The sequence below is a fragment of the Tsuneonella rigui genome (genome assembly GCF_003958625.1).
Lineage (GTDB): Bacteria > Pseudomonadota > Alphaproteobacteria > Sphingomonadales > Sphingomonadaceae > Tsuneonella > Tsuneonella rigui.
In genome coordinates this window covers 336,040-377,668 of sequence record NZ_RSEL01000028.1, presented here as the reverse complement: position 1 = coordinate 377,668, position 41,629 = coordinate 336,040, and the positions used below count along the sequence as shown (strand labels likewise).

Here is a 41,629-nt window from a genome sequence, read left to right as displayed (position 1 = left end):
GACCTGTCGCTGCGCGATCCGTCCGAGATCGAGCGCTGGGCAAGCGAACTCGGCGGCGTGTCGCTCGCCCCCGGGCATGTCCGCCTGCCGCGCGGCAGCGCGGTCGAACGGCTGCCCGGGTTCGAGGAAGGTGCGTGGTGGGTGCAGGATCTCGCCGCCTCGATTCCCGCGCGCCTGCTGGGCGCGGGCGAGGGCCGCCGCGTGCTCGACCTGTGCGCCGCGCCCGGCGGCAAGACGCTGCAGCTCGCCGCCGCCGGCTGGCAGGTGACCAGCCTCGACAAGAGCGTCAAGCGATTGGACCGGCTGGTGGAGAACCTCGACCGCACCGGTCTCACCGCCGAAGTCGTCGCGGCCGACGCGCTAAAGTGGGAGCCGTCGCGCCAGTACGACGCTATCCTGCTCGATGCGCCGTGCACCGCGACGGGCACCTGCCGCCGCCACCCCGACGTCCTCCACCGCATCGGCCCCCGCCAGATCGCCGAGATGGCGGACCTGCAGGCGGCCCTGCTGGCGCGCGCCACCGGCTGGCTCGCGCCCGGCGGGGTGCTGGTCTTCGCGACCTGCTCGCTCGAACCGGAAGAGGGCGAGGCGCAAGCCCCGCCAGTCGCGTTACTGCCGCTGCCGATCGGGGCTGGCGAAGCACCGGCCGGCCTCGAACCGACGGCCGAAGGCTGGTTGCGCACGCATCCGGGATTGCTGGCCGAGGTGGGGGGGCTCGACGGGTTCTTTGTCGCGCGGTGGAAAGTCGGTCACTTGACTACCTAGCGCACACCGACCACCTTGAAGCGATGGTCACTCAGCCAACCAGAAGCCGCTTTCACGGTGGCCAACTGCTCGCAGGCATCTAGCCCCGAGCTCACCCAAATCGAGCTCGGGGCGTCCACGGAAGCATCTTCCAGTCCGTGACTAACGGACGGTTTCTCAGGATTTCGAGCCATGCACACAGTAGCAGCGGACCCCGCGCGTCCACCCATCACGTTGATCGATACCGAGGCCGACGCGCTGTCGGGCCTCGCTCTTTCTTCGCTCGCAACGTCATCGATGGGGGCGCGATTGCTCCTGGAGGAACTTGAACGAGCGGAGATATTCGAGCGGCAATCTCTGCCCATAAATGTGGCGACCATGTTGTCGCATGTCCTGTTCGAGGACGAAGCGACAGGCCGCACGCGCCGCGTTCAGCTGGTTTATCCTCGAGACGCGGACAGCGAGCACGATCGCGTGTCGGTGGTCACTCCCATCGGCGCGGCACTTATCGGCATGCCGGAGGGCGCGAGTATCGAATGGCCAAATCGCGCCGGGACCGTGCGGCGCCTGCGCATCCTTCAGGTCGCTCAGCCGGATTTCGGCGCGTGATCGCGATGGAGAGTGCCAACTGCCGCAATTATCGCGGGCACATCGTCATCGCGCGCAAGATCACCTTCGGCCGATACCGCTTCGATGTTTGGCGGCAAGGAGAGCATTTCGGCCGGTTCCGGGACGACATTGCGGCGGAACTGCACGTCGACAAATTGCTTCGCGGCGACTGACCACGCGAAGCTGTCGGCTGGTGACGCCGACGCAGTTCTCCCCGAATTCCGTTCGGAAGGCGCCCCGCCCGGGGCGGGTCAGACTTTCACCTTGTCCTGGAAGCTCTTCCTCAGCTTCATCAGCTTGGGCGGGATGACCGCGAGGCAGTAGGGATTCCGCTGGCCTTCGCCTTCCCAGTATTCCTGGTGGTAGTCCTCGGCCGGGTACCACTCGCTGGCTTCCTCGATCGTGGTCACCGCGTTGCCGCCGTGCTCGGCGTTCCAGCGATCGATCGCGCCTTCGGCTTCCTGGCGCTGGTTGTCGTCCAATGGGAAGATCGCGCTGCGGTACTGGGTGCCGATGTCGTTGCCCTGGCGGTTGAGCTGGGTCGGGTCGTGGGTGCCGAGGAACACGTCGTACATTTCGGCGAGGCTGATGACCGCCGGATCGAAGGTGACCCTGATCGCCTCGGCATGGCCGGTATCGCCGCCGCACACCTGCTTGTAGGTGGGGTTGGCGACGGTGCCGCCGATATACCCGCTCTCGACCGCGCTCACGCCCACGACGTCGCGGAACACCGCCTCGGTGCACCAGAAGCAGCCGCCGGCCACGATTACCTGCTCGTTCATGCCAATCTCCTTATCGCGAGCGGAGATAGGAAGCGCAGGAGCGCTTGTCATCGCGCGGATTGCGTGTGACAATGTATCATTGGTCTTTGGAGGTCGCCATGCGTGTTCGTTCGTTCGCCCTGCTTGCATTACCGTTGCTCGCCGCTTGCAGTGGTGGGGGCAAAGATCCGCGCGGGGTCGATCGCAACGAGACATTGCTCTCGGTTAGCGCCTCGGGACACGCCGAATCGCGGCCCGACAAGGCCGAGTTCCAGGCCGGGATCGAGACCTGGGCCCGCTCCGCCAAGGATGCGAGCGCGGCGAACGCGAAAAAGATCGACGAGATCGTCGCCGCGTTGAAGGGCGTCGGGGTCGACGAGAAGGACATCCAGACCCGTGCGGTCACCGTCAATCGGATCGATTACGGCGACCGCCGCGGCCAGTTCCAGGCGATGAACGTGGTCAACGTCACAGTGCGTGACGTCTCGAAGGCGAACGCGGCGGTGACCGCGGTGACCGAGGCGGGGGCGAATATCGTCTCCGGCCCGAACCTGTCGATGACCGACCCGGAAGCGACCGCCAACCTTGCCTACGCCGACGCCTACAAGGCGGCGCGGAAGCGGGCGGAGGCTTATGCCAAGGCGGCGGGCATGGAGGTCAGCCGCGTGCTCTACATCCGCGATGCGGGCGGGAGTCAGGGCAATACCTACTTCCGCGCGGCGGATGCGACCGCGATCGATGCCGCTCGCCCGGTGGCCGAGCAGGCGATGGCGGTCGCGCCGCCTCCGCCACCGCCCGTGGCCGCGGGCGGTTCGCGGATGATGGTCGGCACGACCAATTCCGACGTCTTCATTCAGGTGGACTTCGCGCTCACCCCTTCCTAACTCGCGCGCCATGGCCCGCACCGTCTCCGTCGCCGCGCTCCAGCTCGACCTGTCGTCGCACGACGAACAGGAAAACATCGATGCCGTGTCGGCGCTGGTGGAGGAGGCCGCCGGTAAGGGCGCGCAGATCGTCTGCCCGCCGGAGCTCTTCTCGAGCCGCTATTTCTGCCAGGTCGAGGACGAGGCACTGTTCGCGCTCGCTCGTCCGGCTGCGGAGCATCCCTCGGTGGTGGCGATGCGCACGTTGGCGGCCAAGCTGAAGATCGCCATACCGACCAGCTTTTTCGAACGCGACGGGCACCACTACTACAACACGCTGGCGATGATCGACGCCGGTGGCGAGATCCTCGGCACCTATCGCAAGAGCCATATCCCTGACGGGCCGGGGTACGAGGAAAAGTACTATTTCCGCCCCGGCAACGACGGGTTCAAGGTGTGGGACGTGGCCGGTACGCGCATCGGCGTCGGCGTGTGCTGGGACCAGTGGTACCCCGAATGCGCGCGGGTGATGGCGCTGATGGGGGCCGAGCTGTTGTTCTACCCCACCGCGATCGGGTCCGAGCCCTACGACGCCGACCTCGACACTAGCCGCATGTGGCGCCGCGCGATGATCGGGCATGCGGTGTCCAACTGCATGCCGGTGATCGCCGCCAACCGCATCGGCATTGAAGCTGATGAGGGGGGGGACGGCGCGAAGTTCTACGGCCACAGCTTCATCTCCGACGAATGGGGCGACTACACCGCCGAGTTCGGCGCGGGCGAGAGCGGGGTGCTGAGCGCGACGATCGACCTCGATCGCGCCGCCAAGCACCGCGCCGGCATGGGCTTCTTCCGCGACCGCCGGCCGCAGCTTTACGGACGGATCTGCGAGGACATCTGACGGCGCACCGTTACCTGATCGCGCTCGGCTCCAACATGCGCCACGCGCGGCATGGCGGACCGCGAGAGGTGCTGAGGGCGGCGGTCGGCGCACTGGCGGACGTTGCAAGGGTCGAGGCCGTCTCGCCGATCGTGAGCAGCGCCCCGCTCGGCCCCTCGCGCCGACGCTACGCCAATGCCGCCGCCATCGTGTCGACCAATCTCGCCCCGGAGGACCTGCTCGATGCGCTGCACCGGATCGAGCACGCCTTCGGCCGCCGTTGCTCGGGCCAAGACTGGCGCGCGAGGGTGCTCGATCTCGACATTGTCTTGTGGAGCGGTGGCGCGTGGGCAAGCAGGCGATTGGTCGTCCCCCATAGCGAGTTCCGGACCCGCGCCTTCGTGCTCGCGCCGGCGCGCGCCATCGCCGCCGACTGGGGCGACCCCGTGACCGGCCAAACGATCCGCCACCTCCACGCCCGCTTGACCCGCGCTCGTGCGCTGCCCTAGGGCGCCGAGCGCCAGACCGCAGTGTTTGGGCCCTTAGCTCAGTCGGTAGAGCAACTGACTTTTAATCAGTAGGTCGCTGGTTCGAACCCAGCAGGGCTCACCACGCAGTCTCCCGAAATTGCGCCTCTCTCCTGTCCCGCCGCGCATGCGCGTTTTCTCGCCGCTTTTCCGGGGGTTTGCGCTGGCTCAAGGCTGGGAGGGTAGGTCGGGAGACCAAACGACCTTCTGTTCAGGTCGCAAATCGTCGCGAGTTCTCCGCGGCCAAAAAAAGCGACCTACTGAAAGGTTGTTGCTAGATGGCGCTGACGCCGAGCATCTCTCGCTGGGCTGTCCACTCGAGAGGTAGGTCGGCGAGCCGCCACAAATCGCGAGCCAGCATTCTGCGCGGTTGCGTTCCGTTGATGATCGAGCGGATTATGTCAGGATCAAGATAACTCAGTCGAGCCAGGCGCTGGAGGTGCCTCAGCCGGGTAATTGGCACTGCGGCCACCATGTTATCCGTGAGTTCTAGAAGCTCTTGCCGTGCAGCAACCGCGCGGCCAAGCAACTCAACCAGGTGACGGTTGGCGACCGGCGGTGCGCCCGCTGCCGGCTCAAGCCGGAGCCGGGGTTCGTGGCCAAAGACTTCGCTGGAGGTGGGAATGGATAGCGTTGTCTCGTGGGGAGCAGAAGCCAGGCCCGCCTCTACTCTCAGAAGGCCGGCATCGAAGGTCACCTGAGCGCCGCTCGGAGTTACCTGAACTTTCATGTCGAGCTTGCGAAGCTGGCACCTCGCTTCGAGGACGGGATCCAGGATGATCGTGCGAGCGACCTCCGAGCATACAGCGAAGAAGTGCCTGGCCTCATCGGCGGCCGCGCCAGTCGCCAGCGCGGCCAAGTTACCGGAGTTCTCGATCCACGAAGCGATGGTGGTTCGTACCGAAGCTTCCAGCTCGCCTGCGGGCAAGCGTAGGGCCGACGCACTCCTGTCATCGTTCATGTTCGAAGCATAGTATGTGTAGCGTCGCCCATGATTGCGCGTGTGCACAGGTGACATTGGCCTGTCTCGATGGTCGCGTATCATGCCAGCGAGCAGCGCCACGCGTCGATACGGTCCACCAGCAGAGCCTGGTGACGACCGATCGCTCAGCTTTTGCTGGACCGCATCGAACAGTTCCCGGCCTACAATCGCTTCGTGCTGGCCAGCATAGACTTTGTCCTTATGCACCACCTCACCGACGTAAGTCCGGTTCTTGAGCAGCCAGGCAAGCGCGCCGTGCTTGAACGACTGGCCACCGGTTACTCGTCCGCTGCGGGATGTGCGGCGCTTGCTGACCACGCCTTCTGTTTCGAGCCGATCAACGAGTGTCCGGATGGAGTCGACCTCGAGATAACGCTCGAAGATGTGCCGCACCGTCTCGGCCTCGTCAGGCACGACGACCAGCTGGCGGTCCCTGGCTTCGTACCCGAGCGGAACTCCGCCCCCCATCCACATGCCCTTGGCCTTGCTCGCCGCAATCTTGTCGCGGATGCGCTCTGCCCCGACCTCCCGCTCGAACTGGGCGAACGAGAGCAGCACGTTCAGGGTAAGTCTGCCCATCGAGGTCGTGGTCGAGAATGCCTGCGTCACGCTGACGAAGGACGCTTCGGCAGCATCGAGAACGTCCACGATCTTGGCGAAGTCAGCCAGGCTGCGGGTCAGCCGGTCGATCTTGTAGACCACCACCACATCGACCTTGCCTGCCTTCACATCAGCAAGGAGCTGACGCAGGGCCGGTCGATCCATCGACCCGCCGGAAAATCCACCGTCATCATAAAGATCTGGAAGCAGTTCCCAGCCTTCATGCTGCTGGCTCATCACGTAAGCAGCGCACGCTTCCCGCTGCGCATCGAGACTGTTGAAGGCCTTGTCCAATCCCTCGTCGGTCGACTTGCGAGTATAGACTGCGCAGCGGATGGGGCGGGCGTCCTTACGCACCGGCAGCAACCCTCAGGCTACCGAGGCGCGGGCTGTTGAGACCGAAGAAGCGCGGGCCCGACCACTTGGCGCCGGTTATCATTCTAGCGATCGCGCTTAACGACTGGTGCCGCGTTCCGCGGTACTCGTAGCCGCGTTCGAGGACCACGACCTCGTGGACCTCCCCGTGCCAGGTGCGCGACAGCCAGGTGCCCGGCTTCACCACGGTGGCCGCGCGAGGCTTGCGCTCGTTCTTCTTCACCTGTCCTTCGAGCACGCGCATCTCGGCTTTCGTCAGGCCGCCAAACGCCTTCTCCTGATACCGCGCCGCGATGGCGCGGACGGCAAGCGCGGTGCCGAAGGCCGGCGGCGCAGGATGGCCGAAAACGCTGCGCCACTCGACTCTGACCTCAGCTGGCGTCATCGAGGTCAGCCGCTCAATCTGCTCGCTTAATGTCATTGAGACGCGGCCCCGTTAGCGACGCGATAGACGCGGACGCCACCGACCTTCTCGCTCGTGATCGAGTACCCCTTCTTCTTGAAGCCGGTCAGTACCGCACGGGTGGTATGCGGCAGCCAGCCGGTCGCCTCCACCATCTGGTCCCGCGTTGCGCCATCTGGCCGTTTGAGCATGGCCAGGACAGCTTCGTTCTTGCTTTCTACCTTCGGAGCTTTGGTCGGCGAGATCTGTTCGTCCGGTGCGTTGCCGCTCGCGTAGTTGCCGGCGCCAGCGCTTTGCTGGGGCCTCGGTTCGCGCGCCAGGCGGCGCGGACGCTTCGCGGCGGCAGCCTGCGTTTTGATGCTGGTCATGTAATGTCTCCTGAGTTGAGGGATCGACACATGCCGTCCCACCAGCTCAGGCCCGGTCAGGCGTCAGCTCGCCTCCGGGTGACCGGTCCCGGTCCGGCCTGATGAACACCAATGCTTGCTGCTGCCTCGAAGTCGAGTGGATTGTCGCTGAAAAACTATCAGTGTTCTCTCGCATCGAGGCAGGCACTGTCCGCCATGATCTTGGCACTCAGATAGCCTTCCTCGTCGTTTGCTTCGAGGTAAGCCTCGGCGACCTCACGCTTGCTCTCGCATTTCTCATCCGGACTTCCGAGGCGCTTGACAATCCGATCGCGTCGCTCCGCGCGTTCGACAACTGTCTCAGGCTTCTCGCAAGCTGGCAGAGCCAACACTGTCCCGAGCAGCACCAATCCGATCGGTAGATCGCGCACATTTGTTCTCCAATACTGTGTTACCTGAGCAACACGCTTCCTTCGCGTCAGGAGTCAACTCGGAGAGCGCTCTCGGGACACCGCTATTGCTATCGCAAAGACGAGCGCACAGAATGTTGCCGCTCTCTCAAGCGAGGGAGCGGGGCGTGGAAACCCCTTCACACAGCTGCCTGGCTACGGCCGGGTGGCATGCGCGCATGTCCAGGGCTTCGGCCTAAAGGCGTATGCGCCTGTCTGTGTGCAGGTTTCCAACATCCGGCTTTGGCCGTCGCTCCGAGTGGACATAAGGGCGACAGGAAGGGCCAGCCGGAACATGCAGGATCTTCTCGCCGATATCGGCGTACGCTTGGCTTCGCGTTCTTATCCGAACGAAGCGTCCGTGCGCGAAGGCATCGTCGTCCCGGTCTTGCGTCAATTGGGCTGGAATACAGCTGATCCGAAGCAGGTGTGCCCGGAGTACTCGATCTCGGGTGCGGGGCGGGCAGACTATGCTCTCTTGCACCGAAGCGGACGTCCGCTCGCGATCATCGAGGTCAAGGCAGTCGGCCGATCGCTCGATGGTGAGGACCAGCTGTTCCGTTATTGCTACGAGGTGGGCGTCCAGTTGGCAGTGATGACTGACGGGCGAACCTGGAACTTCTACCTGCCCGGTGGTCTCGGGGCCTTCGGCGACCGGCGCTTTTACAGTCTGCAACTCGACGATCGATCAGCCGAGGAGGCGCAAGCTGTATTGGTGCGGTATCTTTCCCGGGATCGGGTTGAGAACCGCTCGGCCATAGAGGCGGCCTGGCAGGATCACGACGCGGCCGTCACGAGGCGCGAGGCGACTTCGAACTTGCCTGAAGCTTGGGCCGAGCTGGTGAGCGAACGGAATGACAAGTTGATCGAGCTGATTCAGGACAAGGTCGAAGCAATCTGCGGGTTCCGCCCTGACGAGGCCGCGACTGCTGATTATCTCGGCGAACTGCGGCAATCAGCACAGAAGGGCGGCGCGGTCCCGATGGCGGCCGCCCCCAAGCCCGCCGCTACCGAATTCTCGAATGCCGCTACCGGCAAGCTTGCGATTCAATACAATTTGTTCGGGGACGCGCGATCCGCGCCTAACGCCAGCCGTGCGCTTGTCGATATCCTGAGGGTCATCGTCGCGCGCGATCCAACCCGCATTTCTTCTTTGGGTGAGGCGGTTCGGTCGAAAACGATGCAGCACATCGGACGTACTCCGGAGGAAATCAATCCACGGCGGCCCGACATCGCTAGAGCTGCGGAAATAGCTCCCGGTTGGCTCGTCGGTCTCAATATCGACAACCGTACCAAGCAGTCCATCATCGACGCCGCTCGCGAGATCTACGGTTTGAGCGCCGCTGAAATCGATGTGGTTCTGCCGAACAGCTGACAAAGTCTGCTTCGCGCCCCAATTCTGGACATCCGATGATCCGTCGACCAGCCCCGAAACCGGACGCTTCGATTTGCTGTTAATATAGTGGCCGATCGATCTGGGCCTCGAGCAAAGCGCGCCAGTACGGCCTAAGGGACATGTTCCTGCGCCACTGTACGCCGCTTAGTTGGCATCCTCCAGAACCAGAGGAATGTCAGGATGAAGATAACTACTGCAGCAGCGTTGGCCCTCGGCCTTGCCACGCTTTCCGGTTGTACAACGATGGACGAAGGAGGCGCCGATGCAACGGCCTCCACCACCATGGTCGGGGGAGCAGAAATGTACCCCTCGCGCAATATTATCGAGAACGCGGTGAACTCGCGCGACCATACAACCCTGGTAGCCGCGGTGAAGGCAGCCGGATTGGTCGACACACTTTCAGGCCCCGGCCCCTTCACGGTGTTCGCTCCAACGAACGATGCCTTCGCCAAGCTTCCAGCCGGTACGGTCGACACGCTGCTTCAGCCCGCTAACCTTGGTACGCTCCAGTCCATCCTTACTTACCACGTGGTGGCGGGTCGTGTGACCGCAGCCGATCTGCTCAAGCTGATCAAAGCCGGCGGGGGCACGGCGCGCCTCACGACCGTTCAGGGCGGTCAACTGACCGCCAGTGTCATGAACGGCGTTGTCATGCTGACTGACGCCAAGGGCGGCGTCGCGCATGTAACCCAGGCCGATGTCATGCAATCCAATGGCGTTATCCACGTCACCGACGCGGTCTCACTTCCGGGCTGACCCCCTTGCCCGGGCGGGGCCACTTTCCCTCGGTGGCCCCGCACCCCTAATAGCCTGCCTCGATCGCTATGCGGATGGCATCAGCACTGGTCTTTGCGCCCAGAGCCCCGATGACGGCGGCACGGTGCATCTTAACCGTGCGCTCGCTGAGTTCGAGTTCATAGGCAATCTGCTTGTTGAGCTTGCCTGCCGCCATGTGCAGCAACACCTCGCGCTGTCTCCGGCTGAGCGCAGTGACACGATCGTGAGCTTCCTTGCGCCGTGCATCGTTGGCGCGCGCAACGTCTTCCGCGATCTCGACTTGCGAGCCGAGGAAGTACTCAAGGTCACCGTTGGCATCAAAGATGGGCGCGACCATCACCGCGTTGCGAAACGGGGTCCCGTTCCTCTTGTAGTTGAGGATTTCAACCATGACGGGCTGCCGGCGGCGTATTCCGTTGCGTAACATCTCGGTTAGCCACGGCTCGGTATCAGCGCCCGCGAGGAACCGGCAGTTGTGCCCGATGATCTCGTCTCTGCGATAGCCGGTCAGCCTTTCGAACGCCTCGTTGCATTCGACAATCGGGTTGTCCGGCAGGCGCGGGTCGCTCATCACGGCGGCGATGGGACTGGACCCGATCATGAGCGAAAGTGACATACGCGCGGATATACTAGGCGATACCTGACCCTTCCGGAAGTGTCCCTTCGGCCATCTTGGTGAGCACGCCCGAGACGCTCAAATGGTCGCATGAATTCGCTCACCGCTCCGCTTTTGCCGGCAATCCGGTCCCACGCCCGCCGATTCCGGTCGAGCACGTGAACATCGTCCTCATCTTGCTCGTCGCCGGGTTCGCGGTTGCAGTCGTGGTAGCGCTGGTCAGGGGCCTGACCGCCTTCTTCAAGGATGCCGAACACATTCGCGCTCACGGCAGCCCGGCAGCCGAGGCGTTCGGAGTGAAACAAAACCGGATGATGGCGCAGCGTGTGTTTTTTCAAGGCATCGCGATCCTGCTGATCGTTCTTCTCGGCTCATTGGCAAGCTGACCTCGGATCGCTCACTCCTTTCGCGCAGGGACCTCTATGAACACGATAACCGATCACGAGCAGTTCTCGGCAGCGGGGGACGACGCCGTTCCGCACGAAGTGCAAGAGTCCATCCGTGCGCTGATCCGCTGGGCCGGCGACGATCCCGCTCGGGAGGGATTGCGAGACACACCCAGGCGGGTGGCTAGGGCGTGGCGCGAATACTGCCGCGGCTACGATGAAGACCCCGGCGAACATCTTGCGCGGACGTTCGACGAAGTCGGCGGCTACGACGAAATCGTGATGCTACGGGCCATTCCGTTCCAATCGCATTGCGAGCATCATATGGCGCCGATCACCGGGACAGCGACGATTGCCTATCTCCCCGCGGGACGGGTGGTCGGTATTTCCAAGCTTGCGCGCGTCCTCAACGGTTATGCATCCCGCCTTCAGGTGCAGGAACGCCTTACCGCTCAGGTCGCGCAAGCGATCTGGGACGAGCTAGCACCGCGCGGCGTTGCCGTGATGATCGAGGCGCAGCATGGCTGCATGACCGGACGGGGCGTCAAAACGAGTGGCGTCGGCATGATCACCAGCAGGATGCTCGGCTGCTTTCTGGACGACCAGCAGAGCCGGAACGAAGTACTGTCGCTGATGAACTTGCGGCACTGATACGATGCGCTTCGCCATCATCGGAAGCGGAATGGCGGGGCTCGCCTGCGCAGATGCTCTCGCATCCGCAGGCCATTCGGCAGAACTGTTCGACAAAGGGCGCGGCGCAGGCGGCAGGATGGCCACCCGCCGGATGCACACCCCGTTAGGCCAGGTGTCGATCGATCATGGCGCGCAGTACTTCACGGTTCGCGATCCAGGTTTCGCTCAGCTGGTGGCGCGGTGGCGGAGAGCCGGTATAGCTACTCCCTGGGTTCCAGCGGGGAAAGATGCATGGATCGGCATCCCCGGCATGAACGCCGTAATTAAGCAGATGGCCGCACCGCACGCGGTTAGGTGGAACTATCTCGTCAAAAGCGTGGCTCGCGACGACGGCGGGTGGCGGATCATCGGCGATGGGCAGGAGGAGGGGCCTTTCGATGCGGTCATTCTCGCCATTCCGGCAGAGCAAGCCGCCGCGATTCTTTCTCTGCACGATTTTGACATGACGCGGATCGCCCTGGTCGCCCGGTCACAGCCCTGTTGGACCGCGATGTTTGTCTTCGATCGGCGGCTGGACAGTTTGCCAACCGTCATACGCAATCAGGGGCCTGTATCGTGGGCAGCCCGCAACAGCGACAAGCCAGCGCGGGCCGAGCCAGAATGCTGGGTCGTCCAGGCGAGCGGAAATTGGTCCCTGGACAGACTTGAGGATCCGCCCGAGGAGATCGCGCCTCTTCTGCTGAGCGCTCTTGGCCAGGCCGCGCAGAGAGAGCTTCCCCAGCCGGTCGCCGCGACCGCGCACCGGTGGCGTTATGCGCTTTCGGCGGGCACAGGCGACGGCGCGTTGTGGAATGCCGAGTTGCAGCTTGGGGTATGTGGCGACTGGCTCCTTGGCCCGAGGATAGAATGCGCGTGGCTTTCGGGGCGCCGCCTTGCCGACCGGTGCCTCGGAGCTGCGCTTGTCAAAGGTTCCGCATCCTGAAGCCTCTGATGGTCCGCGGAGTGCGTGCTGGTTTGCCAGTCCGCCCCGCCACCATGCACCAAAGGCCATCTCGCAAGCCGCGCCACCGTGGGCGAAAGGCTCATCATACGGCAATCACGTCGAAGATCGGAACCGGTCATGGTCGCAGTCAATGCAAGCTCAATGAAGGTTGTCGCCGCTGCGGTCATTGCAGTCGTGGCGCATATCGGTCTGCTCGCCGCATCTCTGGGTTGATCCCCCAAAGCCTCCTATCGGCAGAGGAGCCATGCTGACCGTGTGGTGGGACGGGTCGTGCCCATTGTGCCGGCGCGAGGTCCGACTGATGCGTAAGCTCGATCGGCGTGGGAGGATCAGGTTCATCGACGCGGCTTCAGCTCCCGTCGCGCACTGCTCTGTGGACCGTCGGAAGCTGCTGGGCCGGTTTCACGCTCTGCAAGATGGACAGATGCTGTCGGGCGCCGCTGCCTTTGCGGCAGTGTGGCGGACCATCCCCGTCTTGCGTCCACTTGGCCTTGTCGCGCGCAACCCAATGATACTGGCCGCTCTTGAAAAGCTGTACCTAACCTTCCTGCGCATCAGGCCCCGCCTACAGCGCATAGCCACGCGAATGGAACAATGAGACCGATACCCCACGCGGCAGGCCCGGGTCAGGAAAGCGTGTGGGTGTTTCCGCGCCCGGCGCGAGCCGAGCCGTCAGGCGTACACATTCTGATCGAACATGGCGGGAAGGTCGTTGCGGACACCCGCTCCAGCATTCGCACCCTCGAGACGAGCCATCCACCGAGCTACTACATTCCGTTGAAGGACATCGCTCCGGGCGTCCTTGTCCGCGCGCTTGGGAATTCCTTTTGCGAGTGGAAGGGCGTTGCCGTCTATTGGGACGTGGTCATGGGCGAGACGGTCCTGCGCCGTGTCGGCTGGAGCTATCCCGCGCCTTCGAGCGCGTTCCAAATCTTGCGAGACCAAGTCGCGTTCTACGCCGAGGCCTTCGATCGCTGCAGCGTCGACGGCGAAACAGTCGTCCCCCAGCCCGGAGGGTTCTATGGCGGCTGGATCACCAGCAAGGTGGCGGGCCCGTTCAAGGGCGTTCCTGGCAGTGCTTCGTGGTAGGCGCGCGACGGTTATCGCAGCAATGCGCCGGCCTGGGCTGGCAGTGTGACAGGGCGCCGCGCCGTCGTCTGGGGGGCCTCCGGAGGGATCGGCGCTGCGCTGATCGACGCGTTGGTCTCGTCCGGCAATTACGCGGCTGTTTACGCCGGAAGCCGACGGGCGGTCACCACCGAGGGGGACGTCGTCCGTCCGTTTGCTTTCGACTTGCGTGAGGAATCGTCGATCGAAGCGGCGGCAAAGTCCGTTATCGGCGATGGATCGATCGATCTCGTTCTCGTCACGACAGGCATGCTTCATAGCGCGCGGCACCAGCCAGAGAAGCAGTTTGCCGCGATCACTTCGGAAGGGATGTTGGACGCTTTCAGGATCAACGCGCTCGGTCCGGCGCTAATCGCCAAGCACATGATCGCTGGCCTTCCACGGGAACGGAGAAGTGTGTTCGCGGCCCTGTCTGCGCGGGTTGGATCGATCGGCGACAACCGGCTTGGGGGGTGGCACAGCTACCGCGCGTCTAAAGCTGCACTCAACATGATTATCGCCAACTTGGCGATCGAACTTGGAAGAACGCATCCAAGAGCCATCGCAGTCGGGCTGCATCCCGGCACCGTGGATACGCCTTTGTCCCGTCCCTTTCACAGACCCGTTCCTTCAAGTCAGCTGTTTGCGCCCGAGATGAGCGCCAGCCACCTTCTTTCCGTTGTCGAGAATCTAAGTGTAGATGTGTCGGGCTCAGTCCTCGCTTGGAACGGCGAGGCAATCGCGCCCTGAGAGCAGGCTGCCGTTGCGCATCTCCGTAATGGGCCGGAAGCGAACGGCAGCTTTCGAACGTCGATTTGCTGAGAGCGGACTGTCTGCAACCGGCCCAAACATGCTCAAACAGGTTCCCCCGCGTCCTTCCATTCGTGCATCGCTCGTATTAGCTCACCGGTAGGGTATTCGCGGATATCTTCTTCGGAGGAGCCAGCGGCCAGTTCCCGTTCCCAATACCACTCTTGGAACGCGATATACTTGCCTTGAATAAGGGCCGCTCCGACGGCGGGAACGCCGGCCTGAGCGATGAGCCAGCTGCGTACATGCCGGACTGCCTTTTCGTGGTCACCGCCGTGCGCCTGGATGTCCCAGCCAGAGATGTCGGAAAGGGCCCGCTGATAATCGTAGCGGGTGTGCTCAAGGATCAGGATCCGCTTGTCCGTTTGCGGAGCTTGTCCAAATCGACGACATGCGTGATCTAGACCGAGTTCAAAGGGCATGTTCATGCGGGCGTACTCGTCCGCCTGTGCCGATTTACAGCGGCTCAGATCATGAATGCCATACTGGGAGCCGCGAATGAGGTCAGCAATCCGGTCGAGGCGCGCGGCAGCGTTGTCGGCGTTCTCCGGAGCAAGCCTAGGAAACAAGCCGAGATATACGATGCAGAACGCGACCGCCTGCAAGACTGGCGCAAAGTCCTCATCAAAGGGGCAGTTGACGAAGACTGATCGCTCAAACGGCGGCGGCAAGCTCAGCCCTTCGGCGGATGCGGGTCGTTCCCGAAGGAGTTTCGCTCCCTAATCCGGCCGTCACGGCCGTGGATGTAAACTTCGGTTTTCTGATTCTGGGCGATCTTTGTCGCCGCTTTGACCGCATCAGCTTGCGTAACGTGAGTGCTGGTCGCCTTGGATGAGCCCGCCTTCTTGACCGCCCATCCGCCAGATGGGCTCATAACGACGTGCTGACCCTTCTTTGCCATGACGTTGACCTCCGCACCTCAATTAGCAACGGGAGGGACATAGCGCTAGGGGGACCCGGGGAAGCCGTGGTGAGTGGCCCGCTTTACGCTCAGTATGTCCACATTCGGACGTCCCGCTATCGGCCCAACCTTTGCCGGCACGACCCGCTCAAAGGTCCAAGGTTACTCTTCAGCAGTTCTTGGAACGAAATCCAGGCCATCGACCTGTAGACCTGGAGATGCAGGATCCCATTCAAGCCTACGCGTGACCGCAGATAAATCCGGGGCGCTCACGACAAACCTCTCGTCGTACCTCGCGTATAGCGTGTCGAAGAAGCCGCTGAGCAAGAGGGGGCTGTCCTCGCCAGGGTAGGAACTGAAGAGCCCGCTACGATTGGGGCCTTCCATCTCCACCAACCCGAAACCGATGGCCTCATAACGACTGACATCCTCGCGGATTCCTCGGCGGCCGACGAGCTCGCGGAGAGCGTTGTGGAATCGAATAATCGATTTTACCGGCTCGCCGCCCACTTCAATCGCGATGTCGTTGGCGGCTAGCGTTCGAGTGCCTTCGGCCGCTGCATCAAGTACATCCGCTACGAGCTTCGCGTCTTCGAGAGGCGCTTCGACCAGTCGGTTGGCCCGAAGAAGAACGAGATAGCCGAGGACCAGCGCGGGATAGGTGATGTGGAGGTTTGTGCACTCTCCAATCGTCTCTTCCATCCTGTTCGTCAGATTGCGGAACGCGCCGGTGACTCCTTTACAGGAGACGGCGAGGACTGGCCCAATGCCCTCCCGCGTGACCACGACGTCCACGTTCTTGGTTTTGAGGCCGCCAAGAACGGTGCGCTCGCCGCCCAACGCAAGCTCTGGCGCGTAATGAAGCAAAGGAGCCTTGCCGGAGCGCGCCTGAACCCGAAACGGTGGCCTCGGGACGATATCGTTCGGGTTGAACCCACCTTCGATGACCAGACGGCATGCGACGTACCAATGCAGCGGCTTGATGTGCTTTGCGCTCTGGGTCTGCCCGGTGAACTCCCCGAAAGCAGCAAGTGCCTCAGTCTGATTAGTCCACTGACAAGTCTTGGCGTCGAGATCAGTCGGCATAGTGGCGCCAGCGTTGGAGAGTGCTGATCGCGCCCTCGATGTCGGCCGCCTTTGCTTCAGCCGCCACCGAAGCAGCAGGGAACATTACCCGACCCGCCTCGCGGGGTTCGAGCTTCAGCATGCCACCGCCTAAGGCGTGCCCCTCAAGCTCGCAGCTCAGTCGGACAAAGGGGGATGACCATTCCGGCAGAAGTCTCTTCGCCAAGGCAGCGTCCTTGACCCGGATGGAGTGTACGCTGTTCGTGCATGAGACCTTTGCCGCGTTGCGGACTAGGTTGACCTGCCGGCCGGACATATAGCTCATGACGTAGTCGGGTATCTGCACGTCAGGCACGGCATACCACGGTGCCCTGTTGCGGCACTTGTAACCCTGACTGGCTTCGCGCCCGGCGCTGCTGCTCAGGTAATCCCGGATCGATTTGGGTAGGTGTTGGCCCTGCCGTAACCGAAGCAAGAGCACTGGGTCGTCGTTGCGCTTCCACGCCTCGACCGTGGCTTTCGTAATCTGGTGCTCGGGCATTGCACGCCCGTTGCGTATCGCGGGCTGCAGATATGCGTCGGGGATTCCCAGGCGACGGGCTTCGGACGGCCGCAAGTGAAAGAACGAATTATCGCCGGTGATGTAGCCAATCCCAACCTTTGCGAAATCCGCGAGCCGGTGCGTGTAAGGATCGGCGACTGCTTGCGCATAGAGCTGCCGGACCGACGCTGGCAGGAGGTACGGACGTAAACGCTGGTTCCAGACGGCGCGCCACTCGCCTAGGTCAATGTGTAGCGTTGGCGCAGGCGGAATTTGCGCGGGCGCAAACTGATCGATGACCGTGAAATCGATCGCGGTAGCAGACCCTCCGAAGCCGTCGGTATAAAGGAGCCAGCAATCCTCTGACAGGCTCGGGAAAAGCTTCTTGCGGACCGCAATGACCTGCACCTTGGCGAAGGAAGCCACGAGGTATTCGAGCAAGGGCGCCGCATAAGGAGCGTGACCGATCTCTGCTGGCACAACGAACGCCATGCGTCCGCCGGGTTTGAGGAGTCCTGCAGTCGCGACAAGGAACGGGGCCCATGACGAGGCGAGACCGGTGAAGTGCGCGCCAAGATCGCTGCACAGGGCGATCGCCCTCTTGCGCGTTTCCCCTTTGAACGTCTGGTAGCGGATGAAAGGGGGGTTGCCGGCGGCGCATTCAAATCGCTCATGCGTCTCCGTGGCCCAAGTAAAGAAATCGCCCTCATGGACAAGGGCGCCAGGTGCTCGCTCGATCGCCTTGTGTGCGGAAATCGGGTTTTGCTCGATGCCGACGCTGTTTCGATGGAGGGCGAGAAACTCGCCATCGCCACATGATGGATCAATCATTCTGTCAGACGGCTTGCGGATGGTCCAAGCAACCAGCGCAGCACTGACCTCGGTTGGCGTGAAGTAGGCGCCGGACCGCTTCTGAGAAAATTCTGGAGAGGTTCGCACCATGGCGTGCTGTTACCCAATCGACCGTTTGCTGGCACGAGAACGTAGCAAGAACTTCCCCAGTTGCAATGGGCGCCGAAAAGGCCGGGTTGAGCACTCCGATCGCCGCCAGTCGTCCGCGGAGAGCTGGCTTGAAGACTACTGGAGGTTCTACTGGACGAGCTGTAACTCGGCGAGATGTTCAAATCCCCCACGGTCTTCGTCGTTGGCGCCGGCGCGAGTGCAGAAGCCGGGCTCCCACTTGGGGGCGAACTCACCTCCAAGATCGCATCCCTACTCAACCTCAGCGTCGAATACGGACACCAGCTGTCGAAAGGGGACGCCGTCATCTATCATGGCCTACGCGAGCTCGTGGACCGACGTGATTGGGGTCAAAATTCGTTCATTGGTTCCGCGCGGTCGGTTGCTGAAGCTATGGACCTTGCTCAATCAATCGACACATTTCTCGAATCCCACGGCAAGAACCGCGAGTTCGTACAACTTGGCAAGATGGGCATAGTGCGAGCCATCCAGGCCGCCGAGCGGGACAGCAAATTGAAGCCGCTCGACGGCGGCCATAAGCCTTTCGTTCTCACCAACCTCGCGGCGACTTGGTACTACAGCCTGGCGCGCCAACTCTTCTCCGGCGTGCCAGCCGATGAGCCGGTACGCGCATTCGACAACGTGTCTTTCGTGATCTTCAATTACGATCGCTGCCTTCAGACATTTCTGGTCAGAGCCGCGGAAGTCTACTTCCGGCTTACGCGGCCGCAGGCGGAGCAGTTGATAGCTGGCGTCAAGATGCTGCATCCCTACGGATCGCTCGGTTCAATTTTCGAAGGCGCGCGCGGGCGAGTTCCTTACGCTCCTGCTGAACTCGACATTCTCGCGGCGGCCGAGCGCATCCGCACGTTCTCTGAATCCAGCATCTGTGCCAACGAGATCGGCGCGCTCGTGGAATGGGCCGAGACGGTCGTCTTCCTCGGGTTTGGCTTCCACGATCAGAACGTTGAGCTCTTCAACATCGCCGAGGGCCGCATGGAGGAGTTCCAGCCCAAGCGGGTTTTCGCCACTACCAAGGGGATGTCTCCAAGCGACGAGGAAATCGTGAAGTCGCAACTCTCGTACGCCTTGACGGCGCAACCATACGAGCGCGCCGAGAACGACTGGATATCGACCAACAACGGCACCTGCGCGGAGCTTTTTGCGACGTACTGGCGAAGCCTGACCGCTTGAGGCGACGTCGCATGAGCCGGCGAATTTTACATAAGATCCAATCGCGCTGAGCTCGCGTCACTGACTGGCGCCTAGTTCAAACAGCGGGAGAGTTCAGCGAAATCGAAAATGGTTCGGCGGCCCTTCCTGACAAACTCTATCGTGTCGATTCCCAAGGTCTTTAGTGGACCCTGAAAAGCTTGCCCGATCCCGCTGGGGACCACCAAGATCTTTCGATATCCGCCACCCAAAAGACAGTCGTAAATGTGAAGCTGCCCAACCGCGGCGAACACATCGTTTGCAGCTGACCCGGATTTGATCTCGAACAACGCCTTTGCAGTTTGGCCGTAGGTGTAGAGGTCCGGCCCGTACTGGCCCACTCGGTCGTTCGAAAAACGGACTTTTCGCCTTGCTAGCTCTGCTGCCAAGGAGCGGTGAACCTCAGCATGAAGTCGTTCGGCAACCACGGCCTCCCGGGCTTTTACTTCATAGGAGCCGGTCTTCTCGGGGCTGAAGCCGCGTTCCCAATCCTGCGCTTGATTGAGGTTTGCCGATAGAACTCCGTCCGCTGCCTTCGCTGTGCGCGCGCGGGCGCACTGAGCGATGAACGCGCCAATGCCCTCCTGCATGACGGCCGGCGCAACGTTGAGCCGAGTGACCGGATGGTAAAGCGCGGTTTCGCCGTTGCCGAATTGCACGCGTGTTGGAGTAATACCAGTTGCGTCAGCGAAGTCAGTTTCGGTTACGCGTGCACTCGGAATACTCATTCTTCCCTGGTGCATCAGCCACAGCTGACCTTGCTGATCATGGGCGAATACAGCTTGTAGATTTGTGTCGACGCCGCTGGGAGGCTGATTGATTTCAACTATTAGGTTTTGCCGGAATGCGCTTGGTCGCTGACCAAAGGCATTCCAGTCGCGTTGTTTGCCGCCTTTGCCGTGTGTTTTCCCAAAGCAGCCCCAGATGCCCAGGCGCTGGTGCCAAAGGACATCCTTGCCGTCCATCTTTCCAATGACCAGAGCTCCCTCTCGAAAGGATTTCTGCCATTGACGAGCGATGGAGGAAATCTCGCCCTTGCGTTCAACGGACTTCATTTGCTCTCCTTCACTACGAACCTTGCGACATCGAAGTGTGGGCGCAGGCATTCCGACCGGGGCTCCGGCCGGATGAGATCGCCCCCGAGTTGTAGTGACTGATCTGGATCGCTCACTAGCTGACGAGCCGGTAAGTCAGGCCCATCCCGGTCAGATTCGTTATTTCGAAGGTCCGGCCTTTAAGTTTGATCATCTGCGGGAATGACTCACGTGGCACCGTGAGCTCCTCGGTGAAGGCGGGGCGCGCCATGTCGTTGATGAACTCCCGGTAGGAGAAGCGCAGGGTGTCACCCGTTGCACCAGCGAAGAGGATGACATGCTTGAAATCATCCAACGTTGCTGCGCTGATCGGCTCCCGAGTGTAAGGCACTGGCACCTTGATCTTGCGGTGTATCGTGAAAGCATCCTTCGCCTGGCGATCGAAGGTACCATCTCCATCGTCGTCGATGAAACAGGGTCCGGTCTCTTCGAACGCCCCGGTGTAGCCGCACGCCTTGAAAGCTTTGGAGGTGCTCACCGGGATGAGTTTAGTGCCCTTCGGAACGGGCCTTTCAAGCAGCCAGTCACCAGCCTTCGTGTCGGCCTGCAGCACCGCACCCTCCGTCGTCGACAAACGGAAGTACTGGTAAAGCTCTTCACCGGGCGCCGCAGTCGACATCTGGCCGATCGCAGGGAGAGTCTGCACCCTCGACTCTACGGTCTGCGTCCATCCCGGAGAGGTCGCGCTGATGAGTGCCAGACCTATCAGAAAAGAGGTCCAGGCAGTCGCGCGCGAACGAATGGGAGACATCAACTTTCTCCTTGGGCGTCGGGCAGACATTCAGATGTTATCCCGGTCGATGACGGGCTTCTTTTCATCGCTCCGCTTCGACATCTCATCGAGATATTCGCGATAGGCCTTTAATTGGCCGTCCGCGACGATGTTCGTGAACCAGACATGCGATCCACCGGGGCAGTATTCGCCGACGATCTCGACGGCGTCGTAGGAGTCGGTTTCCCACTCTCGGTAGGAGCATCCCTTGTTTGTGGATTCCTCACGCTCGGACGCGCCATACTTGCTGTCGAGCGCCGAAATGAGCGCTTCGTAAGATGTCTGCGAGGGGATTGTGTATATGACCTTCCAGACATGCCCCCTGATCCCTTGGATAGAGATCTCGCTGACGCCATCCAGACCAAGAGGGGCGGACATCTTGGCGGTCCGGAAAATGTCGCTCTGGCTTTCGTCTGAGCGCATCTGCGCACCCCTGCTTGCCAGAGCATCGACAACCCCCTGAAGGGGCGTATCGAATAGATTCTTTCCACCGAGCTCAACCGAAGTCGAGGCAATCGTCGGGCGCCGATAGCCGAAGAAGTTACTCTCGACGTAGGCTGCCACACCCTTCCGGTCCGGCGTGCCACCTGCGATATAACTGGCGCCTGCAAGCGCAAAAAGAGCGATACTGTTCTTGTACAGGCCGTACTTATCTGACTTGCGAAGGACTTCCTCAGTCCATCCGATGCTTTCGCGATCGAACGTCAGGGGCGAGGGTTCGATGCCCGGACAACCATGAATCGCCTCAAGATCCTTGTGGTCGGTTTCAAACGTCAGAATCGTGCCCGGCTGGTATCCGCTTTGCTGGCGCTCCAGGTAGACGACCGTGTCATCTTCCTTGATGTCGCTGCATGCCCACGCTCGGAAGTGTGCGCTCTGGGAAGGAAGGCTCCGACAACCCAGCTGGTCGATTGCACGTGCGGTGTCATCAAAGCGCATCGTCTCTGACGGGAAAAGGGTTGTGAGATGACACCAGTCAAGAGCCGCGGACGCATGACTGGACCAAAGCGCAGCACCGACGGTTGCGGCCGCCTTCAGGGCATTTGGCAGTGTAGCGCTTTGCTTGTGGCGCTTTCTCGTTCGAGCCGGACAAGAACGAATGGGTTCGACGGATCGCATCCAGGCTCGTGCTCCCATGTTCTTAACTCACCGAGAAATCATAGATGCGATATGCGTCGCTTCCTGCACTGAGAACAAAGCCATACTCGCCGGGTTGCAGTGCAGTCAGTGGGCGTACCGCGAATATGCCATCCTGCAATTCCTCGACAGAGAACTGGATCGCCAACTTGGGATCAATCCCGACCTTGGCTCCGAATGCGCTGGCCTTTCCGACTGTCAGCTCGCGCTGGCCGTCCTTGTTCTTGAAGCGGACGAGACTGAACTCGGTCGGAGACTGGGCAGCGGCCGTCGCCGAGGTCCCGAAATCGCCTACGTTCCGGTCGTCGGTTTCAAAGTAGAAGTAGAAGGTCGGAGTTTTGCCGGCCGCGTGCGTCTGCGCGGTGTCACGCGGTATGCCCATCTGCAGCTTATAAGGGAAAAGGAGACTGCCGTTTCCGGTAAGGCGTCCACCGCTAGCGGTGGTGGGTCTGATCCGCTTGAGGCTGTGCGCCCCGGCCTGACCCATGTCGATGTAGAGGCCAGCCTGACGCATCGCCAAGGGATTGGACTCATTGCTCACAGCGCCCTGGGCGGCGGCCGAGCCGACGCAGCGATCGACCATTGCAGCGATGACTGCGTTCGAGACCCCTGCTGACTTCAGCGCGATCAGCTGATCAGTCGACACATCATAGGAACAGGGAAGGCTCGCGATCTTCGCTAGGATGACATCGTCACCCAAACCCGTCCTGGCGAGATTCATGACCGCGAGATTGTTGAAATCTTCGGCAGACGCCGGCGTGGTCATCAGCGCAAGCGCTGCGATGCTGATCAACTTCTTCATAAGCCCCCTGAAATGCCCCACTGGCATATATCCGCCCCAAGCATGGCAAATTATTCGGGAATTTTCCAGACCACTCACGATAGTGATTGCTGGATTACCGGCTCAAAGTATTTGACCGTGGCGCTTTATGTGCTCTCTTCGACCGGGTTCTATTTCAGGGGGATTGGCATGCGGAGGAAATTTGCGCTCGTTGCGGTGGCTGTCGTCGCTCTTCTCGCAGTTGGCGGCTGGTACTGGGGATCACCACTCTATGCGATGAGCCAGCTGAAGTCCGCGGCGATGGAGGGAGATGCCGAGGCGCTGGAAGACAACATCGATTTCCCCAAGGTGCGCGGCTCCGTAAAATCACAGATGCGAGCGGCCATGGCCGCTGAGTTGGTCAAAGATGACGACAACCCGTTCGGCAAGCTCGGAGCTATGATGGCCATGGGTATGATCGACGGAATTGTAGATGGCCTGGTTACTCCTGAAGGAATGGCCGCGATGATTGCGGAGGGGAAAATGCAGAAGCCCAGAACGACCTCCGCGAGCAGTGGCTCTGCTGACAAGAAGCCGGTTGAATGGACTGTTGAGCGCAAAGGGTGGGACCGCTTCACAGCGAAGCCGGTTGTCGCCGCGGGACAAGCCGCACCTTCACTTCAATTCGAGCGAGATGGCCTTGGATGGAAACTTGCTGGGATCAAGATCCCGCCTAGGCCAGCAAAGTAGGCTTGGCGGGCCAGCGAAGTTTGATGACAAGTTCAACCTGCTGTTGTCAAAGACACTCTCCACTCGATCGCAAGAGAGACCCATGGCCGACAATCAAATCATGAGTACCGAAGACCTCCTCGCGCTAACCTCAGACATCGTTGCCGCGCATGTGAGCAACAATAACGTGGCAGTGGAGAGCGTGCCCTCGCTGATCAGCACCGTCTATGGCGCCCTTGCCCAGCTGGGTACTCCATCGCAGGCTGAGGAAGTCAGGCCCGAGCCGGCCGTCTCGGTGCGCTCATCGGTCAAGCGCGACCACCTCGTCTGCCTCGAAGACGGCAAGAAGATGAAGATGCTCAAGCGCCACCTGATGACCGAGCACGGCATGACGCCCGACGAGTATCGCCAGCGCTGGGGCTTGGCCGGGGACTACCCGATGGTTGCTGCCGACTATGCCGAGACACGCCGCGATCTGGCGGTGAAGATCGGTCTGGGCCGCAAGCCCGGTCAGAAGCGCGACCGCCGCAAGAAAGCGTGAGTGGAAGGTGAGAGGGGTGGCTTCCGCAAACGCCTTGGCGGGCTGACCGTTCGGCTCGTTCTGGCAGCGGCCTTGGCAGTGCTCCCGGGCGCACCGGCTTTCGCGCAGCTGGCCGGCCCGGCCGAGGTGGCGGACGGCGATACGCTGTCGGTCGCCGGGCTGAGGGTGCGCCTGCACGGCATTGATGCGCCCGAGTACAGGCAGACCTGTGAGCGCGATGGTGCCAGCTGGGCCTGCGGCGAAGAGTCTGCGCGCCAGTTGCGCGCACTTGTCGAAGGCGGGTCGGTTCGCTGCCGCACCCGGGGAAGCGACAACTACGGCCGTATGCTAGGCGTGTGCGAGGCTAACGGCATCGAGCTCAACCGCGCGATGGTAGCGAATGGGTGGGCGATAGCCTTGCGGGAGTACAGTCAGGACTACGTTGCTGATGAGGTTCGCGCGAAGACTGCGCGCCTGGGCATCTGGTCATCATCCTTCCAGCTTCCGCAGGACTATCGCCACGCAAGCGAAGCGCGAGCCGAAGCAGCAGCAAGGCCGGCGCCTCAGCGTATCGTATCGCCGCGCGCCTCCGTACCCGGGCCGATGGGGCGCTGCGCCATCAAGGGAAACCGCAACCGCCGCGGGCAGTGGATCTACCACCTGCCCGGCATGCCGTACTATGAGGCGACGCGCGCGGAGGAGATCTTCTGCACTGAAGCCGAGGCGCAAGCTGCGGGCTACCGGCGCGCGATCGTCAAGTAATGAGGCGGCTCAGGAAACTGAGACTGTACCTCGAAGCCTGGGTGCTGGGAGTGATCATGCTGACCAGCCTGATCTCGCTCGCCGCGAGTTTCGTCGGATGACCCGTGATCAGGAACTGTGGGGTGTGGCCCTGTGGGTCGAGAAGACGCACGGCGCCGCAGGCTCGCACCATATCGCCGAGCAGATCACGCGGCTGGCGATGGAGGGCGATGAGCAGGGCATCGCTATGTGGCGGGCAGTTGCGAACCGATACGATCAGCTGATGGCGAAGGGCGCGATCAACTAATCGCTTTCCTACACGGAACATTATGTGAACATATAGCCGCCTTCAACGATTCGGAAGGCCAACCATGCTGCTCATTGATCCCCAGCTCGTTTTTGCATTCGCAACGCTGTGCACCGCGCTCTCGACCCTTGTGTGGGCGATCCGCCGGCGGCGCTAGCTGCATGGAAGACCGTCAGGGCGCGCGGTCGCTAGCCGGGAGCAGATCCATGAAATTGCGTGCCGCCTCCCGATCGGATTCGTCCTTGAAGGCGACATCGAGATCAGGTGCCCGGCCGAGCAGGTGAAGCATCGCCCACAAGGCAAAGCGCTTCCCGCCGTCCTGCTCGAGCCCGAAGTCGACCAGAGCCTTCTCAACGCCAGCCTCGACGCCAGCCGGCGTGGAACGGGCTAGATCCGTGACCCCAAAATAGCGCACGAGGAGATCGTCAAGCTGCATCGCGTTGCCCTTAGTTGTCCGCGAGCCCGACGAGAAGCTGCTTGCGATCGCAGGCTAATTCGCGGCCTGGAGTAACGCCGGCGCTATAGGGTCCTTGCCTTGGCGCGCCAGGGTGATGCTCAGGGTGCCAGCTCTCAGGGGTTGAAGCAGCGTATCGTCCGGCCGATCGAGATAGAGCCAGTCGCCCCAGTTGCGTGCCGGCAGCACCGCAACCTGCCGATCGTGATAGGGCGCGACATCCTTGCCCGGCGATGTGGTAAGCATGGTGAAGGCCATGCCTGCGTCGTCCTCTCGCCACAGGCCGGCGACGCCGAGAATTGGCGAACCCTTGAGCTCGAAGCGCCATTTGCTCTTGGGCGATGTTTTGCCGGTGAATTCGAAGAAAGCGGACGCCGGGATAACGCATCGTTTGCTCTTCGTGAAATCGCGCCCCTCCGATCGGAAGTTGAATACCGGCGGGCCGCCGGAACGCTGAGGACTGAAGCCCCAGCGCATCGGCACGAGATCCGTGGCGTTTCCTGCAGCGATGAGGACGGGCGAGGTGTCGTTGACGCGGACATCGTAGGCGGGAAGAAGCTGTTCCGGGGTCGCGGTCGAGATTGGGCCCAGTCGCGCTTCGGCAAGCGCAGCTTCAAACGCGGCCCACTCTATGTGGCGTTCGTAGTCATTGCACATGGCACACTGAACGCCCTGACTGTTGGTCGGGTTCTCGCGGGCGGTCGTCAAATCTCCGGCGGGGTGACCTAGGAGCTCTATGGATGTCAGCTGATGGGCCGGTAGCGGACTGGCCGCTATTTGTGGCCGCAGCGTCGTGAGCTGCCATTCCGCAAGCGACCCATTGCGGACGTTCACGGCCGTCCGTATTTCGTTCTTGCAAATGCAATTCGAATTTCTCCGAGCCCCGCCCGCCGACTTCTCGGCGATCGCGCGCGAGCAGAATATCACTGTGCGTTGGCAAGGCGCGCACCCCTGGCGCGACGACGGTGAAATGGGCGGTTTCTGGCGAATTGAACACCCAACGTGGTGTGTGGTGGCGTGCGTAGAGGGCACGGAACACGATACGAAATGGGTTTCTGATCCGCCTGGGTCGCGAACTAATCCTCGTAAGGTGTTTGGCCCTCAGCCGCGAATTACCCTTCGCTCCTGCCCCCGGTCGTTCCAGGTAGAACGAGGAGAAGCGCCAGATGACATCGCCCAAATCGTGGCGGCTGCGATACTGGCGATCTACTCGGATGGCGGCGAATACCCTGGGTTGGTCGAGTATCGGGGCCACGCGGCTTTAGGCGGACCTACGTCCCTAAGGGTTGACTGGTTCTGACATAGCAACTGGCTATGGTCGCCTTCGGCAGCGCCCCGCAAAATATTCCCGCCAAAATCCATCCAATAGTCGCGAGCGCCATCTTAGCGATATGGGTTTGCCAACGGCGATCGGCGCGCCCACCATGCCGCAAGAGCACTAACGGCACCAATCACGAGTATCGAAACAGCAAGCCACACTCCGAACGAGCTTGAGTCGATCTGGTGAAAAAGCCAGGCGACAGGCGATGATGCGAAAACGCCCGCGATCACCCAGCTCACGAAGTTATCCATCGGTCGCCAGCGCCTGGCCAGCCATGTCATCGTCGCAACCAAAAGCGCCGCAGTCGGGAATGCAAAGACAGAGCCCGCCAACACAACACCCGGGAGCGCTCCCAGCGACAGCAGAACAACCTCAAATGGTGTGCTCAAGAAGGGCATACTTTGAAAAGCTGGAACCAGAAAAAACAGTACGCCGGTGGTCGCGAGAGCGACACCGGAACTTCCTCCAACGAAGATCGCTCGTCCGGGAGTAAACTGATCATCCGGATGCACGCTGCTTTGTGGCGCAGGGCGCGGAGATGGGCAATGTCCGAGTTCCACCCAAGGTCGGTCATCCGAGCCGTGCTCTAGCAGATCATAGAGCGGCCATTCCTTGAGCAGAATGGCCGCTCTGAAGTCAGATGTCGGTGTGTTCGGCCAGGGTAAGTGCGTCTTCGATGTCGACGCCGAGATAGCGCACTGTGTTCTCGATCTTGGTGTGTCCGAGTAGGATCTGCACGGCGCGCAGATTGCCTGTGGCCTTGTAGATCATGGATGCCTTGGTTCGGCGCAGAGAATGCGTGCCGTATTCCGCGCGCCTCAGTCCGATCGCTGTGACCCACTCATCAACCAACCGAGCATATTGCCGGGTGCTCATGTAGTTTGCGCGATCTACGCGGCTGGGGAATGCATGCTCATCAAGGCAACCACGCCGTCGCTCCAACCAGGCGAGTAAGCTGGCACGGACATCGCTGGTGAGCTCAAACTGGACGGGACGGCCCGTCTTTTGTTGGATCACAATTGCTCGAGTGCGGACCTCATCGCCAGCGACGAGGTCCCCGATCTTGATCTTTACCAGGTCGCACCCACGCAGCTTGCTGTCGATCACCAGATCAAACAGCGCTCGATCTCGCAGCCGACCCTCTCGGTCGAGGAAGAACCGGATTGCCCAAATCTGCTTCTGCGTCAGCGGCCGCTTGGTCCCGACGGTCTTGCCGGCGTTCCAAGGAGCACGACCCTGCATCGACGGATCATATTGTGAGTAGCCCATGGCGTTTCTCCGCGGCCTGAATGGCCATCGGAAAAACCAAGCAGCCCGTCAGGTGCTGGGCCGTTCGCGGACTGGCAGCTTCGAACTGGGCGCAACTGCGAAGACGACGCTCACAGGCCTTTCCCAACCATGAACCCGAACAAGACTAAGTCGATGAGTGGCCTTTCGCCAACGTGTTGGAAATGAACCATTGGTCGCCTGACCGCTGAATCAGCTTTGCTTGGCTTAGGAACGAACATTCGCGTTGTACCGCCTGGCGCGTTACGTCGAGGTGTTCAGCGATATCAGTATGCGAAATCGGCAATTCGAACGTGATGCCGCTGGCCCTTTCTTGGCCCGCGTGTTTCGCGATGGTCACAAGCATATCGACGATCCGGGACCGAAGCTTGCTCGTGACTTGCAGCTCGCGCGTCTGAAATGCCCAGGAGATGCTCGAAGCGAACTTTCGGCACAGTGCTTCAGGAATTTCAGGGTGCGAGTAATATAAGTCCCAGAAATCCTCGGTGTCGACCCGTCCCACGCGGGTGGCAACCAAGGCCGATGTCGTATGAACGTGATACGCGCGCCGCGACACCATTGTAGTCTCGCAGAACGGGTTACCGGGTCCGTATAGGAGGATCAGGTGTTGGCGGCCATCCGGATGCAAGCCTAGCAGGCGCAAATAGCCTGACTGAACCTGAAACATGCCGTCCGGTTTATCGCCGGCCTGCTTCAGCACCTCGCCGGAGGCGAGGTCGATAAATTTCATTCGTTCCGCGACGCGCGTCCGAACGGGATCGGGCAATTCGGCGATCCAGTTCTGCGGTGTGATGATCACGGACATAGGCGGCTTTCACCTCATTTCGCTTGATAAGCCTGCGCTGACGAAGGGTGCAACCTTGGTTGCACCGCACTCCCTCTCACCCGGGTCATAGGGCGGACGCTGAATGACAGCGCCGCTGCGCAAACGTTTGCGCGGACGGCACGAAGGGAGAGGTACGAATGCGACAGCTGCTCATGCTCGTTACGACAAGTGCAATTGCGATGACGTGGGGTGCCCATGCTGCCGCACAGGATGCACTCGCTGCAACTTCTGCGGCTGATCTATCGGCCGAGTCGGCTGACGAGCCTTCAGACGCAAATGCCAACGGTGTAAACGATATCGTTGTCACAGCGCGGCGCCGCGAAGAATCCCTTCAGGATGCCCCGGTCACGGTGACCGCCTTCACCGGCGATTACCTCGAGCAAAAGGGAGTGAACGATGTCACCCGACTGCTTCAGGTTACACCCGGCGTCAATTTCGACATCTTTCCCCGTGCGGCTCCCCGTCCTTTCTTTCGAGGAATCGGGAGCTCAAATCAGGGAGCGGGCGCGGACCCCTCGTCGGTTGCATTTCTAGACGGGGTGTACCTGGCACGCGGCGGTATGCTCGGCATCGACTTCTACGATCTGCAGCGCGTTGAAGTTTTGAAAGGCCCTCAAGGCACTTTGTTCGGTAAGAATGTCGTCGGCGGGGCGATCAACTTCATTACGAACAAGCCCGTCGACGATCTTGAGGCTACTGCCCAACTCACCTTGGCCAAATACGGCCAGACCAACGGCAACCTGATGGTCAACGTCCCGATTTCCGACACCATCGCGACGCGCATCGTACTTGGGGCGATCAGCAACGACGGCTTCCGGCATACGCCCAAGGGTCAGCCGCTCGACGACGAACACAAAATAAGTGCACGCATGCAGACGTTGTTCGGCGTGGGCGCGGGTACGAGCTTCCTGATCTCGGCGGATATCGCATCACAAGATATCGCTCAGTCGGCGCGCTATAACACGGCCATCCTTCCTTATCGCCCGTCAGGCGATAAGAAGGGCCACGACGATTTCCAAAAGCCACGGATTGCGAACCCCGACTTCCTGGGCGGTACCGACACAGTTACCGGCGGCGTGCGGGGTGAATTGGTCACCGACGTGCTCGGGTTCGCTACGCTCACGACCACCGCCTCGTGGCGCACACTCGATTTTTCGAACAGCGAAGACCTCGATGGTACAACGGCGGCGGCCAACGCAGCCAACAAGGTGATCGTGTCTGGCCTGCAGATCTTCCAGGAAGAACGCGCGGACACCTACTCCGCGGAAACGCGGTTGAATTCGGCGGGAACCGGGCCAATCACGTGGGTCGCGGGGCTCTACTTCAACCATGACAAGGTTCATCGAGAGCGCGAGACTCAACAGTCTGCGACGCCAACGACCATCAACCGATATTTCGGAGATTCGAGCAGCAGAAGCTACGCTGCCTACGGCGAGCTCCAGTACCATTTCGACTTCGGCCTCAACTTGTTCGGCGGAGCAAGGTACACGGACGAGCGCAAGGAATACGAGATCACCCGCAAGACGGGCCCGATTGTCGCTCCGGTCACCAACTACACGACGGTCGGGAATCCGGGTGTCGCGCGACAGCGGCTAGTCACGTGGAGAGCGGGGGCAGATTATCGCTTCAACGACAATCTGTTCGCCTACGGCTCCGTTTCAACGGGTTTCAAGTCGGGGGCCTTTCCCGAGCAGCCGTCCAACGCGACCCTGGCTCGCTTGTCGACAGCACCTGAGAAAGTGATCAACTACGAAGCGGGATTAAAGACAGACTGGCTTGATCGCCGCCTGCGGCTCAACATCGCCGGCTTCGTCGCCAAGTACACGGACTTTCAGACGATTAACACGGTTCCGGACGCGCAAGGAGGCGTGGGCGCGTCGCGAGTTACCATCGACACTGGTGACGCCACGATCAAGGGCGTTGAGACAGAGCTGGTATTCGCGCCGGCCCGGTTTCTCGATTTCAATGCTCGCTACACTTACCTCGACGCCAAATTCGACCAGCTGACTCAGACTTCCGCCTTCTTGGCCGATGGCACTGCGGTACGCCGCGACCTTGTCGGAAACCGGATGAGCCGAACGCCGAAGCACGCGCTTAACGCGGAATTCGGTCTTAGCAGCCCGGAACGCGATTGGGGTTGGCTGCGGGGGTCGGTCTCGCTCGACTACCAGAGTGAGATCTTCGACGACAACGACAACGACTTCCTTGAATATCGGCGACCGCGGTCGCTGTGGGATGCGCAGATCACATATCACCGGAACGACAGCTGGTCGGTCCAAGCATGGATCCGCAACCTGACTGACGTCGAATATCGGGTGCACCAGACCGCCAGCGCGGGCGGTCTCTTCGTCCTTTATGGCGCGCCGCGGCAGTACGGCGTTACGGTGAGAGCAGCCTTCTAATCTTTCCGCATTCGGCAATTTCAAAAAGGCTAGTGGGCCATGCTAAACAAAGAAGAGCACGTCACCGTGCTGGTACCTACCGGCTCATTAGGAGCTGGAGTTAGGGCCGAAGAAGTTGCTCGCGGGATTGCGTTGGGCGCCCAGGTGATCGCGGCTGACGGCGGATCCACGGACAGTGGCGCTGCCTACCTCGCTATGGGGAAGCCGAAGTACAACTCAGGCGCGATCAAGCGTGATTTGTCGATCATAATCGAGGCTGCCTGGCCCAGGCGCATCCCTATCCTGATCGGCACGTGCGGGCAGGCTGGTGGCGACGGAAACCTCGACTCAGTACGCGACATTGTTTTGGAAATCGTCCGCGAGCAGGGGATTGATCCCAAGGTTGCCCTGCTTCGGTCTGAGCTTACGCACGACCAGGTTCGGAGCGCGAACGATCAAGGAAGGGTGCGCCCGCTCCCGCCGCTCGGTCCCTTAGAAAACGCGACAATCAATAAGTGCGATCACATCGTTGCTGCGCTTGGCCCGGAGCCGTTCATAGCGGCGCTTGAAGCGGGGGCCGACATCGTATTGGCGGGACGTACAACCGACACGGCAGTTATCGCAGCGTTTCCGTTGATGCGAGGAGCGGGGGACGGCGCATGTTGGCACGCTGGAAAGACAGCCGAATGCGGAGCGGTGTGCACCGTGCGGGATGAGCCCGGGTCAGGCGTGTTGTTGAGGATTGGCAGGGACAGCTTCGAGATCGAGCCGCTCAGCGCTGTAAACCGCGCAACGACCCACAGCATCTCTGCCCATATGCTTTACGAAAACAGCGATCCGTTCAGGCTTATCGAACCCGGCGGGATCCTGGACGTGTCAGAGGCGGAATATGCCCAGATCGATCCGCGGACTGTAAGGGTAACTGGCTCCGTGTGGAGGCCCATGCCCTACACCTACAAGCTCGAAGGCGCAGCGCGTCACGGCTACCAAACGATCATGCTCGTAGGCATCCAGGATCCGGTCGTGCTGCGTGATCTCGATGCCTTCGAAAATCGCATGCACGCGGCACTAATGAGCCGGGTCCACGATACGATCGGACCGGCGGCTGGCGATTTCCACATCTCGCTCCGCATCTACGGCTGGAACGCCGTCAGTGGAATTCCGGTCGAAAATAGCCCGCCGCCGCGGGAAGTTGGGGTCCTCTTCGTAGCCACGGCGGAGACGCAAGACATGGCGACGCAGATTGCCAAAGCCTGCAATCCCTACTTCTTCCATATGCTGATGCCGGCGCATCGAGAAATGCCCAGTTACGCATTTCCCTTTTCGCCATCCTACGTCCCGCGCGGGCCAGTTTACGAGTTCGTCCTAAACCACGTCCTTGAAGTGGATGACCCGCTCGATTTGGTGCGCACGGAGTGGCTCGATCTGACCGCCGAGCTGGAGTCCGCCTGATGCCCAAACTTGTTGATGTGTGCGAAGCGATCCGTTCCAAGAACGCCGGACCGTTCTGGATCACAGTCGACCTCTTCTTCAAAGGTCGGGAGGAGTTCGAGCGGTATGCCAGTCACAAAGCCCTAGGCACGCAAGCTCTCGCCGGGATTTACGATGTGGATCCGTCGATGGTTAAGCACTTCCCGGTCGAGCGCCTCCACATGCTGAAGGTGTCTTACCCGCGTCGCTTACCGCAGGGCGGCATAGTCGAGCGCGACATGCACGGCGGCCAGCAATTTGTGCGCCTCCTTGATATCGAGCTATAACGACGTGAGCGAGCAAGATGGCGCTCCGGCCCGGAGCCGGCCAAATGTCGGGTTCGGAACGCAGGTTCTTTACGGTCTCGGTGCGGCATCGAGCGGCATCAAAATGCGGGCTTTGAGCAGCTTTCTTCTGTTATTCTACAATCAGGCTTTGGGGCTATCCCCTACCAGCGTCTCGTTCGTCATCTCGGCCATCCTCGTTTTCGATGCCATATGTGACCCGGCGGTTGGGCATGTTTCCGACCGGTTCAGATCGCGCTGGGGGCGGCGTCATCCCTTCATGTATGCCTCCGCGCTACCACTCTCGGTGGCGTTTTTCTTGTTATGGAACCCGCCCACGGGCTGGAGCGATACAGCGGTCCTGTGGTGGCTATTCGCCTGCCTGCTGGTCGTCCGCTTTACGGACACGCTGTTCGAATTGCCCTCAGTTGCTCTCGCCCCTGAACTGATAGACGATTATGACGGTCGGACGCTGATCGTAAATCTGCGAATTTTCTTTCGCACGATCGCCGGCCTGTTCGTCACAATCGTAGGCCTACAGATCTTCCTCCGCCCCAATGCCGACGGCTCGGGAGGGGCGACAAGCCCCGAGGGTTATCTCGGGTTCTCGCTAACTATGGCAACTACAATGTTTCTCGTGATCGTAGTCTCGGCCGCTGCGACTCACCGCTTTATTCCGTTTCTGCGACGGCCTGCCGCAATCGAGACTCGACCCAGTAGCTTTTGGCGAGACACCCGGGGCATCCTTAGCAACCGCTCGGCGCTGGTAATGCTTGGCGTCGGGATGCTTCAATCGGTCGCGGGCGGCACCAAGGCAGGACTGGACCTCTATTTCGGCTTGTACTTCTGGGAGCTCTCGCAGTCACAACTTTCAGTCTTGGCGACGCTCTCTGCCTTAGGGGCCCTGGTGGGCGCCCTTGCCGTCGGGTTCGTCGGAAAAAGGTTTGGAAAGCGCGACGGCACGATCCTTTGTTACGGCCTGGGTCTCATCAATGGCGTCTTGCCCATCGCGCTCCGACTGCTCGATTTGATGCCGGCGAACGGTACGCAGTCATTGTTCGCAATACTCGCCATTGAGGCTTTTTTGCTCGGTGCGCTCTATGTTATGAGCGCCGTTCTGATGAACTCCATGCTGGCCGATGTCGTCGAAGACGTAGCCGTAACAACCGGCCAGCGGTCTGAGGGCTTGTTGTTTTCGGCGGACCAATTCTTCACGAAGGCGGTGTCCGGAATCGGCGTTATGGTCTCAGGATGGCTGTTATCAGTGATCGCCTTTCCACGCGACGCACAGCCCGGTGCTATCGCTGGCGATATGATCCACCGACTGGGTCTGCTTTATGTCCCGGCGGTGGCCGGCCTCACGGCGATCGCGGTAGGCCTGTTGTTCTTCTACCGGATTGACCGCGAGCGGCATCATGAAAACCTCGCCCGGCTGCGCGCGGCCGAGGCCATGACCACCGGTTGAGCTAGAAATGAACGCGTGAGTAAAGCGCTAACAGCTGGGTCAGCGGTGTCGCCTTTTGGGAGGCTGATTCGTGACACGCAATGTCCGCCATTGGGCGCCTTGCTGACCGGCGGCTCTTGGGCCGTCAAGCGGTTGTCTGCTTCGAAGCGTTGCGATGTTCGAAGGTGCGCTTGTAGCGAAAAGCGCAGCTTCCGCCGGCGCCACCCCCTATATAGCACGGAGAGCATACAACTCCTCGTATATGCGAAAATAGTCTACAAATCACATCAAAGGTATAATAAACACAAATTGCAGGTTCAGAGTTCTAGTGCCGTTATACTCTTAACTTCTTGCATTACGGCATAGGTGTGCGTTTCCCGAATTCCCGGTATGTCGTCGAGCAGATTTCCAAGAAATTGCCTGAAGTCGTCCATATCACGCACACGCACCTTCAGGAGAAAATCAAAGGATCCGGTTACCATATGACATTCGAGGATTTCGGCTTTGCCTTGCACGCCGTGACCGAACGCGTCGAGTAAATCGCCTGCGCTACGCTCCATCTGGACTTGCAGGAATACAAGCAGGCCAAGCCCAAGCCGCTTTGGATCGAGCCGCGCCTCAATCGATAATATGAGCCCCGAATTGCGCAGTTTACGCAGCCGATCGTGAGTGGCGGCGGGCGATAGACCGATCTGCTCCGACAGCTGCTGGTTCGTAATCCGCCCATCGCGCTGCAATAGCCGCAATATTCGGCGATTTGGCAAATCCAGTAAATTATCCTCGGCCGCTACCGCTGTCATTGGCCCCTATACCTCGAAAACTTACGAAAAATCCGGAACACCTTCGGGCCCGTTTCAACTAAAGTCCATAGCGAGAAAGCAACCTGGGGCTGGTGCTCGCCTAGGGCGCCCGCGCCTCGTGGAACAGGTGATGGGAGCGGGTAAGATGGCTAGTGGAGGAGCGAATACGAGCCTTCCGGAGCGTCGAGTTGCAGACGATCAACCAAGTATTGAGGTGATCAATCACCCATCGCCGACGCCATACAAGGCGAGGCTAGCCCAGCTCCTCGATCCGGGCTTCGGCTCGGTGTTCACTGATCATATGGTTTCGATCAGCTGGTCCGAGGGCTTGGGATGGCATGATGCTATCCTCGGCCCTCGCACGTCTCTGTCGCTCGACCCCGCCACCGCTGCGCTTCACTATGGTCAATCGATCTTCGAAGGAATGAAGGCATTTCGCCAGAAGGATGGCGGGGCTGCGTTATTCCGTCCGTTCGACAACGCTCGCCGGTTCAATTCTTCGGCGGATCGGCTGGCAATGCCGGGGTTGCCCGAGACGCTGTTCGTCGAAGCAGTACGAAAGCTCGTCGAGAGAGATCGCGACTGGTTTCCAGACGCGCCCGCAGGAGCGCTCTACATCCGCCCCTTTATGTTTGCATCCGAACCATTTCTTGGGGTGCGGCCGGCGAGAGCCTACACGTTTCTGGTCATTGCGAGCCCGGTCGGGAGCTATTTTTCTTCCCGCTCCTCGGCGATTTCACTGTGGGTTAGCGAGAATCATACCCGTGCGGCGCCCGGTGGAACTGGTGCCGCAAAATGCTGTGGCAACTATGCCGCAAGTTTGCTGCCACAGCGCAATGCGATCGAACGAGGGTACGATCAGGTCGTCTTCCTCGATGCGGTAGAAAACCGGTGGATCGAAGAGCTCGGCGGAATGAATTTGTTCTTCGCGTTCAAGGATGGCAGCGTAATTACACCGCCGCTTTCAGGCACCATTCTTCCCGGCATAACGCGTGACACCGTCATTACCCTTCTGCGTGACCAAGGGCTCCATGTGCAAGAGCAGCGATATTCGATGGAACAGTGGGCCGATGACGCGGCAACGGGACTTTTGACGGAAACGTTTGCGTGCGGGACGGCGGCGTCGATCACTGCTGTCGGAAAGGTAGCCAGTTCCAATCGCACTTTCACCATCGGTGACGGAAAGCCGGGTCCGGTTTCCAGCATCTTGCGCCAGCTCGTTACCAGCGTTCAGTTTGGTGTCTCTCCGGACCGCCATGGCTGGCTGGTGCCTGTCTAGTGCTTACCTGCAAGGAAGCGGTTCGACGCCCTTTCTCGTGCTCGCGGGACGCGGCCGGCTGAAACGCTCTACCGCCCGCCCGATCGGCCGAATTTCAAATCGAACCAGGACAGGATGCGCGCGGCGCTGTCGAGGTAGGCTGGCCAGCCGCGCACGCTGTGGCCTTCGGTAGGGTAGACAAGCAAAGCACAATCAGTCCCATTTGCCTGCAAGGCGGTGTAGTATTCACGGGCTTGTTCAGCCGGCGTGTTGCGGTCCAGTCCGCCGGCCAACAGGAGGGTGGGACTGACATTTCTGTGAGCCTGCATCACCGGACTACGTTCAAAGTGCAACGCGCCATCGTACGCGGACGAAGCCAGGAACATCTCGTCAAAGTAAGGGATCTGCGAGGTCCCATGCTGACTCAACCAGTTGACGACCGGCGAGATCGGCGCAGCCGCGGCGAAGCACTGGTCCAGCGTTGGCAATAGCGCCGACATGAAACCGCCGTAACTCGATCCGGTGCAGGCTATCTTCGCCGGATCGGCCACACCCATGGTCACCATCGCCTCGATGCCTGCCAACAAATCGGCGGCGTCGGCTCCGCCCATGTCGCCAAGCACGGCGCGCGCAAAATCCTGACCATATCCCGAACTGCCGCGCGGATTGGGATAGAGGACTCTCCAGCCCCGAGCCACCATCGCCGGGGTTGCCCGAGTGCGAGCTGCCCAGCGCGGGCGACTGGCCCATACCGGCCCGCCATGGATATCGACGACCATGGGGGCCCGGCCTGTGAGCCCTTCAGGTTCGACGAGCAGGCCATCGATCTCGCGCCCGTCCTTGGCTTGCCAGGAAACGCGCCGTACCGCGGCGCCACGGTTTGCCACCTCTGCCTGAGGGGCACCAAAATCGAGCAGCACGGTGAGGGCGCCCGGCGACGCAATCGCCAGGCGCGGAGCGAGACCGTAGCTTTCTACTGCGATCAGGGCACCAGCAGGGTGGGATCGAGCCCACGGGAGCCATTCTCCGCAAGTCTCATGATCGGAACGCCAGAGAACGGTCGAACTGCCGTCTTGCTTGACGCGCCCAACAACGGTCGAGAGACCGTGCATTCCAGCGAAAATCGCATGATTCCCCGCCCATTCAACGTGGCTCACTTCGACAGAGTTAGTGTCTACCTCATGAACCGCGCCCTGGCTGAGGTCGAGGCGTTTCAGGGTTCCGCAGGCAAGTCCGCGGTCGCTGCAGAACGCTTCCACGAAGAGAAGCCACCGGCCGTCTGGTGACGCACTAAGAGGGCCGATCTGGTCGATGGGTCGGTAGAGGATACGTTTTGAACCGGCCTCCATGTCGATCTCGACAATGAACGAGCGGTACCATTCGCCTTCACCGGGCAGATCGCTGACAACAGCAGCGATGCGGTCACCCGCCCAGCACGCATCCCAAATATTGATATTGTCCGGCCCCGCGCGGCGGAAGGATCCATTTTTCATATCGAGCACCCAAGCGCGTCGCCAAGTGCCGCTTCCCGCGGGTGTCGAGAGTTCAGGCAGCCAGTCTGGCAAATCAGATGACGCACGCATGGTCTGCCCGCCATGAATCCCTGCGGTGTCAGCACCTGAATCGGCAACGACCATCAGGAGCCTCACGGAATCGCTGGACCACGCCAGCGTTTCGATCAGGCCCGGGACCTGGTGATCGCGGAACCCTCTCGTATCGGGGTCTGCCACACGAACCGCGCTGCCTTCATTTCCGGGCACTACCCAGGCAATGTGCCTGCCATCTGGTGATACCCGGGGCAGCATCGCATCCGAACCGCCAGCGACAGGGGTCACCTTGCCGTTTGCACCCGCGCGGTACAGGGCATTTCGCGGCGCATCTTCCAATTTGCCCTCAAACCGCTGCCCGACGAAAGCGATGATCTCGCCAGTGATGTCTGCCGAGACATCGCCTCCCCAGTGCAAATGTCCTGAGCCCGGCGCGTAAAGCGCGGTGTAGAACGCACTGATTTCGCTGTAATGTGGTTCAGATCGTATATCGCTTTTCATCAGTCTACCCCGGAATATCGGGAGAACTTACCGCGCCGGAAATCAAACGATGAAACGGGCCGCGGCATCTACCGTGTTCGACAACAGCATCGTCACAGTCATCGGTCCGACCCCGCCCGGAACCGGAGTGATATGAGAAGCTTTGCGCGCTACCCCGTCAAAATCCACGTCGCCGATGATCGTCCCGTCAGGCAAACGATTAATGCCCACGTCAATCACGACGGCACCCTGTTTTACCATCTGCGGCACTATGAGACGCGGCACACCGGCCGCAACGACGAGAATGTCGGCAAGGATTGTAAACTGGGCGAGGTCGCGGGTCTTGGCGTGACAGATCGAAACAGTCGCATCGCGTGCCATCAACATCAGCGCAGTAGGCTTGCCCACGATATTGCTCGCGCCAACGACGACGACGTTCTGGCCTTCGATGGGAATGTTTGCATGTTCGAGCAGCTTGAGAACGCCATACGGGGTGCACGGTGAGAACACGGTGCTGCCGACGATGAGGCCGCCGATGTTGTAGAGATGGAAGCCGTCCACATCCTTGTTGACGTCAATCGCATCGAGGACGGCCGGCATATCGATATGGGCCGGCAGCGGCAGCTGAATGAGAATGCCGTGTATGGCCGGGTCGCGGTTGAGGGTCTCGACGAGCGCCAGCAAGTCTGCGGTGGTCACGCCCTGATCACAGCGGATTGTGCGCGAATGTATCCCGACTTGCTCGCAGGCCTTGATCTTGTTGCCCACGTATATTGCTGATGCGGGATCGTCACCCACGAGTATAACGGCGAGCCCGGGAACCACTCCGTGTCGACTGACGAAGTCAACGACCCTGGCGCGGATATCGCAGCGCATGTTCCTGGCAAGCGCGCGGCCGTCGATGATTGCGGCCGTTGGTGGCGTAGCGACGCGCGCGGGTGCGCTCACTGGAATACAACCGTCTTGTTGCCATTGAGAACGATGCGTCGCTCTGCATGCCAACGCACCGCGCGGGCCAGCACCCGGGCCTCGATGTCTTGCCCGGCTTCCACCAAGCGGGCGGCGGGCCAGCCGTGGTCGACCCGCTCGACGTCCTGCTCGATGATCGGTCCTTCGTCGAGGTCACCGGTCACATAGTGGGCCGTCGCGCCAATGATCTTCACGCCGCGATCGAAGGCCTGATGATATGGTTTTGCGCCCTTGAAAGAGGGCAAGAAGCTGTGGTGAATATTGATGCAGCGGCCCGACAGATACCTTGCGAAATCGTCTGACAGGATCTGCATGTAGCGCGCGAGTACGACGAGCTCGGCGCCGCTTGCCTCGATCACGTCGCGGAAGGCTTGCTCCTGCTCAACCTTGGTGGCCGCGGTGATCGGGAGGTGGTGGTAGTCCAAGCCATGCCACTCCACGAGCGGCCGCATGTCGCTGTGGTTGGAAACAACGCCCACGATGTCGACCGGGAGGCTTCCAGTGCGCCACCGATGGAGAAGATCGTTCAGGCAATGACCAAAGCGCGACACCGCCAGCAAGGTGCGTGGCTTCTGCGCAGTTTTGTAGATGGCCCAGCGCATCTGGAACTTGCTCGCCACCCCCTCAAACCCGCCAGACAGCTGGTCAGAGTTGAGCTCGGCGCCCTCCACCGCGCGGAAGGCGATGCGTAAGAAGAATTGCCCCGTCGCTTCGTCGCCGTGCTGCTGGCTGTCGAGAATGAAGCCTTCCTGTTCGGCAATGAAACCGGTGACAGCGGCGCTGATGCCGGGCGCATCGGGGCAATTTGCAAGCAGGATGTGAGACACGGGGGAAGCTCCAGGGATCAGGTCGTGCGATCAAGCCACGCGAACATGTGCGAAGCGTAGGTGCGATCGAAAATCATCCGAATGACGCCGTCCGCGACCGAAGAAATTGTCACAGGAAGGTCTGCTAGACGCGTGCGCGCGACCCTCCCGGGGGCTATCGCGTGCGTCGGCAGGCCAGTCAGGCCCGACATGAGCTCCGCTGTCGCCATAAGCTCGAGGATAGCCAGTCTGCTGTCGCAGCGAATTGTGGCTATTCCGAATGTTGAGAGTCGCGCCTCGAATTCACCGAGGGCGGCGAGATGCTCGTGAGGCGTTAGCGCCAACCACTCCCCGGGTCCCATCCAGAGCGCTTCGAGATGATCGATTTCCACTCTCGCCAACGGTCCGGGTAGCCCAAACGAACGCGCGAGATTTCCCTCCCGGCATGGCGGGATCTTGATCTGGATTGCTGCCAATCCGTCGAGAAGCCGTCCGGGAAGGCGGGCATTTGTTCGCGTGAAGTTCGGCGAACTGAGCTTCAGTGGGGCAAGGCTATGCACGGAGCCTCTCCCCGGCTTTATCGAAGAAAACGGTATCGACGATCTCGGCCGAATGGTGTTCTCCCATGTCATACAGCTTGACCCGCTCGCCAATGCGTGATCTTCCCGCGCGAACAAGTCCCAAAGCAACTGGGCCGTCGAGCGTCGGACTATGGTAGCTAGACGTTACAAATCCATCGCTCGGGCCTGGCACCGATCTGTCCCGTAGCACTTGGGCCCCGACGGGGAGCACACCCTTATGACTTTGCAAGCCGACGAGCTGCAAGCGATCCTCACGCAAGGCTTCCTGACGCAAAAGCGACCTGCGGCCGATGAAATCCGATGCCTTTCGAGCGATCGGCCCGGCCATGCCAACGTCGCCTGGAAGGGTCGTGCCATCCGTGTCGACACCGACATGGAGAAAGCCTTTCTCAGTGCGCAAGATCATCAGCGCCTCGATGCCCATAGGCATCAATAGGAGCGGCCGCCCTGCGCGTTCGAGAGCGCCGACGAGTTGGGTTGCGTTACTTGCTTCGACGCTGATTTCGTAGCTTGCCTCCCCGGTAAAGCTCGCTCGCAGAACGCGTGCGGACAGCTGTGCCACTGATCCTTCACGGAAGGTCATATGGGGGAAGTCATCCAGATCGATATCGGTGCCGGTCTCGCGGATGACTTCGCTTGCATCCGGTCCGCTAACGGTGAGCGTTGCCCACTGCGTGGTCGTGGGGAGGATAGCAACGTCGAGGCCCGTCCATT

48 protein-coding genes and 1 tRNA gene (1 of these 49 cut by a window edge) are annotated in these 41,629 nt (G+C 61.0%); 25 read left to right on the top strand and 24 right to left on the bottom strand.

All coding sequences use genetic code 11. The features are described 5' to 3' along the window. From ELY12_RS13260 to ELY12_RS14375, 3 genes are all read left to right on the top strand, one after another. Positions 1-765 (top strand): RsmB/NOP family class I SAM-dependent RNA methyltransferase (locus ELY12_RS13260; protein WP_164549514.1); only part of this gene is annotated, 765 nt, incomplete at its 5' end. A gap of 171 nt (positions 766-936) precedes the next feature. Further along, positions 937-1,353 (top strand): nucleoside diphosphate kinase regulator, encoded by a 417-nt coding sequence (rnk, locus tag ELY12_RS13255; protein WP_126177161.1) that lies wholly within the window; start codon positions 937-939, stop codon positions 1,351-1,353. Further along, positions 1,350-1,526: a hypothetical protein gene (locus ELY12_RS14375; protein WP_164549513.1), complete on the top strand. Its 177-nt coding sequence runs from the start codon at positions 1,350-1,352 to the stop codon at positions 1,524-1,526. Before rnk ends, ELY12_RS14375 begins: the two co-directional genes overlap by 4 nt. 78 nt (positions 1,527-1,604) lie before the next feature. Here ELY12_RS14375 and msrA read toward each other — a convergent pair whose 3' ends face one another. Beyond that, a complete protein-coding gene (gene msrA, locus ELY12_RS13250) occupies positions 1,605-2,135 on the bottom strand; it encodes a peptide-methionine (S)-S-oxide reductase MsrA (protein ID WP_126177160.1) in 531 nt (176 codons plus the stop codon). Between the two features lie 98 nt (positions 2,136-2,233). On the opposite strand from msrA, the gene ELY12_RS13245 reads away from it, so the two are divergent. The 4 genes from ELY12_RS13245 to ELY12_RS13230 all read left to right on the top strand — a co-directional run bounded on the left by ELY12_RS13245 (position 2,234) and on the right by ELY12_RS13230 (position 4,469). Beyond that, on the top strand, positions 2,234-2,998 hold the full coding sequence (locus ELY12_RS13245; RefSeq protein WP_241229871.1) for an SIMPL domain-containing protein: 765 nt from the start codon (positions 2,234-2,236) through the stop codon (positions 2,996-2,998). A gap of 10 nt (positions 2,999-3,008) precedes the next feature. Next, the gene (gene aguB, locus ELY12_RS13240) at positions 3,009-3,878 is read left to right on the top strand and encodes an N-carbamoylputrescine amidase (RefSeq protein WP_126177158.1); all 870 of its coding nucleotides are present in this window, start codon (positions 3,009-3,011) and stop codon (positions 3,876-3,878) included. Beyond that, positions 3,863-4,366 (top strand): 2-amino-4-hydroxy-6-hydroxymethyldihydropteridine diphosphokinase, encoded by a 504-nt coding sequence (gene folK, locus ELY12_RS13235; protein ID WP_338142070.1) that lies wholly within the window; start codon positions 3,863-3,865, stop codon positions 4,364-4,366. Before aguB ends, folK begins: the two co-directional genes overlap by 16 nt. 27 nt (positions 4,367-4,393) lie before the next feature. Then, positions 4,394-4,469 (top strand) — tRNA-Lys (locus tag ELY12_RS13230). A gap of 189 nt (positions 4,470-4,658) precedes the next feature. Here the strand turns inward: ELY12_RS13230 and ELY12_RS13225 are convergent. The 4 genes from ELY12_RS13225 to ELY12_RS13210 all read right to left on the bottom strand — a co-directional run bounded on the left by ELY12_RS13225 (position 4,659) and on the right by ELY12_RS13210 (position 7,522). Continuing rightward, a complete protein-coding gene (locus tag ELY12_RS13225) occupies positions 4,659-6,323 on the bottom strand; it encodes a recombinase family protein (protein ID WP_241229870.1) in 1,665 nt (554 codons plus the stop codon). Beyond that, positions 6,316-6,762, bottom strand: a complete 447-nt coding sequence (locus ELY12_RS13220; RefSeq protein ID WP_126177157.1) for a DUF2924 domain-containing protein — start codon at positions 6,760-6,762, stop codon at positions 6,316-6,318. The genes ELY12_RS13225 and ELY12_RS13220 overlap by 8 nt, the downstream gene beginning before the upstream one ends. Further along, positions 6,759-7,112, bottom strand: coding sequence for a DUF3489 domain-containing protein (locus ELY12_RS13215; protein ID WP_126177156.1), 354 nt, complete (start codon positions 7,110-7,112; stop codon positions 6,759-6,761). Before ELY12_RS13215 ends, ELY12_RS13220 begins: the two co-directional genes overlap by 4 nt. 158 nt (positions 7,113-7,270) lie before the next feature. Continuing rightward, on the bottom strand, positions 7,271-7,522 hold the full coding sequence (locus ELY12_RS13210; RefSeq protein ID WP_126177155.1) for a hypothetical protein: 252 nt from the start codon (positions 7,520-7,522) through the stop codon (positions 7,271-7,273). A 313-nt stretch (positions 7,523-7,835) separates the two neighbouring features. Here ELY12_RS13210 and ELY12_RS13205 point away from each other — a divergent pair, with 313 nt between their 5' ends. Then, the gene (locus tag ELY12_RS13205) at positions 7,836-8,915 is read left to right on the top strand and encodes a type I restriction endonuclease (protein WP_126177154.1); all 1,080 of its coding nucleotides are present in this window, start codon (positions 7,836-7,838) and stop codon (positions 8,913-8,915) included. 201 nt (positions 8,916-9,116) lie between these two features. After that, on the top strand, positions 9,117-9,692 hold the full coding sequence (locus ELY12_RS13200) for a fasciclin domain-containing protein (RefSeq protein WP_126177153.1): 576 nt from the start codon (positions 9,117-9,119) through the stop codon (positions 9,690-9,692). A gap of 46 nt (positions 9,693-9,738) precedes the next feature. Here ELY12_RS13200 and ELY12_RS13195 read toward each other — a convergent pair whose 3' ends face one another. Beyond that, positions 9,739-10,329 carry a PAS domain-containing protein gene (locus tag ELY12_RS13195; protein ID WP_126177152.1) on the bottom strand — a complete coding sequence of 197 codons (591 nt, stop codon included), beginning with the start codon at positions 10,327-10,329 and terminating at the stop codon, positions 9,739-9,741. 59 nt (positions 10,330-10,388) lie between these two features. Between ELY12_RS13195 and ELY12_RS13190 the strand changes: the two genes are divergently transcribed. The 6 genes from ELY12_RS13190 to ELY12_RS13165 all read left to right on the top strand — a co-directional run bounded on the left by ELY12_RS13190 (position 10,389) and on the right by ELY12_RS13165 (position 14,208). Next, positions 10,389-10,715 (top strand): HIG1 domain-containing protein, encoded by a 327-nt coding sequence (locus ELY12_RS13190; protein ID WP_241229869.1) that lies wholly within the window; start codon positions 10,389-10,391, stop codon positions 10,713-10,715. A 36-nt stretch (positions 10,716-10,751) separates the two neighbouring features. Then, on the top strand, positions 10,752-11,366 hold the full coding sequence (gene folE, locus ELY12_RS13185; protein ID WP_126177151.1) for a GTP cyclohydrolase I FolE: 615 nt from the start codon (positions 10,752-10,754) through the stop codon (positions 11,364-11,366). A 4-nt stretch (positions 11,367-11,370) separates the two neighbouring features. Then, complete coding sequence (locus ELY12_RS13180) at positions 11,371-12,330, top strand: NAD(P)/FAD-dependent oxidoreductase (RefSeq protein ID WP_126177150.1); 960 nt, start codon at positions 11,371-11,373, stop codon at positions 12,328-12,330. 265 nt (positions 12,331-12,595) lie between these two features. Further along, entirely contained in the window at positions 12,596-12,949 is a 354-nt protein-coding gene (locus ELY12_RS13175; protein ID WP_126177149.1) for a thiol-disulfide oxidoreductase DCC family protein, read from the top strand. Further along, positions 12,946-13,440, top strand: coding sequence for a DUF427 domain-containing protein (locus ELY12_RS13170; protein ID WP_126177148.1), 495 nt, complete (start codon positions 12,946-12,948; stop codon positions 13,438-13,440). The genes ELY12_RS13175 and ELY12_RS13170 overlap by 4 nt, the downstream gene beginning before the upstream one ends. A gap of 45 nt (positions 13,441-13,485) precedes the next feature. Beyond that, positions 13,486-14,208, top strand: a complete 723-nt coding sequence (locus tag ELY12_RS13165) for an SDR family NAD(P)-dependent oxidoreductase (RefSeq protein WP_126177147.1) — start codon at positions 13,486-13,488, stop codon at positions 14,206-14,208. A gap of 104 nt (positions 14,209-14,312) precedes the next feature. Here the strand turns inward: ELY12_RS13165 and ELY12_RS14430 are convergent, their stop codons facing one another. The 4 genes from ELY12_RS14430 to ELY12_RS13145 all read right to left on the bottom strand — a co-directional run bounded on the left by ELY12_RS14430 (position 14,313) and on the right by ELY12_RS13145 (position 17,717). After that, positions 14,313-14,939, bottom strand: coding sequence for a hypothetical protein (locus ELY12_RS14430; RefSeq protein ID WP_206435829.1), 627 nt, complete (start codon positions 14,937-14,939; stop codon positions 14,313-14,315). Between the two features lie 2 nt (positions 14,940-14,941). Beyond that, positions 14,942-15,142 (bottom strand): DUF2188 domain-containing protein, encoded by a 201-nt coding sequence (locus ELY12_RS13155; RefSeq protein ID WP_241229877.1) that lies wholly within the window; start codon positions 15,140-15,142, stop codon positions 14,942-14,944. Between the two features lie 189 nt (positions 15,143-15,331). After that, on the bottom strand, positions 15,332-16,255 hold the full coding sequence (locus ELY12_RS13150) for a hypothetical protein (protein ID WP_126177145.1): 924 nt from the start codon (positions 16,253-16,255) through the stop codon (positions 15,332-15,334). Beyond that, positions 16,245-17,717 carry an N-6 DNA methylase gene (locus tag ELY12_RS13145; RefSeq protein WP_126177144.1) on the bottom strand — a complete coding sequence of 491 codons (1,473 nt, stop codon included), beginning with the start codon at positions 17,715-17,717 and terminating at the stop codon, positions 16,245-16,247. Before ELY12_RS13145 ends, ELY12_RS13150 begins: the two co-directional genes overlap by 11 nt. Positions 17,718-17,891: 174 nt before the next feature. On the opposite strand from ELY12_RS13145, the gene ELY12_RS13140 reads away from it, so the two are divergent. Further along, positions 17,892-18,929 (top strand): hypothetical protein, encoded by a 1,038-nt coding sequence (locus ELY12_RS13140; RefSeq protein WP_126177143.1) that lies wholly within the window; start codon positions 17,892-17,894, stop codon positions 18,927-18,929. 71 nt (positions 18,930-19,000) lie between these two features. Here ELY12_RS13140 and ELY12_RS13135 read toward each other — a convergent pair whose 3' ends face one another. The 4 genes from ELY12_RS13135 to ELY12_RS13120 all read right to left on the bottom strand — a co-directional run bounded on the left by ELY12_RS13135 (position 19,001) and on the right by ELY12_RS13120 (position 22,752). Next, complete coding sequence (locus tag ELY12_RS13135; RefSeq protein WP_126177142.1) at positions 19,001-20,002, bottom strand: hypothetical protein; 1,002 nt, start codon at positions 20,000-20,002, stop codon at positions 19,001-19,003. A gap of 115 nt (positions 20,003-20,117) precedes the next feature. Next, complete coding sequence (locus tag ELY12_RS13130; RefSeq protein ID WP_126177141.1) at positions 20,118-20,792, bottom strand: hypothetical protein; 675 nt, start codon at positions 20,790-20,792, stop codon at positions 20,118-20,120. A gap of 30 nt (positions 20,793-20,822) precedes the next feature. Continuing rightward, positions 20,823-21,752, bottom strand: coding sequence for a hypothetical protein (locus tag ELY12_RS13125; RefSeq protein WP_126177140.1), 930 nt, complete (start codon positions 21,750-21,752; stop codon positions 20,823-20,825). 202 nt (positions 21,753-21,954) lie between these two features. After that, the gene (locus ELY12_RS13120) at positions 21,955-22,752 is read right to left on the bottom strand and encodes a hypothetical protein (protein WP_126177139.1); all 798 of its coding nucleotides are present in this window, start codon (positions 22,750-22,752) and stop codon (positions 21,955-21,957) included. Between the two features lie 42 nt (positions 22,753-22,794). On the opposite strand from ELY12_RS13120, the gene ELY12_RS13115 reads away from it, so the two are divergent. The 4 genes from ELY12_RS13115 to ELY12_RS13100 all read left to right on the top strand — a co-directional run bounded on the left by ELY12_RS13115 (position 22,795) and on the right by ELY12_RS13100 (position 25,007). Beyond that, entirely contained in the window at positions 22,795-23,460 is a 666-nt protein-coding gene (locus tag ELY12_RS13115; protein WP_164549511.1) for a DUF2939 domain-containing protein, read from the top strand. A gap of 82 nt (positions 23,461-23,542) precedes the next feature. After that, positions 23,543-23,980 (top strand): Ros/MucR family transcriptional regulator, encoded by a 438-nt coding sequence (locus ELY12_RS13110; RefSeq protein ID WP_126177137.1) that lies wholly within the window; start codon positions 23,543-23,545, stop codon positions 23,978-23,980. Positions 23,981-24,058: 78 nt separating this feature from the next. Beyond that, the gene (locus ELY12_RS13105) at positions 24,059-24,721 is read left to right on the top strand and encodes a thermonuclease family protein (protein WP_241229876.1); all 663 of its coding nucleotides are present in this window, start codon (positions 24,059-24,061) and stop codon (positions 24,719-24,721) included. Between the two features lie 97 nt (positions 24,722-24,818). After that, positions 24,819-25,007 carry a DUF6961 family protein gene (locus ELY12_RS13100; RefSeq protein ID WP_126177136.1) on the top strand — a complete coding sequence of 63 codons (189 nt, stop codon included), beginning with the start codon at positions 24,819-24,821 and terminating at the stop codon, positions 25,005-25,007. 172 nt (positions 25,008-25,179) lie between these two features. Here ELY12_RS13100 and ELY12_RS13095 read toward each other — a convergent pair whose 3' ends face one another. From ELY12_RS13095 to ELY12_RS13075, 5 genes are all read right to left on the bottom strand, one after another. Continuing rightward, positions 25,180-25,443, bottom strand: coding sequence for a hypothetical protein (locus ELY12_RS13095; RefSeq protein WP_126177135.1), 264 nt, complete (start codon positions 25,441-25,443; stop codon positions 25,180-25,182). Positions 25,444-25,497: 54 nt separating this feature from the next. Further along, a complete protein-coding gene (locus ELY12_RS13090) occupies positions 25,498-26,295 on the bottom strand; it encodes an SOS response-associated peptidase family protein (RefSeq protein WP_206435827.1) in 798 nt (265 codons plus the stop codon). A gap of 549 nt (positions 26,296-26,844) precedes the next feature. After that, positions 26,845-27,294 (bottom strand): hypothetical protein, encoded by a 450-nt coding sequence (locus tag ELY12_RS13085; protein WP_126177134.1) that lies wholly within the window; start codon positions 27,292-27,294, stop codon positions 26,845-26,847. Between the two features lie 124 nt (positions 27,295-27,418). Next, complete coding sequence (locus ELY12_RS13080; protein ID WP_126177133.1) at positions 27,419-28,051, bottom strand: tyrosine-type recombinase/integrase; 633 nt, start codon at positions 28,049-28,051, stop codon at positions 27,419-27,421. A gap of 145 nt (positions 28,052-28,196) precedes the next feature. Then, positions 28,197-28,874: a Crp/Fnr family transcriptional regulator gene (locus tag ELY12_RS13075; RefSeq protein WP_126177132.1), complete on the bottom strand. Its 678-nt coding sequence runs from the start codon at positions 28,872-28,874 to the stop codon at positions 28,197-28,199. A 158-nt stretch (positions 28,875-29,032) separates the two neighbouring features. On the opposite strand from ELY12_RS13075, the gene ELY12_RS13070 reads away from it, so the two are divergent. Genes ELY12_RS13070 through ELY12_RS13055 form a run of 4 tightly spaced genes read left to right on the top strand, consistent with a single transcriptional unit; the run spans position 29,033 to position 34,495 of the window. Then, positions 29,033-31,297: a TonB-dependent receptor gene (locus ELY12_RS13070; RefSeq protein WP_126177131.1), complete on the top strand. Its 2,265-nt coding sequence runs from the start codon at positions 29,033-29,035 to the stop codon at positions 31,295-31,297. 39 nt (positions 31,298-31,336) lie between these two features. Beyond that, positions 31,337-32,728: an acyclic terpene utilization AtuA family protein gene (locus ELY12_RS13065; RefSeq protein WP_126177130.1), complete on the top strand. Its 1,392-nt coding sequence runs from the start codon at positions 31,337-31,339 to the stop codon at positions 32,726-32,728. After that, positions 32,728-33,033, top strand: a complete 306-nt coding sequence (locus ELY12_RS13060) for a DUF4387 domain-containing protein (RefSeq protein ID WP_126177129.1) — start codon at positions 32,728-32,730, stop codon at positions 33,031-33,033. The genes ELY12_RS13065 and ELY12_RS13060 overlap by 1 nt, the downstream gene beginning before the upstream one ends. Positions 33,034-33,037: 4 nt before the next feature. Beyond that, positions 33,038-34,495 (top strand): MFS transporter, encoded by a 1,458-nt coding sequence (locus ELY12_RS13055; RefSeq protein WP_126177128.1) that lies wholly within the window; start codon positions 33,038-33,040, stop codon positions 34,493-34,495. Between the two features lie 296 nt (positions 34,496-34,791). Here the strand turns inward: ELY12_RS13055 and ELY12_RS13050 are convergent, their stop codons facing one another. After that, positions 34,792-35,274 (bottom strand): Lrp/AsnC family transcriptional regulator, encoded by a 483-nt coding sequence (locus ELY12_RS13050; RefSeq protein WP_126177127.1) that lies wholly within the window; start codon positions 35,272-35,274, stop codon positions 34,792-34,794. Between the two features lie 145 nt (positions 35,275-35,419). Here ELY12_RS13050 and ELY12_RS13045 point away from each other — a divergent pair, with 145 nt between their 5' ends. Next, on the top strand, positions 35,420-36,553 hold the full coding sequence (locus tag ELY12_RS13045) for a branched-chain amino acid aminotransferase (protein ID WP_126177187.1): 1,134 nt from the start codon (positions 35,420-35,422) through the stop codon (positions 36,551-36,553). A 68-nt stretch (positions 36,554-36,621) separates the two neighbouring features. On the opposite strand, the gene ELY12_RS13040 is transcribed toward ELY12_RS13045, so the two are convergent. From ELY12_RS13040 to ELY12_RS13020, 4 genes are all read right to left on the bottom strand, one after another. After that, the gene (locus ELY12_RS13040) at positions 36,622-38,580 is read right to left on the bottom strand and encodes a S9 family peptidase (protein WP_126177126.1); all 1,959 of its coding nucleotides are present in this window, start codon (positions 38,578-38,580) and stop codon (positions 36,622-36,624) included. Between the two features lie 42 nt (positions 38,581-38,622). Next, complete coding sequence (folD, locus tag ELY12_RS13035) at positions 38,623-39,507, bottom strand: bifunctional methylenetetrahydrofolate dehydrogenase/methenyltetrahydrofolate cyclohydrolase FolD (protein WP_126177125.1); 885 nt, start codon at positions 39,505-39,507, stop codon at positions 38,623-38,625. Next, on the bottom strand, positions 39,504-40,346 hold the full coding sequence (purU, locus tag ELY12_RS13030) for a formyltetrahydrofolate deformylase (RefSeq protein ID WP_420907059.1): 843 nt from the start codon (positions 40,344-40,346) through the stop codon (positions 39,504-39,506). The genes folD and purU overlap by 4 nt, the downstream gene beginning before the upstream one ends. A 540-nt stretch (positions 40,347-40,886) precedes the next feature. After that, positions 40,887-41,629 carry the final stretch of a 2Fe-2S iron-sulfur cluster-binding protein gene (locus ELY12_RS13020; RefSeq protein WP_126177122.1) on the bottom strand. It continues 2,038 nt past the right edge of the window, so the window shows 743 of its 2,781 coding nt (coding positions 2,039-2,781); its start codon lies off the right edge, out of view; the stop codon is at positions 40,887-40,889.

Excerpts from the sequence above, each read along its gene's own strand:
- rnk (WP_126177161.1), top strand. The coding sequence starts at position 937 with ATGCACACAGTAGCAGCGGACCCCGCGCGTCCACCCATCACGTTGATC.
- msrA (WP_126177160.1), bottom strand. The coding sequence starts at position 2,135 with ATGAACGAGCAGGTAATCGTGGCCGGCGGCTGCTTCTGGTGCACCGAG.
- ELY12_RS13245 (WP_241229871.1), top strand. The coding sequence starts at position 2,234 with ATGCGTGTTCGTTCGTTCGCCCTGCTTGCATTACCGTTGCTCGCCGCT.
- aguB (WP_126177158.1), top strand. The coding sequence starts at position 3,009 with ATGGCCCGCACCGTCTCCGTCGCCGCGCTCCAGCTCGACCTGTCGTCG.
- ELY12_RS13220 (WP_126177157.1), bottom strand. The coding sequence starts at position 6,762 with ATGACATTAAGCGAGCAGATTGAGCGGCTGACCTCGATGACGCCAGCT.
- ELY12_RS13215 (WP_126177156.1), bottom strand. The coding sequence starts at position 7,112 with ATGACCAGCATCAAAACGCAGGCTGCCGCCGCGAAGCGTCCGCGCCGC.
- ELY12_RS13205 (WP_126177154.1), top strand. The coding sequence starts at position 7,836 with ATGCAGGATCTTCTCGCCGATATCGGCGTACGCTTGGCTTCGCGTTCT.
- ELY12_RS13200 (WP_126177153.1), top strand. The coding sequence starts at position 9,117 with ATGAAGATAACTACTGCAGCAGCGTTGGCCCTCGGCCTTGCCACGCTT.
- ELY12_RS13195 (WP_126177152.1), bottom strand. The coding sequence starts at position 10,329 with ATGTCACTTTCGCTCATGATCGGGTCCAGTCCCATCGCCGCCGTGATG.
- folE (WP_126177151.1), top strand. The coding sequence starts at position 10,752 with ATGAACACGATAACCGATCACGAGCAGTTCTCGGCAGCGGGGGACGAC.
- ELY12_RS13180 (WP_126177150.1), top strand. The coding sequence starts at position 11,371 with ATGCGCTTCGCCATCATCGGAAGCGGAATGGCGGGGCTCGCCTGCGCA.
- ELY12_RS13175 (WP_126177149.1), top strand. The coding sequence starts at position 12,596 with ATGCTGACCGTGTGGTGGGACGGGTCGTGCCCATTGTGCCGGCGCGAG.
- ELY12_RS13170 (WP_126177148.1), top strand. The coding sequence starts at position 12,946 with ATGAGACCGATACCCCACGCGGCAGGCCCGGGTCAGGAAAGCGTGTGG.
- ELY12_RS13155 (WP_241229877.1), bottom strand. The coding sequence starts at position 15,142 with ATGAGCCCATCTGGCGGATGGGCGGTCAAGAAGGCGGGCTCATCCAAG.
- ELY12_RS13150 (WP_126177145.1), bottom strand. The coding sequence starts at position 16,255 with ATGCCGACTGATCTCGACGCCAAGACTTGTCAGTGGACTAATCAGACT.
- ELY12_RS13145 (WP_126177144.1), bottom strand. The coding sequence starts at position 17,717 with ATGGTGCGAACCTCTCCAGAATTTTCTCAGAAGCGGTCCGGCGCCTAC.
- ELY12_RS13140 (WP_126177143.1), top strand. The coding sequence starts at position 17,892 with ATGTTCAAATCCCCCACGGTCTTCGTCGTTGGCGCCGGCGCGAGTGCA.
- ELY12_RS13135 (WP_126177142.1), bottom strand. The coding sequence starts at position 20,002 with ATGAAGTCCGTTGAACGCAAGGGCGAGATTTCCTCCATCGCTCGTCAA.
- ELY12_RS13130 (WP_126177141.1), bottom strand. The coding sequence starts at position 20,792 with ATGTCTCCCATTCGTTCGCGCGCGACTGCCTGGACCTCTTTTCTGATA.
- ELY12_RS13125 (WP_126177140.1), bottom strand. The coding sequence starts at position 21,752 with ATGCGCTTTGATGACACCGCACGTGCAATCGACCAGCTGGGTTGTCGG.
- ELY12_RS13120 (WP_126177139.1), bottom strand. The coding sequence starts at position 22,752 with ATGAAGAAGTTGATCAGCATCGCAGCGCTTGCGCTGATGACCACGCCG.
- ELY12_RS13115 (WP_164549511.1), top strand. The coding sequence starts at position 22,795 with ATGGCAAATTATTCGGGAATTTTCCAGACCACTCACGATAGTGATTGC.
- ELY12_RS13110 (WP_126177137.1), top strand. The coding sequence starts at position 23,543 with ATGGCCGACAATCAAATCATGAGTACCGAAGACCTCCTCGCGCTAACC.
- ELY12_RS13100 (WP_126177136.1), top strand. The coding sequence starts at position 24,819 with ATGACCCGTGATCAGGAACTGTGGGGTGTGGCCCTGTGGGTCGAGAAG.
- ELY12_RS13095 (WP_126177135.1), bottom strand. The coding sequence starts at position 25,443 with ATGCAGCTTGACGATCTCCTCGTGCGCTATTTTGGGGTCACGGATCTA.
- ELY12_RS13080 (WP_126177133.1), bottom strand. The coding sequence starts at position 28,051 with ATGGGCTACTCACAATATGATCCGTCGATGCAGGGTCGTGCTCCTTGG.
- ELY12_RS13075 (WP_126177132.1), bottom strand. The coding sequence starts at position 28,874 with ATGTCCGTGATCATCACACCGCAGAACTGGATCGCCGAATTGCCCGAT.
- ELY12_RS13070 (WP_126177131.1), top strand. The coding sequence starts at position 29,033 with ATGCGACAGCTGCTCATGCTCGTTACGACAAGTGCAATTGCGATGACG.
- ELY12_RS13065 (WP_126177130.1), top strand. The coding sequence starts at position 31,337 with ATGCTAAACAAAGAAGAGCACGTCACCGTGCTGGTACCTACCGGCTCA.
- ELY12_RS13060 (WP_126177129.1), top strand. The coding sequence starts at position 32,728 with ATGCCCAAACTTGTTGATGTGTGCGAAGCGATCCGTTCCAAGAACGCC.
- ELY12_RS13050 (WP_126177127.1), bottom strand. The coding sequence starts at position 35,274 with ATGACAGCGGTAGCGGCCGAGGATAATTTACTGGATTTGCCAAATCGC.
- ELY12_RS13045 (WP_126177187.1), top strand. The coding sequence starts at position 35,420 with ATGGCTAGTGGAGGAGCGAATACGAGCCTTCCGGAGCGTCGAGTTGCA.
- ELY12_RS13040 (WP_126177126.1), bottom strand. The coding sequence starts at position 38,580 with ATGAAAAGCGATATACGATCTGAACCACATTACAGCGAAATCAGTGCG.